This is a genomic window from Alkalihalobacillus sp. R86527, assembly GCF_042466185.1.
Lineage (GTDB): Bacteria > Bacillota > Bacilli > Bacillales > Guptibacillaceae > Guptibacillus.
Genome location: NZ_JAXHBW010000001.1, coordinates 113766 through 171436 on the forward strand (window position 1 = coordinate 113766; position 57671 = coordinate 171436).

At 43.0% G+C, this 57671-nt stretch carries 41 protein-coding genes, 3 tRNA genes, 6 rRNA genes, 1 other RNA gene and 1 other annotated feature (2 of these 52 cut by a window edge); of the genes, 5 read left to right on the top strand and 46 right to left on the bottom strand.

Going from position 1 to position 57671, the window contains the following annotated elements:
- From yabG to metG, 7 genes are all read right to left on the bottom strand, one after another.
- Positions 1–812, bottom strand: partial view of a sporulation peptidase YabG gene (yabG, locus tag SJY16_RS00695; protein WP_377887159.1) — the 5' portion only. 67 nt of this gene lie to the left of the window's left edge; only the first 812 of its 879 coding nucleotides appear in the window; its start codon is at positions 810–812; its stop codon lies off the left edge, out of view.
- A gap of 151 nt (positions 813–963) precedes the next feature.
- Positions 964–1842 carry a 16S rRNA (adenine(1518)-N(6)/adenine(1519)-N(6))-dimethyltransferase RsmA gene (rsmA, locus tag SJY16_RS00700; RefSeq protein WP_377887160.1) on the bottom strand — a complete coding sequence of 293 codons (879 nt, stop codon included), beginning with the start codon at positions 1840–1842 and terminating at the stop codon, positions 964–966.
- Complete coding sequence (gene rnmV / locus SJY16_RS00705; protein WP_377887161.1) at positions 1839–2396, bottom strand: ribonuclease M5; 558 nt, start codon at positions 2394–2396, stop codon at positions 1839–1841. The genes rsmA and rnmV overlap by 4 nt, the downstream gene beginning before the upstream one ends.
- A gap of 153 nt (positions 2397–2549) precedes the next feature.
- Positions 2550–3779, bottom strand: coding sequence for a ubiquitin-like domain-containing protein (locus SJY16_RS00710; RefSeq protein WP_377887162.1), 1230 nt, complete (start codon positions 3777–3779; stop codon positions 2550–2552).
- Entirely contained in the window at positions 3769–3945 is a 177-nt protein-coding gene (locus SJY16_RS00715) for a hypothetical protein (protein ID WP_377887163.1), read from the bottom strand. Before SJY16_RS00715 ends, SJY16_RS00710 begins: the two co-directional genes overlap by 11 nt.
- A 56-nt stretch (positions 3946–4001) precedes the next feature.
- A complete protein-coding gene (locus SJY16_RS00720; protein ID WP_377887164.1) occupies positions 4002–4772 on the bottom strand; it encodes a TatD family hydrolase in 771 nt (256 codons plus the stop codon).
- Positions 4773–5024: 252 nt separating this feature from the next.
- A complete protein-coding gene (metG, locus tag SJY16_RS00725; protein ID WP_377887165.1) occupies positions 5025–6965 on the bottom strand; it encodes a methionine--tRNA ligase in 1941 nt (646 codons plus the stop codon).
- A 548-nt stretch (positions 6966–7513) separates the two neighbouring features.
- On the opposite strand from metG, the gene SJY16_RS00730 reads away from it, so the two are divergent.
- Complete coding sequence (locus SJY16_RS00730; RefSeq protein ID WP_377887166.1) at positions 7514–7792, top strand: transition state genes transcriptional regulator AbrB; 279 nt, start codon at positions 7514–7516, stop codon at positions 7790–7792.
- A gap of 48 nt (positions 7793–7840) precedes the next feature.
- Here the strand turns inward: SJY16_RS00730 and rsmI are convergent, their stop codons facing one another.
- The 21 genes from rsmI to tadA form a co-directional block, all read right to left on the bottom strand.
- On the bottom strand, positions 7841–8707 hold the full coding sequence (gene rsmI / locus SJY16_RS00735) for a 16S rRNA (cytidine(1402)-2'-O)-methyltransferase (protein WP_377887167.1): 867 nt from the start codon (positions 8705–8707) through the stop codon (positions 7841–7843).
- Positions 8667–8966 (bottom strand): GIY-YIG nuclease family protein, encoded by a 300-nt coding sequence (locus SJY16_RS00740; RefSeq protein WP_377887168.1) that lies wholly within the window; start codon positions 8964–8966, stop codon positions 8667–8669. Before SJY16_RS00740 ends, rsmI begins: the two co-directional genes overlap by 41 nt.
- Entirely contained in the window at positions 8956–9693 is a 738-nt protein-coding gene (locus SJY16_RS00745) for a tRNA1(Val) (adenine(37)-N6)-methyltransferase (RefSeq protein ID WP_377891998.1), read from the bottom strand. Before SJY16_RS00745 ends, SJY16_RS00740 begins: the two co-directional genes overlap by 11 nt.
- A gap of 79 nt (positions 9694–9772) precedes the next feature.
- Complete coding sequence (gene yabA, locus SJY16_RS00750) at positions 9773–10117, bottom strand: DNA replication initiation control protein YabA (RefSeq protein WP_377887169.1); 345 nt, start codon at positions 10115–10117, stop codon at positions 9773–9775.
- A gap of 16 nt (positions 10118–10133) precedes the next feature.
- Entirely contained in the window at positions 10134–10961 is an 828-nt protein-coding gene (locus SJY16_RS00755; RefSeq protein ID WP_377887170.1) for a PSP1 domain-containing protein, read from the bottom strand.
- Between the two features lie 4 nt (positions 10962–10965).
- Positions 10966–11952 (bottom strand): DNA polymerase III subunit delta', encoded by a 987-nt coding sequence (holB, locus tag SJY16_RS00760; RefSeq protein WP_377887171.1) that lies wholly within the window; start codon positions 11950–11952, stop codon positions 10966–10968.
- A 28-nt stretch (positions 11953–11980) separates the two neighbouring features.
- Entirely contained in the window at positions 11981–12310 is a 330-nt protein-coding gene (locus SJY16_RS00765; protein ID WP_224885500.1) for a cyclic-di-AMP receptor, read from the bottom strand.
- 35 nt (positions 12311–12345) lie between these two features.
- Complete coding sequence (gene tmk / locus SJY16_RS00770; protein WP_377887172.1) at positions 12346–12987, bottom strand: dTMP kinase; 642 nt, start codon at positions 12985–12987, stop codon at positions 12346–12348.
- A gap of 4 nt (positions 12988–12991) precedes the next feature.
- On the bottom strand, positions 12992–14431 hold the full coding sequence (locus SJY16_RS00775; RefSeq protein ID WP_377887173.1) for an aminotransferase class I/II-fold pyridoxal phosphate-dependent enzyme: 1440 nt from the start codon (positions 14429–14431) through the stop codon (positions 12992–12994).
- Positions 14432–14581: 150 nt separating this feature from the next.
- Complete coding sequence (locus tag SJY16_RS00780) at positions 14582–14779, bottom strand: sigma factor G inhibitor Gin (protein WP_377887174.1); 198 nt, start codon at positions 14777–14779, stop codon at positions 14582–14584.
- 594 nt (positions 14780–15373) lie between these two features.
- Positions 15374–15490 (bottom strand): 5S ribosomal RNA (gene rrf, locus SJY16_RS00785).
- Between the two features lie 56 nt (positions 15491–15546).
- Positions 15547–18475: ribosomal RNA gene (locus SJY16_RS00790) — 23S ribosomal RNA — on the bottom strand.
- A gap of 261 nt (positions 18476–18736) precedes the next feature.
- Positions 18737–20287 (bottom strand): 16S ribosomal RNA (locus SJY16_RS00795).
- The 16S, 23S and 5S rRNA genes sit together here, the layout of an rRNA operon.
- 296 nt (positions 20288–20583) lie before the next feature.
- Entirely contained in the window at positions 20584–20850 is a 267-nt protein-coding gene (locus tag SJY16_RS00800; protein WP_377887175.1) for a pro-sigmaK processing inhibitor BofA family protein, read from the bottom strand.
- A gap of 69 nt (positions 20851–20919) precedes the next feature.
- Entirely contained in the window at positions 20920–21141 is a 222-nt protein-coding gene (locus tag SJY16_RS00805; protein ID WP_377887176.1) for a YaaL family protein, read from the bottom strand.
- 18 nt (positions 21142–21159) lie between these two features.
- Complete coding sequence (gene recR / locus SJY16_RS00810) at positions 21160–21756, bottom strand: recombination mediator RecR (RefSeq protein ID WP_377887177.1); 597 nt, start codon at positions 21754–21756, stop codon at positions 21160–21162.
- A gap of 11 nt (positions 21757–21767) precedes the next feature.
- Positions 21768–22097, bottom strand: a complete 330-nt coding sequence (locus SJY16_RS00815; RefSeq protein ID WP_377887178.1) for a YbaB/EbfC family nucleoid-associated protein — start codon at positions 22095–22097, stop codon at positions 21768–21770.
- Positions 22098–22128: 31 nt separating this feature from the next.
- Positions 22129–23820, bottom strand: a complete 1692-nt coding sequence (gene dnaX / locus SJY16_RS00820; RefSeq protein WP_377887179.1) for a DNA polymerase III subunit gamma/tau — start codon at positions 23818–23820, stop codon at positions 22129–22131.
- A gap of 137 nt (positions 23821–23957) precedes the next feature.
- Positions 23958–24223, bottom strand: an RNA gene (gene ffs, locus SJY16_RS00825) — signal recognition particle sRNA large type.
- A 100-nt stretch (positions 24224–24323) separates the two neighbouring features.
- A tRNA-Ser gene (locus SJY16_RS00830) sits at positions 24324–24416 on the bottom strand.
- Between the two features lie 27 nt (positions 24417–24443).
- Positions 24444–24971, bottom strand: a complete 528-nt coding sequence (gene tadA, locus SJY16_RS00835; protein WP_377887180.1) for a tRNA adenosine(34) deaminase TadA — start codon at positions 24969–24971, stop codon at positions 24444–24446.
- A gap of 99 nt (positions 24972–25070) precedes the next feature.
- On the opposite strand from tadA, the gene SJY16_RS00840 reads away from it, so the two are divergent.
- Entirely contained in the window at positions 25071–25694 is a 624-nt protein-coding gene (locus SJY16_RS00840; protein ID WP_377887182.1) for a cysteine hydrolase family protein, read from the top strand.
- Between the two features lie 35 nt (positions 25695–25729).
- Here the strand turns inward: SJY16_RS00840 and SJY16_RS00845 are convergent, their stop codons facing one another.
- The 8 genes from SJY16_RS00845 to SJY16_RS00880 form a co-directional block, all read right to left on the bottom strand.
- Positions 25730–26716 carry a hypothetical protein gene (locus SJY16_RS00845; protein WP_377887183.1) on the bottom strand — a complete coding sequence of 329 codons (987 nt, stop codon included), beginning with the start codon at positions 26714–26716 and terminating at the stop codon, positions 25730–25732.
- 174 nt (positions 26717–26890) lie between these two features.
- Positions 26891–35122, bottom strand: coding sequence for a carboxypeptidase regulatory-like domain-containing protein (locus SJY16_RS00850; RefSeq protein WP_377887184.1), 8232 nt, complete (start codon positions 35120–35122; stop codon positions 26891–26893).
- Positions 35123–35360: 238 nt separating this feature from the next.
- A tRNA-Arg gene (locus SJY16_RS00855) sits at positions 35361–35436 on the bottom strand.
- Positions 35437–35533: 97 nt separating this feature from the next.
- A complete protein-coding gene (locus SJY16_RS00860; RefSeq protein WP_377892000.1) occupies positions 35534–36673 on the bottom strand; it encodes a homogentisate 1,2-dioxygenase in 1140 nt (379 codons plus the stop codon).
- 20 nt (positions 36674–36693) lie between these two features.
- A complete protein-coding gene (locus SJY16_RS00865; protein ID WP_377887185.1) occupies positions 36694–37575 on the bottom strand; it encodes a fumarylacetoacetate hydrolase family protein in 882 nt (293 codons plus the stop codon).
- A gap of 5 nt (positions 37576–37580) precedes the next feature.
- The gene (locus SJY16_RS00870; protein ID WP_377887187.1) at positions 37581–38210 is read right to left on the bottom strand and encodes a flavin reductase family protein; all 630 of its coding nucleotides are present in this window, start codon (positions 38208–38210) and stop codon (positions 37581–37583) included.
- Between the two features lie 33 nt (positions 38211–38243).
- The gene (gene hppD, locus SJY16_RS00875) at positions 38244–39362 is read right to left on the bottom strand and encodes a 4-hydroxyphenylpyruvate dioxygenase (RefSeq protein ID WP_377887188.1); all 1119 of its coding nucleotides are present in this window, start codon (positions 39360–39362) and stop codon (positions 38244–38246) included.
- Between the two features lie 138 nt (positions 39363–39500).
- Positions 39501–40715 (bottom strand): cation:proton antiporter, encoded by a 1215-nt coding sequence (locus tag SJY16_RS00880; protein ID WP_377887189.1) that lies wholly within the window; start codon positions 40713–40715, stop codon positions 39501–39503.
- Between the two features lie 165 nt (positions 40716–40880).
- On the opposite strand from SJY16_RS00880, the gene SJY16_RS00885 reads away from it, so the two are divergent.
- Both SJY16_RS00885 and SJY16_RS00890 read left to right on the top strand, forming a co-directional pair.
- The gene (locus tag SJY16_RS00885) at positions 40881–41519 is read left to right on the top strand and encodes a deoxynucleoside kinase (RefSeq protein WP_377887190.1); all 639 of its coding nucleotides are present in this window, start codon (positions 40881–40883) and stop codon (positions 41517–41519) included.
- Entirely contained in the window at positions 41516–42184 is a 669-nt protein-coding gene (locus SJY16_RS00890) for a deoxynucleoside kinase (protein WP_377887191.1), read from the top strand. Before SJY16_RS00885 ends, SJY16_RS00890 begins: the two co-directional genes overlap by 4 nt.
- A 134-nt stretch (positions 42185–42318) precedes the next feature.
- On the opposite strand, the gene SJY16_RS00895 is transcribed toward SJY16_RS00890, so the two are convergent.
- The 6 genes from SJY16_RS00895 to guaB form a co-directional block, all read right to left on the bottom strand.
- Positions 42319–42411 (bottom strand) — tRNA-Ser (locus tag SJY16_RS00895).
- A gap of 129 nt (positions 42412–42540) precedes the next feature.
- Positions 42541–43815, bottom strand: coding sequence for a serine--tRNA ligase (gene serS / locus SJY16_RS00900; RefSeq protein ID WP_377887192.1), 1275 nt, complete (start codon positions 43813–43815; stop codon positions 42541–42543).
- Positions 43816–43879: 64 nt separating this feature from the next.
- Positions 43880–44084: a binding site (T-box leader), on the bottom strand.
- Positions 44085–44150: 66 nt separating this feature from the next.
- A complete protein-coding gene (gene pdxT / locus SJY16_RS00905; RefSeq protein WP_377887193.1) occupies positions 44151–44744 on the bottom strand; it encodes a pyridoxal 5'-phosphate synthase glutaminase subunit PdxT in 594 nt (197 codons plus the stop codon).
- A gap of 76 nt (positions 44745–44820) precedes the next feature.
- Complete coding sequence (gene pdxS, locus SJY16_RS00910; protein WP_270182962.1) at positions 44821–45708, bottom strand: pyridoxal 5'-phosphate synthase lyase subunit PdxS; 888 nt, start codon at positions 45706–45708, stop codon at positions 44821–44823.
- 185 nt (positions 45709–45893) lie between these two features.
- A complete protein-coding gene (locus SJY16_RS00915) occupies positions 45894–47213 on the bottom strand; it encodes a serine hydrolase (protein ID WP_377892002.1) in 1320 nt (439 codons plus the stop codon).
- Positions 47214–47386: 173 nt separating this feature from the next.
- A complete protein-coding gene (gene guaB / locus SJY16_RS00920) occupies positions 47387–48844 on the bottom strand; it encodes an IMP dehydrogenase (protein WP_377887194.1) in 1458 nt (485 codons plus the stop codon).
- A 116-nt stretch (positions 48845–48960) separates the two neighbouring features.
- On the opposite strand from guaB, the gene SJY16_RS00925 reads away from it, so the two are divergent.
- A complete protein-coding gene (locus tag SJY16_RS00925; protein ID WP_377887195.1) occupies positions 48961–49920 on the top strand; it encodes a YaaC family protein in 960 nt (319 codons plus the stop codon).
- A 511-nt stretch (positions 49921–50431) separates the two neighbouring features.
- Here the strand turns inward: SJY16_RS00925 and rrf (SJY16_RS00930) are convergent.
- From rrf (SJY16_RS00930) to gyrA, 4 genes are all read right to left on the bottom strand, one after another.
- Positions 50432–50548, bottom strand: a 5S ribosomal RNA gene (gene rrf, locus SJY16_RS00930).
- 238 nt (positions 50549–50786) lie between these two features.
- Positions 50787–53715: ribosomal RNA gene (locus SJY16_RS00935) — 23S ribosomal RNA — on the bottom strand.
- 353 nt (positions 53716–54068) lie between these two features.
- Positions 54069–55619, bottom strand: a 16S ribosomal RNA gene (locus SJY16_RS00940).
- Between the two features lie 305 nt (positions 55620–55924).
- Positions 55925–57671 carry the 3' portion of a DNA gyrase subunit A gene (gene gyrA / locus SJY16_RS00945; protein ID WP_377887196.1) on the bottom strand. Its footprint extends 821 nt past the window's final position, so only the last 1747 of its 2568 coding nucleotides appear in the window; its start codon lies beyond the right edge, outside the window; its stop codon occupies positions 55925–55927.

Consider the following 57671-nt stretch of genomic DNA (forward strand, 5'->3'; position numbering starts at 1 on the left):
CCACCAAGCCCATCTTCACCAGTTAATGTATTCCGTAGAGCATCCCAAACGTTTACATGATCTGTAAACGATGTTAAAGCAATCTTTGAAACAATAAAAACTGGGTCCAACATGTGAATGTTAATTCTCGCAGGAGAGCTTGCGAAGTTTGCACCAGCACGAATTAACGATTCAAAATGGGACTGACATGCCCCTGCAAAAATAACTAAATGATCAAGGTTTGGAAACACACTTCTTACTTCTTTTACAGCGCGAACAAAATACCTTGAGTTACGATAGGACTGTAAATCCTTTTTCTCACCTTTGTGTTTACTATATGCATCGTGCCCGGTAATCACGAGAATATCAGGCCTCACATTGTTTACGAGCTTAATGATTTTTTCTGGAATTTCACTTTCTTTCATATATATTCCGTAGACCGGCACACCAAGCCGCTTATACATTTCAAGACATTTATTTAAATATAATGCATCACCATCTATATGAAGAATCTTGCCAGGTATTTCGAAAAAACTTGTTTCCTTTTTGAAATTGTTTGTAGCTGTGTACTCTCTTTTCATTCTTAGTAACTGGTAATCCTGGCGAAATAAACGAAAGGAATAATCCTCCTTTTCCTTTATTTGTTCTCGTCTCGTTTTGTGCTCTGTTGTATCGATCAAAACAAGGTCATCAACAGGCGAGTCTGCGATCAGCCTCATATCTTCCCCTACAAGCTCTACAGTTTGAGTCGAATCATTCACCTTGGTGATCCTGAAAATCAAATCACAGCCATACGAACGCCTGGCTACGATGTCTCCTTCTTTCATTGTCATTGTCTTCCCCCCAGGCCGCTTTACCTCTTTGCTTAAAACACCACTCTTTTTTACTATATGAAAACTTAGTGAAAAGATGAACTCGGTCATACAGCTTAGGACTGATGGAAGCTTTGAAACCATAAAAAAAAGACACCTCATTTGAAGTGTCTTAGCTATTAAATCGACTATAAAAAGCGTTACTAAGCTTTGCGAATTCCTCCATGGAGAGCGTTTCTCCACGTCTTCTACCATCGATCTCCGTTTCTTCTAATACTTCTTCAATCGCAGGTTTTTTATCTTTACCTAATAAATTATTTTGCAGATTATTCATTAATGTCTTTCGTCTTTGACCAAAACTAGCTCGAATAACCTCAAAGAAGTATTTCTCACTGTGCAAATCAACAGGAGGCTCACTCCTGAGCTCTAAATGCAAGACAGAAGAGTCTACATTAGGTTGTGGTACAAAAACCGTTTTAGGTACTGTAAGAGCCGTTCTAGCTTCAGCATAATATTGTACAGCTAGTGAGAGTGAGCCATAGTTTTTTGAACCTGGGCTAGCAGCAATTCGTTCAGCAACTTCTTTTTGGATCATGACTACAATTCCACGCACAGGAAGTTTCTCTTCTAATAGCTTCATTAAAATTGGTGTCGTAACATAATAAGGAAGGTTCGCGACTACCATCAAATCTTGGCCTTTTTCAAATTCCTCCTCAATCACCTGATGAACATTAGCTTCGAGAACATCCGTGTGACGTACGTTGACATGAGGATAAGGTGAAAGAGTGTCTTCTAGAATTGGTAATAGCCTCTGATCAATTTCAAAAGCCACGACCTTATTTGCTTGTTTAGCCAACTTCTCTGTTAACGCGCCTATACCTGGACCAATTTCTATAGCACCTGATTCAGGCGTGAGCTTTGCCTGATCCACAATCTTTGTAAGGATATTCGAGTCGATCAGGAAATTCTGTCCTAAACTCTTCTTAAATTTAAAGCCATATTTCTCTAAAATTTCTTTCGTTCTCACAGGTGTTGATATTTCTTTACTCATTCTTGTTCCTCCTGTAATACTTCTTCGAATGCGAGTATAAACTCTTCTCTTGTGATTTGAAACATTTGTAGTCTTTTATATAATTGCTTCCCATTCATATAACCCATTTGAAGCTTCTCACCTAGTGCCTGCCTTCTTTCCTTAGCTTTTGGACCTACCACGAGCCCGGCCTCGATTAAGTCTTCCCATTCGATCAAGACATCCGGTGCATCAAATTCTTCTCTTACAGTAAGGATTGCATCCCTAATCGCTTCATTTGATGCGTGTTCAATCCCAACCTTTTTCCCATTAGCAGAAATAGCATATTTCTTATTCAAAAAGGCATGCTTACAAGAAGGGAGACGCTGACTAATAATTTGTCTTATTCGTGTGCCTGGGTAATCAGGATCCGTGAAAATAATAACCCCTCTTTTTTTAGCAGCAAGCTCGATTCGTTTGAGCGTTTCTTCACTTACTTCAGAGCCATTCGTTTCCAGTGTATCGGCATCTAATGCTCGTTTAATCGCTAGTGAATCATTCTTTCCTTCTACTATAATGATCTCTTTAACTTTCACAATACGTCCTCCAGAAAATGAAACCTGATGAATTCTTACATCGTTTATATAGATAGCAATAGTTTGGCCATCGAAGTCGTTTATTTTTCATATAAAAAACACAGAGAGAGAAAGATTCCCCCTCTGTGTTACTAGCATATCATATATCTTGTCCTAATTTAGAATCGTAATTTTCACTGACTTACGTCCCCATGAATAGGCTGCTGATTTTGATGAGAAGAAAACATCGATCTTATTTCCTTTGATCGCTCCACCAGTATCAGCTGCAATAGCTGTTCCGTATCCTTCAACGTGTACTTTAGATCCTAGAGGGATCACACTTGGATCCACCGCAATTACTTTTGCTCCAGGGTTAGACTTCAAATTGAATCCTGTAGCTGTAATCCCTGAGCACCCAGGACAATTTGCTGTGTAAGCTGTACTTGATACATATAAGACCTTTCCACTAGAAGACTTAGATGAGGAAGTGGATTTTTTCTTACTAGAAGCAACCGTTTTTTTCTTAGATGCTGTCTGCTTAATCACCTGTGTGCCTACAGCAACAATGCGATCGCTGCTTTCTTCAACAACGTCTGTTTTCACAAGTTCTCGTGAGACTTCCTTGCCATTCTCAAGAACAACTTCATAATGCTTTTGTTCCTTGCCTTTTTTGCCTGAGTTAACAACATTTTCTTTACCCTTTTGCATAGAGCTGTCTTTTTTCGTAACCGTAGCATAATCAATCGATTCTTCCACTACATCGGTGACTTTTTCCACTCTTACCACGTTAACATCAGAGCCTGATTTAAGTTTCGTATCCTTACCTGGCTCAACGCGATCGAGTTTTCCGAGTTCAATATTCTGCTGTTCTAAAAAGTCAGCGACCGTAGTCGAAGTGGTCCAAACATCCGTTTGTTCCCCGCCGTCATTGACATTTACCTGAAAAGCCTCAGTTATCGAAATGTTCATATCTTCCTTAAGCTCACTATCCATCGAAACTGAGAGTTGATCATGCTCGTTCAAGTTGATATTCTCATCAGCTAGTAATTCCTTAACTGTTTCTTTCGTTGACCAAACACGTTTATCTTTTCCATTAACCTTAAGCGTCACTTCCGTAGCAGGCTTCCAAATGATTGTACTTCCTGCATTTAACTCCGCTGAAAGTTCACGGTTTATATAATCGTGCTCTCCTACATCAACTTCTTGTTCTTTTAATAGATCTCCAACCGTACTAGCATGTGTTTTAACAGGCTTCTCTTCTCCATCTAGAACTAGTGTTACAGAAGCTTTTGTAGTTTCAAACACGATAAAGCCGGAGACTAAACCCAGTACAACTACGCTTAATAGCGCCATAAAAATTTTCTTCCCGCTCTTAGCGGAAAAATTTTGCATGTTAATTTTCATTGTTATAGAGTCCTCCTAGAACCGCCTTTGTTTTATGAAGAAAAGCTTCTAACACTCTCACACAAGTTCCACACCTTGCAAGTTTGATAGAATCGGTATCTATTATTGCAAGAGAAGAGAAAAATAAAGAATAAATGATCACTTGCAAATGGCTATTAGCTGTCACTCATTCTAACCCCTGTAAAAAACCTAGCTTAACTTATCATCTTTTGACAGTATCTTTTAACGTTTTATTCCAAATAATCGCATGGCATTGTCGAATGTCGCACTTGCTAAATCTTCGTATTCCATTTCTTTAAGATCAGCAACTTGTTCAGCAACTAATTTTACGTATGATGGTTCATTCCGTTTACCTCTGAATGGATGAGGGGCAAGAAATGGACAATCTGTTTCGACAAGAAGGCGATCAACAGGAACCTCTTTCGCTACTTCTTTAGGAAGCTTCGCATTTTTGAATGTGACCGGTCCCCCAAGAGAAATATAAAAGTTCATATCCAAACATTCATTTGCTTCTTCAACGGTGCCAGCAAAGCAGTGCATAATACCGCCAACTTCAGAAGCATCTTCTTCTTTAAGAATATCGATGACATCCCTCGTCGCTTCGCGATTATGTATAATGATCGGTAGTTTCACTTTTTTTGCAAGTTGTATTTGCTTTCGAAATACTTCTTTTTGAATATCGTGTGGTGACTTGTCCCAGTGGTAATCAAGTCCCATCTCTCCAATAGCTACAACCTTCGGATGCTTTGCAAGCTCTTCAATCCACGCTAGATCTTCATCTGTCATATCAATTGCATCTACTGGATGCCATCCTACAGCAGCATAAAGAAATTCATACTCTTCAACAAGCTTCATAGCGTTCGTAATTGTTTCGTGGTCAAAACCAACGACAATCATCTTACTTACACCAGCTTCTTGAGCGCGATCAATAACCTCTAATTTGTCCTCGGAAAATTGTTCAACATTCAAGTGGGTGTGCGTGTCGAATAGCATGACAAAACTCCTTTTTCCATTTAGTACGAAGCAAGTGTAACAAATGTACTAGTTTTTTTCTAATGCTAAACAGTTTCAATTCAATTACAATTTCGTTACAAAGAACGATTTACAACAAATTATATTGTTAAGTTAAAACTATTTTCGGTTATAAAAAAGGAATTGTTCGTGGTAAAAGAGAACTATTTCAAGGAATATATTGTGAAATTAAAAGTAAAAAAGACCCGGCCCAAAAGACCGAGTCTTACATTATTACTTGATTTGCGTTCCGTTAGGTAAACTTTCAGCGATCGTTGATAGTTTAAGTTCACCATCATGTTCACCGGCAAGAATCATTCCTTCTGACAATTCTCCTCGTAGCTTTACTGGTTTAAGATTAGAAACGCAAACAACTTTTTTACCAATTAGCTCTTCAGGTTTGTAGTGTTTCGCTATTCCAGAAACAACTTGTCTCGTTTCATATCCAAGGTCCAGTTGTAACTTAAGAAGTTTATTTGCTTTTTTGACCGGTTCAGCTTCCAAAACTTGTGCAACACGAAGGTCCACCTTAGTGAAATCTTCAATCGTTATTTCTTCAAGTTCAGGTTTTTCGATGGCTGGGGCTTCCTCAACCTTATTGCCGCCCATCTCTTCAACAATATGTGCGACTTCTTCATCACGATCGAGACGAGGGAATAATGGAGCATCCTTTTGAACCTTAGTTCCACCATAACCGTGCTTGAACTGAAGTGATTCCCAGCTTGTGCGTTCTCCTTCTTCAATACCAAGTTGAGTCCAAATTTTCTTTGGAGTCTGAGTTAAGAATGGCTGAAGGATAATTCCTACCTGCCTTAATGATTCAGCAAGGTGAACCATAACTGCTCCAAGCTTCTCTTTGTTCGCATCATCCTTAGCAAGGACCCATGGTTGCGTTTCATCAATATACTTATTTGTACGACTGATCAGCTGCCAGATGGAAGCCAATGCTACAGAGAATTCCATGTTATCAAGGGATTCTTCAACCTTTTCTACTGTTTTTTCAACTAGTTCAACTAGATTATCATCAAATTCAGTTACTGAACCTTTATAAGTCGGAACTTCTCCATCGAAATATTTATCAATCATTGCAACTGTACGATTTAATAGGTTCCCCAAATCATTGGCTAGGTCATGATTAATTCGCTCAACAAAGCTTTCAGGAGTAAATACTCCATCTGAGCCGAAAGGAACTTCACGTAATAAGTAATAACGTAGAGCATCAAGACCATAACGATCGATAAGTGTAACTGGGTCAACCACATTACCTTTTGACTTAGACATTTTGCCATCTTTCATTAGAAGCCATCCATGTGCAAATACCTTTTTCGGTAAAGGAAGCTCTAAGGACATAAGCATGATTGGCCAATAGATCGTATGGAAGCGAACGATTTCCTTTCCAACGAGATGGACATCCGCTGGCCAGAACTTATTGAATAACTCATCGTCATCTGTTCCATAACCAAGGGAGGTGATGTAATTCGACAAAGCATCGATCCAAACATAAATAACATGCTTAGGGTCGCCAGGGACTTTCACACCCCAGTCAAACGAAGTTCTAGAAACGGCTAGATCTTCAAGGCCAGGTTTAATGAAATTGTTGACCATTTCGTTTTTCCGAGACTCAGGCTGAATAAATTCAGGATTATCTTCGTAGAATTTCAGAAGACGATCAGAGTATTTACCCATTTTAAAGAAATAAGATTCTTCTTTCACTTTCTCAACTTCTCTACCACAGTCTGGACACTTTCCGTTTTCTAACTGACGTTCTGTAAAGAAGGACTCACAAGGGGTACAATACCAACCTTCATACTCATCAAGGTAGATATCCCCTTTCTCGTACATCTTCTGAAAGATCTTTTCGACAACCTTCTCATGTCTGTCTTCTGTGGTGCGAATAAAGTCATCATAGCTAATATCTAATTTATCCCACAGTTCTTTAATACCAGAAACAATATCATCCACATATTTTTGTGGTGTGACCCCTTGCTCTAGTGCTTTCTTTTGAATCTTTTGCCCATGTTCGTCGGTTCCGGTGAGATATTGGACTTCAAATCCTCTCAAACGTTTGTACCTTGCCATTGCATCTCCCGCTACTGTCGTATACGCATGACCGATATGCAATTTACCGCTCGGGTAATAGATCGGGGTCGTAATATAGAACGTTTTGTCACCCATGTCGTTTTCCTCCTTGAATCATACAGTTATCTAGTGAGATCTGAATAAAAGGAGAATCCCTTTCATTCTATCTAAGTATCAATAGTCGTAGCTGCTTTGCAAATAAAACTTTTATACTCTGCAGAGGGATAAAAAGCCCCCGTCCACACAGGACGAGAGCATTCAAAACTCTCTTCTTCACGTTAAAACAACATCAAAAATTATGTTATATCGTTGCTGGTCACTAGTAGTGCTTCTTCATCAAAATATACCTAATTTAAGGAAGAAATGCAAGAATGTCAATTAAACGTAGGAAGAATCGACAAAACAACAATTTTGTCGAAGGATTCTCGAAAAATATGTCGAAACTTCATATCATGAAAGATTCGTATTTTCATAGTATAAATCGTCCAGAAGCCTTATAAACACCTTCATATTAGGAAATATTTACCCTTTGAAAAGGATTGACGGTTATGGGAAACACTGGTATTATATAAAACATAAACAGAGAATTTTGTCGAATCATGACGTATTTAATAAAAAAATTGGGAATAGGGGAGAAATGTATCATGAAATCTACTGGAATTGTACGTAAAGTTGACGAGCTAGGCCGCGTTGTAATCCCGATCGAATTACGTCGTACACTAGGCATTGCTGAGAAGGATGCTCTTGAAATTTACGTGGATGACGACCGCATCGTACTTAAGAAATACAAGCCTAACATGACTTGTCAGGTAACTGGTGAAGTTTCCGACGACAATCTTGCTATCGGTAATGGTAAGATCGTTCTAAGCCGTGAAGGTGCAGAACAAGTACTTGAAGAAATTCAAAAAGCACTAACTAAGTAATATGAAAAAGCTCCTGCGATGCAGGAGCTTTTATTTTGATATATCTTTTTATTCTACGTGATAGGCTTGATAGACATCACGTTTCGGAATATTACGGTCTTTTGAAACGAGCTTTATCGCTTCTTTGCTTTTTGTTCCTTCATTAATATAGTGCGTAACATGCTCTTCTAATGAATAACCTTCCCACCATGCTTCTGTAGGGAGATGTATCCCACTTCCACCTTCTACAATAACACAGAATTCGCCTCTTATATTCGAATCCTCACACCATGCTAACACTTCTTCAGCTGTTCCTCGTATAAATTCTTCATAACGCTTTGAAAGTTCTCTTGCTATAACAACTTTTCGGTTACCAAGAACCTCCACAACTGCCTTGATCATTTCCTTCAATCTGTGAGGAGCTTCATAAAATAAGATTGGTGAAGGGATAACCTCTAACTGTTCTAACTCTTTTCTTCTTTCCTTTTTCTGTCTAGAAAGAAAACCATAGTAATAAAAATGTTGCGTTGGTAAACCTGATGCGATCAACGCTGTTGTAGCAGCATTCGCTCCAGGTAACGGGATGACAGGTATTTCTCCTTCGACACACTCACAGACAAGTTCGAAACCTGGATCTGAAATAGCGGGCATGCCAGCATCGCTAACTAAAGCAATACTCTTTCCACTTCGCAATTTCTCAATCAACTTTGGTCCGCTTGTCTCCTTATTATGCTCATGATAGCTCGTAAGTGTTGTTTCAATTTCAAAATGATTTGTTAACTTCTTTGATTGCCTTGTATCCTCAGCTGCAATAAGATCGACTTCATTTAGAATCTTTACCGCTCGAAACGTCATGTCATCTAAATTCCCTATGGGAGTGGGGACAAGATATAGTTTACCTGTTTCGCTTTCCTTGTAACTCTGTTGGCTCCACATGCTCGAACACTTCCTTTTCTATCAAAGACATTTTCTGGGCTCGGGTTAATTGTTTGATGCGATACTCTTCCTGAAGAGCCTTTCGCTTCGTTTTGTATGTTGCATAATACACGAGTGAAAAAGGCCCTCTCCCTCGCGTATATTTAGCACCTTTTCCTCTTTCATGCTGAGTGATGCGGTGAGTTAAATCGGTTGTATACCCAGTGTAAAAACTATCGTCCTTGCACCTCAGCATATAAACGATATGCTCACAGCTCATTGTAAAGTGCTTTCATTTCGCTAGTATAAGTGCCGTTATCTTCATAAACAACAAACGGAGGAAGTACTTTCAAGTCAGGTTTTCCATCCTTAATACCTTCTATTAATAAAACATTTGCTTCTTTATTCGCCTTTGGATAGACAAGCTGCATTCGCTTTGGTTCAATTCTATATTTCCTCATCATGGTCATTATATCCAGAAGTCTTTCTGGACGATGAACAAGAGACACCTTGCCACCTTGTTTGACCAGGCTACTGCATGCTTGGATAACATCATCAAGTGTACATAGGACTTCATGCCTTGCTATTGTTAAATGCTCATTTAAGTTCCGTTGCTCATTTCTCTTACTTTTAAAATATGGAGGATTACATGTGACCGCATCATATGATTCTCTCTTCATTTCTGTTGGCAGATCCTTAAGGTCTCCATTGTATAACGTGATCTGGTCATGTAAATCATTTAACGCAACACTACGTTGTCCCATATCATAAAGTCTTTGTTGAATCTCTAATCCATCGATCATAACCTTACTTTTCCTTGATAACAATAACGGAATGATTCCATTACCTGAACAAAGATCAGCCGTTTTACCGCGTGTAATAGGAACCCAGGCAAAATGAGCAAGCAGGATTGCATCTAGAGAAAATGAAAAGACGTTGGGACTTTGAATAATACTTAATTCATTCTCTACGATATAATCCAAACGTTCATCTTCGTATAAGTCCATCATGGTGTTCTCCTAACTCGTTAGTATTTCTAAATAACGTCTAAAAAAAGGTCTTTCCACCTAAGGAAAGACCATACCACTACTTTTTATTTAAGAACGATAGACAGAAGAGGCAATCTCCCTCCGTCCGAATACTCCCGTAGTGAAGGTTGCAAATATGAAAGCCTTCTTGGTATAACCGGGCAAGGTTATCATAGCCCTCACCAACTTCAGGCTTTCCTCTTTTCTTTCTGCCTGATGACTTACCTCCCGGCTCAGAAGTTTGTTCTAACCGCTCTCGCAAGTGGTGATTCTCAATTTCGAGATGGTGATTTTCTTCTAGCATAGCTGCTAAATGTTCCTTTAAATCGCCGAGTTGTTTATATAAGTCACCAATCTGTTCCTCCATTGAGCTTACTCGTGAAAAAACTTCTTTTTTCTCCACTTCCGTTCCACCTCAATCACTCTGTGGCTTGCGTAGATACTGCGCCGTCTTGTATTAATTCATCTAATGTATATTCTGTAACTCGATTCAGTTCAAATAACTCGACCTGAACGAGTCGTTCAAGTATATTCAACCCTACAACTTTACCTTTACCCTGACCTGTATTAATTGTTTTACCCACGTCAGGAAGTTCTTTCTTGCCTGATTCATATTCATCATTCTCATACTTCAAGCAGCACATCAAACGGCCACAAAGACCTGAAATTTTCGCTGGATTTAATGAGAGGTTCTGATCTTTAGCCATTTTGATAGATACCGGTTCAAAGTCCCCAAGCCATGTTGAACAGCATAGCATTCTGCCACATGGACCGATACCACCAAGCATTTTAGCTTCATCTCTTACACCAATTTGGCGAAGTTCAATTCTTGTTCTAAATATTGAAGCAAGACCCTTAACTAAATCTCGAAAATCGACTCTTCCGTCAGCTGTGAAATAGAAAATGATTTTGTTTCGATCAAAGGTATATTCTACATCAACAAGCTTCATGTCGAGCTTGTACTCTTCAATTTTAGAACCACATACTTCGAATGCTTCTTCTGCTGCACTCTTATTATCATCAACCGCTAAACGATCTTTCTCATCCGCGATTCGTATTACTTTCTTGAGGGGAAGAACAACGTCTTCTTCATCAACTTTCTTATTAGCTATTACTACTTTTCCGAACTCGACTCCGCGTGCAGTCTCTACAATAACGAATTCTTTATTAGAGACTTGGAGGTTATTCGGGTCAAAGTAATAGATTTTTCCCGCCTTTTTAAAGCGTACACCGACTACTTCATACACAAACTTATCCCTCCCGTAACCTGAGCACTAACTGTTCCATTACAAACTGCGGGTTTGTATTGGCGCTCAGACGTCTTTTGGCATCAAGTATCGCCATCATATGCTCGCTTATTCGCTTCCTTGGGAATTGAAGGGCATAACGTTCGAGCTTATCTTTATGATCTGCATAGACAATCCGTTCATCTTGCAGTTGTATCTTCATTAAATCTTTGTACCAGAACAGCATAAGGTTTAGCCCCATGTCTTGCTGCGATTTATCCTTGAAATGTGCGAGCCACTTATCATGGATTGTTAGAAAAACTTGATGAGGCCGTTCCTTCAACTCTTCAGTCAATTGTATCACTATCGCTCTGGCCTGTGCAAACCACTCATCCCTCGCAAGTTCTATTGCTTTTCCCTTATCGTTCGTTAATTGTGAAGCAAGTTTGGCTAGCTGTGTTGAGATTCCTTCGCTCTCTAGTTCTTTTTCAACATTGCTAACCGACAACGGGCGAAATGTAAGCACCTGGCATCTTGAGTAGATCGTTGGCAGTATATGCTGCTTTTGTTCAGTTAAAAGAATGGCCATTGTCATTTTACCAGGTTCTTCTAAAAACTTCAGCAAACTATTTGCAGCTTGCGTCGTCATTTTATCTGAGTAATTAAGGATATAAACCTTTTTATTCGATTCCACACCTAAATAAGAAAATTCTTTTTGAAGTTTACGTATTTGATCTATTTTAATCGATTGTCCATCTGGTTCTACTAGATGTAAATCTGGGTGGTTCCCAGAATCAACTCGCTTGCAATCTTTACAAGTTTGGCAAGGATCAATACCGGTCCTTTCTTGGCAAAAGTATGTTTTTGCTATATGCACAGCAATTTCCTTCTTACCCGTACCAGCTCCCCCATCAAATAGGTATGCATGAGAAAGTCTATCTTTCTTAAAACTATTCATAACCATTCGTACTACAGTCGGCTGTCGCTCTTCTAATTGATTCCAATCCGTCATTTTCAATCACTCATTCCAAACGTACATTTTAGAAATGGTGGAACGCTTCTACAGGTAATACAAATACAGTAGCGCCTCCAACAGATACTTCAACTGGGTATGGTACATAAGAATCTGCATTTCCACCCATTGGCGAAACAGGTGCAACCATTTGATCTCTGCTCTGACAATTATCTTTAATGATATCAAGAAGCTTTTGCACTCTGTGGTCTTCAGTACCAATTAGAAAGGTTGTATTTCCTGCTCGTAAAAATCCACCGGTTGTTGCAAGCTTGGTCGCCTGAAAATTGTGGTCGACCAGGGCATTTGATAATCGATTACTATCTTTATCCTGAACGACTGCCATCACTAATTTCATGATTATCCCTCCTCGGGCGGCGAGCATGAACCCCGTTATTTATTGTTCTTACAATAGTTATCCCACAAAGCTACGAAATCCTCTTTTATTACATGAAAAATCTCATCTACTTGATTATCCCCATTCACAAGCGTGATTCTCTCTTGATTATGATCATGCAGTTCAAGAAAAGCCTGACGTACTTTTTCATGATATTCTGTTCCTTTTTGCTCGATACGATCAAGTTGGTTCCTTGCTACCATACGTTCTTTTCCAATTTCAACTGGAAGGTCAATCATATAGCTTCGGTCTGGCGATAGCCCACCTGTAGCAAACTCGTTGATCAACTTGATAGATTCTACACTGACACCAAGGCCTACACCTTGATAAGCGATGGACGCATCAACAAAGCGGTCACATAGAACTACATAACCTTGCTTTAGTGCGGGGATGATTTTTTCTTTAACGTGTTGAGACCGAGATGCTGCATACAATAATACTTCTGTCTCATCAACCATTTCAGCATGCTCAGGATCTAAAATAAGCGATCTGATTTTATCACTTATTGCTGTCCCTCCCGGCTCTCTTGTATGAATAAAGGGAATGTCCTTTTCACTTAAATACTCGGAAAGTTTGTGAACCTGTGTGGACTTACCTGCTCCATCAGGTCCTTCAAACGTAATAAATAATCCTCTCAATGCCTTACTCCTCTTCTACTGCAGTTGTTATTTCATTCCCCTTCATCCCCTGTACGTGGCCACCTTCACTGAGCACGCTCTGTAAGAATGTCACATGTTGACCTGTAAATCGTTCGCCAGGCATAACCACTGGAATCCCTGGTGGATATGGGGTAATTGCTTTTGCAGATATATATCCTTCTATATCACTTACGTCTTTATCTCGTTTGTTCATTTTCTCCATTTCTTCAAAAGAATAAGCAGGTTTTGTTATTTCTTCATCTATTTCTTTATTATTGTAGGAAACGAACGGATTACTATCATACCGTATCGCAATTTCCTTGAATACACGGACCGTCTTCTCGTAATCATGTTTCTTTGATGCAAGCGGAAGAACGAGAAGGACATTTAATGTATCAGCTAACTCAGGAAAAATAGATTCTTGCTCTAACTCATCAGCTAATTGGAAACCTGTTAAACCTTTTACTTGAAGTGTTACCTTCAATGGGTCAATGTCATGGATTCCCGAATTAGTCGTATTTATTACAGTAACTCCCTTTATACGATCTAGCCTTATTTTAAAATCTTCTATCTCAGAGATAATCAATTCGATTTCTTCATTCGATAATGAAGAAAGATAATATCGCGCTAAATCAAGGGAAGCCATAATCGGATAAGAAGGACTACTAGACTGAAGCATTTGTAAGTAGTCATTTACCTTTAACGCATACTTTTCATTCACGGTATGCAAATATGCGCCCATAGTCATAGCAGGCAGTGTCTTATGAGCAGATTGAACAACAAGGTCTGCACCATAGTTGATTGCACTTTGTGGGAAAAATCGAGATTTTCCGAAATGTGCTCCATGAGCTTCATCTACGATAACAGTCATATGATTCTTATGAGCAAGAGTTATCAGCTTCTCCATATCATTCGACATGCCATAATAATTTGGATGTGTTAACACTAGCGTACTCGCCTCAGGATACATCGCTATTGCTTGTGCAAGACGATCAACCGGCACTCCAGTCGCAACCTGACTCTTATTCTCAATATCAGGTGCAAGAAAGACAGGCTTTGCTTTTGTTAATCTTAATCCATTTATTATAGATTTGTGGCAATTTTTTTGAACAAGAACTGTATCGCCTTCCTGACACACCGCCATCATCATCGCTAGATTTCCTGCTGTTGAGCCCCCAACTAAAAACCTGGTTTGTACGGTGCCATAAAGCTCGGAAGCTAATTCCTCAGCTTCTTTTATCACTCCATATGCATCGTGTAAATCATCAAGTCCGGTAAGCTCTGTTGCATCGATTGACATAACATGCTTAAATACCTCTTCTGCATTCCCTATACTAGGAATAACCTTACCACTTTTATGTCCAGGCACATGATAGGAGATCGGATTTTTCTCGCTCCAATCCGTTAGTGCTTCTAGTAATGGTACTCTATTTTGGTCTCTCATCTATTCCACTTCTATCTATTAAAATATAGTTGCCCATATACTTGTATTCTATCATTATCTGGCAAGGACGAGAAGTAATGGCCGAAGGATAAAGTGCGTATATACAGCTTTATGGCAAAAAAAAAGACAGCCAATTTATCAGCTATCCCGTTATGCTAAACGACTTAGTCGTAATTTACGTAGTTTTTCTAAGTAGTACTGGTAGTTTGCGTGACTTGTATCTGTTTCAATTACCTTCCGTTCACAGTCAAAACATATAAAACGCTCACAAATATGAATTCCTTTTAAACTCGTTTCCTCACAAACAAGACAGATTTCTCCTATACTCTGTCTTACCGAATTCTCCATCGTCCCACCTCCATGATAAAAGCTTTGCCCAGTTATATGAAATTTATACATTACTGTTATCACTTCTCAGCAGGAATATTAGGTTTCTTTCTAAGGATATGTGACAGCTGCCTATTCCGTGTCTGTCTTATGGTAAAAGGTATGAAAAAAACGCTTGAGTGGATGGTATCAGCGATAATCTTGATATATCCGCGAAACCGAAGTTCAAACCATTAATTACACAAACCCACATTCAGACAACACAAAAAAGCCAGAGGCTTGATCTCTGACTTCTCACTTGCCTAGCGACGTCCTGCTCAGGGGGAGAGCCCCCAACTACCATCGGCGCGCGAGCTTAACTTCCGTGTTCTCATACGGGGCGCGATAAGCTACGAACTCGCCAGCTGCGCGATCCTGGATCCTCATAGATCTCCGACTACCTACTCCGGTCCAGTCTCACTTGCTTCCTCGAATTTCTTGCTTCTCCCACCCCTACGAAGCTTTCGAGGATGTTCTTGAATGTAAATCATGATGGAATACCACCTCACGGTACTACTCAAACGAAAAAAACATATAAAAAAGCCAGAGATCATAATGACCTCTGACTTCTCACTTGCCTAGCGACGTCCTACTCTTGCAGGGGGAGATCCCCCAACTACCATCGGCGCTGAAGAGCTTAACTTCCGTGTTCGGCATGGGAACGGGTGTGACCTCTTCGCCTTCATCACTAGACTATTCAGGTATTCCCTGAAAACTAGATAGCATGCAACAACGTATTCCAATATTTTTAGGTTAAGCCCTCGATCGATTAGTATTCGTCAGCTCCACGTGTCGCCACGCTTCCACCCCGAACCTATCAACCTCATCATCTCTGAGGGATCTTACCAGCTTGACGCTGTGGGAAATCTCATCTCGAGGGGGGCTTCATGCTTAGATGCTTTCAGCACTTATCCCTTCCACACGTAGCTACCCAGCTATGCTCCTGGCGGAACAACTGGTACACCAGCGGTGTGTCCATCCCGGTCCTCTCGTACTAAGGACAGCTCCTCTCAAATTTCCTGCGCCCGCGACGGATAGGGACCGAACTGTCTCACGACGTTCTGAACCCAGCTCGCGTACCGCTTTAATGGGCGAACAGCCCAACCCTTGGGACCTACTTCAGCCCCAGGATGCGATGAGCCGACATCGAGGTGCCAAACCTCCCCGTCGATGTGGACTCTTGGGGGAGATAAGCCTGTTATCCCCAGGGTAGCTTTTATCCGTTGAGCGATGGCCCTTCCATGCGGAACCACCGGATCACTAAGCCCGACTTTCGTCCCTGCTCGACTTGTAGGTCTCGCAGTCAAGCTCCCTTGTGCCTTTACACTCTGCGAATGATTTCCAACCATTCTGAGGGAACCTTTGGGCGCCTCCGTTACTCTTTAGGAGGCGACCGCCCCAGTCAAACTGCCCACCTGACACTGTCTCCGCACCGGATCACGGTGCTGGGTTAGAATGTCAGTACAGCCAGGGTAGTATCCCACCGACGCCTCCACCGAACCTAGCGGTCCGGCTTCTATGGCTCCTACCTATCCTGTACAAGCTGTACCAAAATCCAATATCAGGCTACAGTAAAGCTCCATGGGGTCTTTCCGTCCTGTCGCGGGTAACCTGCATCTTCACAGGTACTATAATTTCACCGGGTCTCTCGTTGAGACAGTATCCAAGTCGTTGCACCTTTCGTGCGGGTCGGAACTTACCCGACAAGGAATTTCGCTACCTTAGGACCGTTATAGTTACGGCCGCCGTTTACTGGGGCTTCGATTCAGAGCTTCTCCCGTAAGGGATAACCCCTCCTCTTAACCTTCCAGCACCGGGCAGGTGTCAGCCCCTATACATCGCCTTGCGGCTTGGCAGAGACCTGTGTTTTTGCTAAACAGTCGCTTGGATCTTTTCACTGCGGCTCCCCTGGGCTATTCACCCGAGGAAGCACCCCTTCTCCCGAAGTTACGGGGTCATTTTGCCGAGTTCCTTAACGAGAGTTCTCCCGATCGTCTTAGGATTCTCTCCTCGCCTACCTGTGTCGGTTTGCGGTACGGGCACCTCTTTCCTCACTAGAGGCTTTTCTTGGCAGTGTAGAATCAGGGACTTCGGTACTTAATTCCCTCGCCATCACGACTCAGCCTTCACGGTGAACGGATTTGCCTATTCACCAGCCTAATCGCTTGGACGCGCATTTCCAGCAGCGCGCTCTCCCTATCTTTCTGCGTCCCCCCGTCGTTCAAACGGAAAGGAGGTGGTACAGGAATATCAACCTGTTATCCATCGCCTACGCCTTTCGGCCTCGGCTTAGGTCCCGACTAACCCTGAGCGGACGAGCCTTCCTCAGGAAACCTTGGGCTTTCGACGGACAAGATTCTCACTTGTCTTTCGCTACTCATACCGGCATTCTCACTTCTAAGCGCTCCACCAGTCCTTTCGGTCTGACTTCGCAGCCCTTAGAACGCTCTCCTACCATTGTCGTAAGACAATCCACAGCTTCGGTGATACGTTTAGCCCCGGTACATTTTCGGCGCAGCGTCACTCGACCAGTGAGCTATTACGCACTCTTTAAATGATGGCTGCTTCTAAGCCAACATCCTGGTTGTCTAAGCAACGCCACATCCTTTTCCACTTAACGTATACTTTGGGACCTTAGCTGGTGGTCTGGGCTGTTTCCCTCTCGACTACGGATCTTATCACTCGCAGTCTGACTCCCGCGGATAAATCGTTGGCATTCGGAGTTTGACTGGATTCGGTAATCCGGTAGGGACCCCTAGTCCAATCAGTGCTCTACCTCCAAGATTCTTGCCGCGAGGCTAGCCCTAAAGCTATTTCGGAGAGAACCAGCTATCTCCGGGTTCGATTGGCATTTCACCGCTACCCACACCTCATCCCCGCATTTTTCAACATGCGTGGGTTCGGGCCTCCATTCAGTGTTACCTGAACTTCACCCTGGACATGGGTAGATCACCCGGTTTCGGGTCTACGACCACGTACTATTTCGCCCTATTCAGACTCGCTTTCGCTGCGGCTCCGCCTTCTCGGCTTAACCTTGCACGGGATCGTAACTCGCCGGTTCATTCTACAAAAGGCACGCTGTCACCCATTAACGGGCTCCAACTAGTTGTAGGCACACGGTTTCAGGTTCTCTTTCACTCCCCTTCCGGGGTGCTTTTCACCTTTCCCTCACGGTACTGGTTCACTATCGGTCACTAGAGAGTATTTAGCCTTGGGAGATGGTCCTCCCGGATTCCGACGGGGTTTCACGTGTCCCGCCGTACTCAGGATCCGTCTCGGAGGGCAGCGGATTTTGACTACAGGATTGTTACCTTCTCTGATGGACCTTTCCAGGTCGCTTCGTCTATCCGTGCCTTTGTAACTCCAATGAGACGTCCTACAACCCCAGAGGGCAAGCCCTCTGGTTTGGGCTGATTCCGTTTCGCTCGCCGCTACTCAGGAAATCGCGATTGCTTTCTCTTCCTCCGGGTAATGAGATGTTTCAGTTCCCCGGGTCTGCTCTTTACTTCCTATGTATTCAGAAGTAAATACCATCCCATTACGGATGGTGGGTTCCCCCATTCGGAAATCTCCGGATCAAAGCGTACTTACTGCTCCCCGAAGCATATCGGTGTTCGTCCCGTCCTTCATCAGCTTCTAGTGCCAAGGCATCCACCGTGCGCCCTTAGTAGCTTAACCTTAGATTTCATTAGAAACAATGTCTCTAACTCCATCGATGCACATCGTAAGATGTGACTAACTAAGAAATAACGCAAAAAATAATTCTTTATTGGATGTCGTTGTTTATGCTATCTAGTTTTCAAGGAACGTGGCTACTTCTTGAATCCGCTAATGCTTCATCAAATCAGCCTGTTTTGAAAGAATACAATCATTCTTTCAAAACTAAACGAAACGCTCATGCAAGTTTGGCAACCAATGTTGCCTCGTAATTCTCCATAGAAAGGAGGTGATCCAGCCGCACCTTCCGATACGGCTACCTTGTTACGACTTCACCCCAATCATTTGTCCCACCTTCGGCGGCTGGCTCCAAAAGGTTACCTCACCGACTTCGGGTGTTACAAACTCTCGTGGTGTGACGGGCGGTGTGTACAAGGCCCGGGAACGTATTCACCGCGGCATGCTGATCCGCGATTACTAGCAATTCCGGCTTCATGTAGGCGAGTTGCAGCCTACAATCCGAACTGAGAACGGCTTTATGGGATTCGCTTCACCTCGCGGTGTCGCAGCCCTTTGTACCGTCCATTGTAGCACGTGTGTAGCCCAGGTCATAAGGGGCATGATGATTTGACGTCGTCCCCACCTTCCTCCGGTTTGTCACCGGCAGTCACCTTAGAGTGCCCAACTGAATGCTGGCAACTAAGATCAAGGGTTGCGCTCGTTGCGGGACTTAACCCAACATCTCACGACACGAGCTGACGACAACCATGCACCACCTGTCACTCTGTCCCCCGAAGGGGAACGTCCTATCTCTAGGAGTGGCAGAGGATGTCAAGACCTGGTAAGGTTCTTCGCGTTGCTTCGAATTAAACCACATGCTCCACTGCTTGTGCGGGCCCCCGTCAATTCCTTTGAGTTTCAACCTTGCGGTCGTACTCCCCAGGCGGAGTGCTTAATGTGTTAACTTCAGCACTGAGGGTGGAACCCCCCAACACCTAGCACTCATCGTTTACGGCGTGGACTACCAGGGTATCTAATCCTGTTCGCTCCCCACGCTTTCGCGCCTCAGCGTCAGTTACAGACCAGAGAGCCGCCTTCGCCACTGGTGTTCCTCCACATATCTACGCATTTCACCGCTACACGTGGAATTCCACTCTCCTCTTCTGCACTCAAGTCCCCCAGTTTCCAATGGCCCTCCACGGTTGAGCCGTGGGCTTTCACATCAGACTTAAGAGACCGCCTGCGCGCGCTTTACGCCCAATAATTCCGGACAACGCTTGCCACCTACGTATTACCGCGGCTGCTGGCACGTAGTTAGCCGTGGCTTTCTGGTTAGGTACCGTCAAGGTACCGCCCTATTCGAACGGTACTTGTTCTTCCCTAACAACAGAGCTTTACGACCCGAAAGCCTTCGTCACTCACGCGGCGTTGCTCCGTCAGACTTTCGTCCATTGCGGAAGATTCCCTACTGCTGCCTCCCGTAGGAGTCTGGGCCGTGTCTCAGTCCCAGTGTGGCCGATCACCCTCTCAGGTCGGCTACGCATCGTTGCCTTGGTAAGCCATTACCTTACCAACTAGCTAATGCGCCGCGGGCCCATCCTACAGTGTTAGCTCGAAAGCCAACTTTCAACGTTGCATCATGCGATGCTATGTATTACCCGGTATTAGCTCCGGTTTCCCGGAGTTATCCCAGTCTGTAGGGCAGGTTGCCCACGTGTTACTCACCCGTCCGCCGCTGAGAAATAGGAGCAAGCTCCTATTTCTCCGCTCGACTTGCATGTATTAGGCACGCCGCCAGCGTTCGTCCTGAGCCAGGATCAAACTCTCCGATAGAAAGTCTAATCTAGCTTTAAAACTTGTTGTTTCCGTAGAAACAATTTCTTGCATGGCGTTTCGTTCAGTTTTCAAAGATCGATTTGTTTCTTTCAATGTCGTTTTCAGCGACTTTATTAATATAACATATTAATTGTTTCGTCGTCAATAACTTTATTTGAAAGTTTTGTTTGTCTGCCGTGTTGTTTCGGCGACATTTATAACTATAACAACTATAATAATTAAACGCAACCCTTTTTAATAAAATTATTTCAGAAAAACAAAAAAGGACTCGTTTGGTAACGAGTTCCCTCCGTTTAAGCTAGGATAATCAGCTGAATGGCAGCTAGAGCAACTAGACCAGGGATTCCTAAAAACCCTGAAATAGCCGCAGTACCAAAGTTGATAGGTACATGTAGATCAAACGGTGTACCGAATGTATTCAAAAAGAATAATAGCAGAGCGCCTATGGCAAGTTTGATCAAACCATGACCAATCCAGCGCATTGGCTTTAATGGCGCTCCTATAAAAAGTAACAGGACAATACATATCGCGAATAATCCGATGACGAGTTTAGGATCCATAAAAGTCCCCCGCTCTTTTCCAGAATTATTAAAGTGTATGTCTGTCCAAATAAAAAAGAACGGGAAGTTTTAAGGCTTCCCCATTCTTATCTTTCTTCGCTTTGCTTCTTTTAATAGGAAGAAATATTTTGCTTCATCGAGTTTCAATCGTGCAAGAACTGCACCGGAAGGTTCGACGCTTCGTCCTACTATTTCTTTTTGTTTATTCCAAACTTCTTTTAATTCTTGCAGCGTTTGAATCAAATGCTCATCAGCTTGCTTTCTTAAATAGCCTTTTCGTTTGAAGAACATATCATTTCCCCCTGCTGCTTATAATTCACGGCGTCCTTCTAATGCTTTAGACAGAGTAACCTCATCAGCGTATTCCAAATCGCCTCCGACCGGAAGACCATGTGCGATCCGTGTAATACGAATGCCAGTAGGTTTCACTAGTCTTGCGATATACATTGCTGTAGCTTCTCCTTCAATCGTAGGATCCGTAGCAAGGATGATCTCTGTAACTGTATCGTCTTGCAGACGCTTTAATAACTCTGGAACTTTAATATCTTCTGGTCCAATACCATCCACGGGAGAAATTGCGCCGTGAAGTACATGGTATAAACCAGTGTAATCTTTCATTTTCTCAACCGCGATTACATCCTTCGCATCTTGTACGACACAAATAACCGTTTCATCTCGATGGCTATCTGAACAAATTCGGCAAGGGTCCGTGTCAGTGATGTGATTGCAGACTGAGCAATACGTTAATTGACGCTTCGCATTCACTAGCGCCTTACCGAAATCTAGCACATCATCGTCTTTCATTTCTAGCACGAAAAAAGCCAGGCGGACCGCCGTTTTTGGTCCGATTCCCGGCAATTTCATAAAACTATCGATTAGTTTTGATATTGGTTCAGGATAATGCACCTGCATACCCCCTATGTTAATCCAGGTATATTAAGTCCCTGTGTGAATTTACCCATGTCTTTGTTAACAAGCTCATCTACATTACGAAGAGCATCGTTTGTTGCTGCTAGGATTAAATCTTGAAGCATGTCGATGTCATCTGGATCTACAACTTCTTCCTTAACCGTTACTTCAAGAACTTCTTTGTGTCCGTTAGCTTTTACAACGACCATTCCGCCACCAGCAGAACCTTCAACGATCTTATCCTTTAATTCTTCTTGCGCTTTAGCCATGTCCTTTTGCATTTTCTGCATTTGTTTCATCATGTTGTTGTTCATGCCGCCACCCATTCCGCGTTTCATATAAAAACTCCTCCTTATTTATAATTAGATTTTAAGATTGAATATCAAGCAAATCATCGCCAACAAGGCGTCTTGCTTCTGATACAAGTGGATCTTCGCCTTCATCAGAGCTTTCATTGCCACTAGGTTCTGGTTCATCCCTAGTTTTCAGGAATTCGGCGCGAATGTCCTGCCAATCTCCTTCAACGATCCCCACCATCTCCATGTCTCTACCTAAGGTTCTTGTAAGAACACTTTCGACAGTCCCACGTATGTTATCCTTTGCAGCCATCTGACAGTGCATGTCATATTGGAAAGAAAGTAAAAAAGTTTTGTCAGTGGCCGCAACAGGCTCACTGTCTTTTAACCAGGCATGTGCTGACACTTTTTCCTGACGAACGTTCTCCATTACTTCTCCCCAGACACTTTTCACCTTCATAAGGTCCTGCTTCGTTGCCTTTTTGAGGATCTCTTTTATTTTACCATGAGATACGCTAGATTTCTGTTTCGATGGTTTAAATTGTTTTTTCGGTTTGGACTCTTGTTCAGATTCTACCTGCTTGACCTCAATTCCTTTTTGCTTCAACTCATTTAGTTCAAGTTCAAGCTTTTGGATGCGATCAAGAAGTTCACTCTGATCTTGAGTTGCTTGGCTCGCTGTTTCTTCCTGACAGATTTGAACAAGTGCCAGTTCAAGAAAAATACGAGGATGATTTGTCCACTTCATTTCTTGTTGATTGCGGTTAAGGGTTTCGATGACCTTATATACCCAATCTTTTGAACTGTTCTTTGCAAGGTTTTGGAAAGATTCATCCACCTTCACGCGTTCTTCAACTTCTTCAAGCTGAGGTGCTGTCTGGAAAAGGAGTAAATCTCTAAAGTAATAGATGAGATCCTCTAAAAAGCGCGCTGCGTCCTTTCCGTGTTCCATCAATTCTTCTACTGCATTAAGAGCTTCAGCTACATCTTTCTCGAAAAAAGCCGCCGCTATTCTAGAAATCATCTTCTGCGAAACGCTTCCGGTTACTGCAAGAACATCGTCAAGAATAACTTCTGCTTCACTATATGATATCGCCTGATCAAGAATGCTTAGCGCATCCCTCATCCCTCCATCTGCCGCTCTTGCTACCTGATAGAGAGCATCTTCTTGAACCTGGATACCTTGAGCCTCTATGATCGTTTGTAATCTCCCAACAATATCATGAGCCGTGATCCTTCTCATATCAAAGCGCTGGCACCTAGATATAATCGTTAGCGGTATCTTATGGGGCTCAGTGGTTGCTAGAATAAATACAACGTGTTTTGGTGGTTCTTCAAGTGTTTTCAGCAAAGCATTAAATGCTCCTGTCGACAGCATGTGAACCTCATCTATAATGTACACCTTATATGAAACAGAACTCGGCGCGTACTTCACTTTATCGCGAATGTCTCGAATATCATCGACACCTGTATTTGAAGCAGCATCGATTTCAATAACATCCGATATCGAACCATCTGTGATCCCAAGACATGCTGAGCATTCGTTACAAGGTTCAGCTACTGGCGCTTTTTCACAGTTAATTGCTTTTGCAATAATTTTCGCAGCACTAGTTTTTCCCGTTCCTCGAGGTCCTGTAAACAAATAGGCGTGAGAGATTTTTTGCTGTATGAGTGCATTTTGAATTGTTCGTGTAACATGCTTCTGGCCGACTACGTCTTCAAAAGCCTGCGGCCTCCAAACACGATATAGCGCTTGATAACTCATTCGCCTACTCTCCTCCTAACCTCATCATACTTTTCTATTATACCGCTTCATTCTATCTAATTCAAAAAACATTCTTAGAAATTAGACATAAAAAAACTCACTCTGCACAGAGTGAGTTGGACATTTCATTATTAAAACCGTGCACCTTCCTTTGATAAAGCCACCACAGGCGTTACCTGAACAGTTAGCTCAATCCGGGCACTCCCGCGGCACACAGAGGAATCTACTTACTGCTGCTTCCTTCCGGACCTGACAGGGTTCGTAGGACTCTGTTGCGCAGGACCCGAATGTCAACACCACTTATTCAGGGCAGACCCCGCAGTAGCTAAACCTCGGGAAGGGATTCAGTCTCGCTGTAGCGGATTGCGAGTACAGGGCACCGCTAATTCCCCACCTAGCACGGCAAATTTGATAACATTTTTAGTGCACGTCTAACGTGCAAAATCTAGTATATCGCATAAAAATAAAAATATCAATAGATGACGTTATCCATCTTTTTTATATGGCGGAGGCGAGAGGATTCGAACCCCCGCGGCGCGTGAACGCCCTAGCTGATTTCGAGTCAGCCCCCTTCAGCCAGACTTGGGTACGCCCCCATCTATCAATTTATTTTGCAAAACATACTATAACATCTCACCTGAGTTCGTATCAAACGTTTCCTTTTTCCTTCGTTTTTCTTCTTTCCGCTGTTCCCTCAACGCGCGAAAAAATGACGATAACATTGAGCCACATTCTTCCTTCATTACCCCACGCGAGATCTCTGCTTGATGATTAAAGCGCGCGTCGTCTAGGAGGTTCATGAGAGTACCTGCGCACCCGCCCTTTGGATCACTTGCACCATACACCACTCGTTCCACTCTTGAAAGTACAATTGCACCGCTGCACATTGCACAAGGTTCGAGCGTTACATATAACGTACACCCAGTCAGCCTCCAGCTTCCTGTTACCTTGCAAGCCTCATCGATTGCAAGTAGTTCAGCATGAGCTACAGAACGCTGTTCAGTTTCTCTCAAGTTGTATGCCGATGCAATTACTTCGTTGTCTTTCACGATGACAGCACCAATAGGGACTTCGCCTATTTTCTCTGCTTTCTTTGCTTCTTCAATTGCTTTTTCCATAAAATCACGATCGCTGTAAGGTGTATCTTTCATAAGAGCGGCTCCTTCTTAGAATGTTTTATTTCATTACACTCTTGGGTAAACTACATACAATTTCCAATTCTACTATCTATTATAAGGAGTGGAGTTCATATGAGCAAAGAACATACAAAATCTGAACATCAGCAATCATCCGTAGCGCTACTATTAATCGATGTTATCAATACAATGGATTTTGAAGGTGCTGAACTACTAGAAAGATATACAGAAGAAACAGCTGATCACATTGCAGCCTTAAAAAAGAACGCAAAGGCTAGTGGGATGCCTGTCATCTATGTGAATGACAACTATGGCATGTGGCAGTCGAATTTCAATAAAGTGGTCAACTATGCTGCAGAGGCAAATGGGAAACATCTTGTAGACCGACTAGCCCCTGATGATGATGACTATACAGTCGTTAAACCGAAGCATTCAGGTTTCTTCTCTACACCACTTTCTTCCTTATTAAAATACCTAAAGATCAATACGCTTATTCTCACAGGATTTGCGGGGAATATCTGTGTATTGTTCACAGCCAATGATGCTTATATGAGGGAATATGAACTTTACATCCCAGAAGATTGTAGTGCTTCCAACGTTCAAGAAGATAATGATTATGCTTTGAAACTAATGGAAGGAAATCTAAAAGCGAATATTCAAGCTTCTACTGAACTAAACCTCAACGACATCATGCAAAAAGCTGATGAAAAAAATACCGTTACTTCGTATGGAGGATAATCAAAGCCCCCCTCTACCATAGAGGGGGGCTTTGATTACGAACTTGTTTGGAAATAAGCTGGTCTTTGTTCAAATGCAACATTTAAGTAAGTAACCATCAACTTATCATCAAACAACTTACTTCCTTTTCTGAGACTTTGACAATACCCATTTTTAAACTCAAGACGATCAATGGTAAACGTATGACTGTACTCACTGCTTACCGTCACTTCTATAGCACGTTCGTCTGCTTTGAATGCAAGTATCGTGTCATTGATTTGGAAGCGAACTTCCTCTATGTATTTAGAATGATACATACACGTCATACATCGAACAACTTCATAATAGCCTGCATCCGTTGTTACATGCTCTAGCTTGTACCTTTTCAAATCTGAATCTATGTATTTCATCACGTCTTGAACTTTTTTAGAAGGAATCACAAGTCCTACATTCGTAGTCAATGAACGATAAAAGCGCTTTTTGATCCCTACCTTATAAGACACTAGTCCAATACACCATGTGGCGATCAAAACCGGCAAGAGATATGAAAGGATTGCCTGGTGAAAAATCGTCCAATCGTAGTACCATACAAGAAGTAGAACTATAAGAGAGAATAGTATCCCTGCTAGTAAGGTTTGAGGTCGATAATCGCGAAAATCATCTTCAGCGCTCGAAAGCTCTGCTTTCAACCATTCCAGCTCATATAGATCAAAACGATGTAGTTCCTTTTGGAACCAGGAAGTATCACGCATCCATCCGTCTGACCTTCTATGGTGCAAAAACCCTTTAAAGAAGCTATGAATATTTGAATTCGTTTCCATCTTACGTTCAATTGTCTGTCGAAACGCACGATCATAAGCACGTGCTACTAGACTGATGACTTGCACAAACACAAGAAGTGAAAGCAATAATAAGAAAAGCTGCCCCCATGGATTATCTGTAAATAGAGTTTGCACCCCATCAACCAGCGGAGAAAGCTCAGATTTTAAATTGATTCGTACGGCTCGAAACACTTCGGCCGCTGCACCTTTCCACTCGTCCAACGTGAAAGCCTCCTAACCTAGCAATCTTTTGTATCTATCATATCACCTTTGCAATTCTTTAGCTTGCATTTTTTAACAACAATGGTTTATGACAACCACATAAATCCCTAGAAAATAGCTGCCTTCACAAAGAAAAAACGATGAGTAGATCACTCATCGTTCTTCTGCATTCAATCACTTTATCGGAGAGATCGTCACGCTATCCAAGCATACGATCAGCGTTCTTATACCCTGAACAGAAACATAAGAGAAGTAACCGGTTCCTTCTTCTCGATCTAATCGTATCAATGTGAATACGGTTGGAATTTCTTCGCTTCCCGCTAACGAATATTGTCTCCCAGTTTCTTTATCGAATAGATAGTACTGGTTAGGACCTGGTGGTGGCGGAGTTGGAGTTGGACCACCTTCTAAAGCAAAGTCTATCCTCTCGTTTTCATTCTCCTCTAAAAAGACAGGTATTGACTTCGTCTCATACTGAGCTGCAGATGCGGATACTGTATAGTCGCCTTCCCCAAGACCACTGATCGAATAAGTGCCATCCGAATTCGTAAAATCTTCAGCAAAGATATTATCATTGATTCGAACAGTGATGCGCGCTCCACCAATAGGCAAGCCGGTTCTCTCGCTTGTGACTGTTCCATATATGGTAGCTGGATTAATCACTCCCAAGATGAAATCAATATCAGTCAACCTGCTTCCAGGCTGTACGGTGATTTCTCGTTCATCAGATGCATACCCCGGAAGAGATGCGATAAAGGTTAACGTTTCACCAGGAAGGTAACCGATCACATAATCTCCTTCACTACTTGTTTCACCAAAATTCACAAGTAGTCCGTTCGAATCAAACACTCGAACCCCTACATCATTCAGTGGATTGCCATCTCGATCTGTAACCGTTCCACTAACTGTGGCAGGGTTAGCAAGAAGAGCAAAGTTTCTCTCAGCCGTTTCGTTTGATGATATGACCACTCTCTGAGCATGAGATTCTAATCCAATCCCAAGTGCTCGAATAGTATAGGTGCCAGGAGTGAGACCACGCATAAGATAAATCCCATCTTCATCGGTCAACGTATGGGTAATCATCACATTGTTTTCATCCGTTACAAGCACAGACACACTCATTACAAACTCATTCGTTACTGCATTTTTTACACGGCCCGTAATGTTTCCTGGGTTCGTATCTAACTCAAAATTGATTACTTCATCTTCTAGTGGTTCCGCTGTAAAAGGAGTGACCGCTGACCCATACACTTCATTTCTTGCCTTTACTGTGTATTCACCCGGATCGAAATTCTCAAAAAGGTAATTCCCATTCTCATCTGTTTGACCTCGTTGCACGATTGCTCCGCTAGATGAATTAAGGTGCATATACGTCTTAGGGCGCGGGAATCCAGCTCCTCTATCTGTTACCCGACCGCTCACACTTGAAGTGAGTGGGAAGAGTGTAAAATTTTGAACAGTTGTTTCACTTTGGAAAATCTCCACTGTAGCTAGGTCATTACCTAAACCTCCACCAAATACAGATACAGAGTAAATAGCAGCCGATAAACCTTCAACACTATATTCTCCGTTCTGATCAGTTATAGTAGATAGAAGAAATGGACCATCAGGACTTAACCACCTTAGCTGTACAAACGCCCCAGACACCAGTTCTCCAGTCTCCTCGTTTGTTACTACTCCACTTAAAATCCCAGGATTCGATGGTAGAGCGTAATTGAGCGTTGTTGTCTCGCCACTAACAACGATAGCCGAGGCCATAATGGCACCATAATCAGGATGACTAACAGGAATCTCATAAATACCTGGACTTACGTTCGCAACCAAATATCGCCCATCCGCTTGTGATAATACCGTCGCATTTTCAATACAAGCAAGATCCAATACTTGTATGATGGCATCAGCGATTGGTGCTCCCGTCTCTTTCGAAGTAATAATTCCCTGAATGCTTCCTGGGTTTGGTGGAAGGTCGATTTCTGTTGCTGTTGTCTCATTTGAATCGATGGTTACGCTTGTTGCGTTCGTACCGTAATTATCTCTTGATGCCGTTACAAATAATGGACCAGTAGGAAGGCTATCAACAGTAAATGAACCCGTTTCATCTGTAGTTCCGTTTGCTACAACTTTATTCGCCACGTCTTTTACATCTACAGATACACCAGGGACACCGGTTTGTGAATCTCGATCTACTACCTGACCACTCAAAGAACCCGAGTCCTTAAAGAGTGTAATATCAAGCTCACTTATCACTCCATCAACCACGGTTACAGGAACCACTTTCGATTGATAGCCATCCGCAGTGATACTAACGAGGTATTGACCAGGTGCTATATCACTGAATTTGAAGGTGCCTTCAGGAGTGCCCAGGGTTGATTGAAGGAAGAGCCCTCGACTATCTAGTAGTCTTACTCCGACTGTTGAAACGTCAATTCGTTCACCATCCACATCCTCAAGAACCCCAAATATAGATCCAGTGGGTTCGGTTAACCCTTGATCTACTACAGTTGTGTCACCTTCTGAAACAATGGCTCCTTGAACGCCTGTTCCAAGATCAGGTTGTTCAGTGGAAACAACATATGAACCATCCGGTAGTTGATCCACCACATAATTTCCAGTCTCATCAGTTACCGTGGTTACAGTCACATTACCGTTACTATCGACGACATTAACTGTAGCACCTACGGTCGGCTCACCTGTTGTTTGATTAACGACTGTTCCGCTAACTGTTCCCGGATTATCTTGTAAAGCAAAATCGACTGTTTTTATTTCATTAGCAACTAAAGCGATTCCTGTTGATTGCGTTATGGCATCCGGTGAAGAAGCTTGCACGGTATAAGTGCCGGGAGTTAGACCCCCCATGGAATAAACACCGTCTGACGCTGTAGCCCCTATTCCGATGATAACTCCGTTCACATCGATAACTTTAATCGCAGCACTTGTTAACGGTGTACCAGTAGAATCTACCACTGTACCCGTTAAACTTGCTGTCTCGAACAACAATGAGACATTTGTTGTTGTCGTTTCATTCGGTGAAACAATACTACCTGTCGAGGTTTCAGGATATCCGATCGAATTAACCACAACAGTGTACTCGCCTGGTACTAAACCTGAAACCGTGTATTCTCCTAATCCATCAGTAATGGTACTCGCAAGCGGAATGATACTTTGGGCACTGAATAACGTTACCTCTGCACCAACAAGCCGTGAATCCGATTCTGCATCAAACACGGTACCCGTTATGGCTCCAGGACTTTGTGCTAATTCAAAGTTTAAAGTGGTCGTGTCATCTGAAATAACAAAGGCAGCAACTTCTTGCTTTTGGTAGTCTGAATGACTTGTAACTACCCTAAACTGGAGCGGAGATAGCCCTGTGAATTGATAAAAACCATTTTCGTCAGTCGATGTCGAGTAAACAAGTATTCCATCTAAATTGAAGACTTCTACCATGACCCCAGAGAGCGGGGTACCTGTAGTCGCGTCTAAAATAGCACCGGCAATTATCCCAGGATTCGGCGTGACTGCAAGATCGACTGTTTGTGTTTCATTAGAATTCACGATTGTCGTTGCTTCAGCTGCTCCAAAACTAGCACTAGACACAACGAGTGTGTACGTACTAGGAGATAAGGTGGCCACTTCATACCCACCATTTTCATTAGTAATGGTAGTAGCGATCGTTGGACCATTTGTCGTTTGAGAACGAACAATAATTGTAGCACCTACAACTGGATCACCAGTAACAGCATTCGTAATCGTTCCTGCAATCGTCCCAGGTTCTGGAGATAGCGCAAAGCTTAACAGAGATATTTCATCCGGTAAGATAGAGAAACTTGCAGTACTGTTCGTGTAATCGTTAGCTACAACGAGAGCTGTATAATTTCCAGGTGTTAATCCCTGTGTTAGAAATTCACCGAACCCATCAGATGTAACCGTCGCAACTTGAGAACCATTTTCGTCGAATAACGTAATCGTTCCTACAATCGAATTCCCCGTCACGATATCTGTTAAATAACCAGTAAGGAAACCTGGATTCTCGGTCAACTCAACATTCACACTCTTCGTTTCACCCGGATTAACGACAGCCGTTACGCTTTCTGCGCCAAACGTTGCTGCTACAGCACTAACGACGACAGTACCTGCTGAAATATTTTCAACAGTATATTCCCCATCGAATCCCGTAATCGTAGTCGTGATTGGTATCCCGTCTATCGTTGTAATCGAAAGAGTTGCCCCAGGAACTCCCTCAGAAGTCGACGTATTGATAACCCTTCCAGTTAATGTACCTGGTAATAATGATAAAGGCACCGTTACACTTCCTGTTGAAGCCGCCACCACATTCGCACTGGTTGTATTCGCTGCATAATTCGTTGCAGTAGCATTAATGAAGTATTGACCTGGTTGAAGGGAAAAGATCGTAAATGTGCCATCGGAATTGGCGACAAGTGTTTGAAGAAGCGATCCATTTTCATTTGAAACGGTGATTCCGGTATTATCTCCCGTAATCGGGTCACCATTTTCATCAACGACTGTTCCGGTAATATTACCAACTGTGCTCGTTAACGTAACATTGGCAACAGTGCTTTCATTGCTGCTCACGATCACTCCAATAAAATCTGTGGAATAATTCGGTGCAGTAGCAACGACTGTATATGCTCCAGGCGCAAGTCCTTCCAAGAAATACTCTCCGAATTCGTTCGTTGTCGTGGTTCGTATTTGAAGGTTATCAACAGTACGCACAATTACGGTTGCACCAGGTAATAGGTTTCCGTCTGTGTCATTAATTTGACCAACAATGGCACCGGGATCAGGAATAAGTGTGACATTTGCATCAGTTACAATTTGGCCAGGGCTCAACGTAACTCCGGTTGTATTTGAAGAATAGTTTTGAGCATTCGTCACGATTGTGAATGCACCAGGAGCAAGGTTCCCTATTGCATAGTTACCATCTTGATCTGTTCCTGCTGTCCACAATAACGTGCCATTTGCATCAATAATTTGTATCGTTGCGTTTGACACAGGATTACCTGAATCGTCGGTAATTACGCCGCTAATCTCTGCCGGGTTCGGTTCAAGGGTGAGCGAGGTATCCGCTATTTCATCTGATAAAACTGTAGCTCCGGTTGTCGAAGTTTGATAATTTGGAGCTGTTGCTGTCACGATATATTGCCCTGGTTGTAGGTTCTCAAAAAGGAAGTCACCACTTGGATTTGTTAGAGTTGACCCGATCAAAATGCCGTCAGACGTCGTTAAAGTTATGAGGGTACCATCAACTAATGGAATAATTGACCCTGAGATCGAGCCAGGATTACTCACAAGACTTTGATTCACAACAGTCGTTTCATTTGATTGCACGATTGCTCCAATGGAAGCTGATTGATAACTGTCCGCGACTGCAGTAATCGTATAATTTCCTGGCGCAAGACCATTAAATTCATAAGTCCCATCTGTACCAGTCAGTATCGTCCCCACCAAAAATCCTGTGTCATCTACAACTCTAATGGAGACATTTGATAGGGGAGCTCCTGCCGTATCGGTTAAGGTTCCCGTGATGCTTCCAGGCGCTGGTGTTAAGACGACGTTAGTCGTTTCGACTTCTCCTGGTGATAATGTGACGGAGGCTCCGTTTGTCTGAAAATCAACAGCACTCGCAACAATTCCATACGTACCAGGAAGTAAATGATTCACTTCATACTGTCCAGTCAAGTCTGTAAAAGTGGTTGTTAAAACGTTACCGTTAAGATCAACTACTTTGACTTCGATCATCAAATCAGTAATTGGTAGCCCTGTTGCAGCATTAATGATGGCCCCCGTTACGCTAGCTGGGTTCGGTTCAAGGATAAAATCTGTCGTTGTCGTTTGATCTGAGACGATTGTTGAACCTGTTTGTTTACTTTGAAAATCTTCGAGGAGAGCAGTGATGGAATAGTTGCCCGGCGCTAGACCTGTCGCTGTATAGACCCCCTGGTTGTTCGTCACCACTTGAGTGATATTAGCGCCCGTACGATCATCTCTGATCGTTAACACCACACCTTCAAGCGCTATCCCGTCTAATGACCTTACTGTTCCAGTTAATGTGCCTGGATTTGGAGTTAACGTTACATCAGCGGTAGATGTTTCATTAACAATGACCGAAGCCCCTACCGTTTCCGAGGAGAATCCATTATTCGAAGCAGTAATGGAATATGCGCCTGGAATAAGATTGTTAATGATATAGTTTCCATTACTATCAGTTGTTGTGGAAGCTACAAGTACGTTGTTCGAGAAAATTTCGATGACAGAACCGGCAACCGGATTGCCAAGCGTATCCGTGATTGTTCCTGAAATTGCACCTACGAGCTGCTCTAACGGAACATCTAACGTAGTTGTTTGCTCAGATTGAATTTTCGCCCCTACGGTTTGCGAGCCATACCCTGGTGCTACAAACGTTACCGTATAAAATCCCGGCGCTAGCATTTCGATCGTATATTCTCCGTTAAGGTCTGTCGTAGAAGTTGCTACAGTAACTCCAAGGCCATTCGTTACCTGGATGGTCGTACCTGGCAGTGGAGCTGAAGTCGTTGCATCTGTGATCGTTCCAGTCAATGTCCCAGGATTTTCTTGTAACGTACCATTCAGAACTTCCGTTTCGCCGGCTTCTAAATTAAAGCCAAGAACCTGGGTAGTGAATAATGACTTACTAAATCTAATTTTATAATCTCCTGGCGCTAGTTCATCGATCGTGTAGACTCCCGACACATTCGTCGTTGCTGTACTAATAACAGAACCAGCTAAGTTCAAGACTTCAACTAACGCACCATTGATCGGATCGCCATCTTCATTCCTTACTTCACCCTGTACCGTTCCAGGATTAGGTTCAAGAACAAAATTAACAGTTGAAGCATCATTTGCTGCAACCGTCACCCCAACTGCGTCAGATTGAAAATTAGTTGCAGTGACATTTAGTGAATATTGCCCAGCTATAACGGAGGGGAACGAATAGGCTCCAGTAGCGTCTGTTGTCTGTGTACCAACGATATTACCCGCCGTGTCTACTAACAGTATCGTTGCATTATTGATTGGACCACCAACTGAGTTTAAAACAGTACCAGATATACTACCTGGAAGCTCTGTCAAAAATACATCTTTTCTTGTAATATCACCTGCATTAATCGTAACGGCGGCAATAGTGGTAATGTAATTAACCTTTGAATATTCGATTGTATACGTATCTGGTGTTATACCGGTAAAACTGTATTCCCCGTTAGCATTCGTAGTGGTCGTTGCGATTGTGGTTGCGCCATCTTTCAACTCAACATTGGCATCCGATACAGGAAACCCTGTGAACTGATCGCTTACAATACCAACAACGCCCCCGTTTACTGTAACGGTTATCGTGCTCGTTATTGGGTCCGTTTGCAATCGATCTCCTGTATTATTGTCGTTTCCAGTAACGCTTGCAGTCTCCCACGTTTGAACACCAGCTTCATTAAAGAACCCACTAACTTCGAACTCCAACACGGCAGACGCACCTGGCGCTATATTCCCAATTCCCCAACAGAGCGTTTTCCGTCTAGAACTAAAGTTTGCGTTTCCTTTTGTTTTGCTTGTTATACTAAAAGTATTGAGTATATCGAATTGAATCAGGTCATATAGACTGACATTTGTTGCTTCGCTTCCTCCTGTGTTCTCAACAATTAATTGTGCAGTAAATGAAACTTCTTCACCCGCTGATACACTAGCGGGACCGCTAACAATCTCTTTCCTCAATTCTAAACTCGCCTTCACATTTGTATCATCCACTGTTATAGGATCTGAAAAGGCATCGGTAAACTGAAATCCTTCACTTACTCTCAAAGAGTCTTTATTGTAATTATTAGAATTAGTCGCGGTATACGAAATCAATTTTAATGGCGTTTGGTCTGTAATATTAAGATAGTCGAACAAAATATTAGCTGGAATAAAGAAATCCAAGAATACGTTATCATCGTTACCAAATCTCGTATTCGCAGGCTTTACTCTTGCAACGTCGTAATTAATAATTGGCCTAGAATAATTAGGATTTCCTTTTCCATTTGTACCTTCAGCAGGATCGTTCCAGGAGTTTACTTCTTCTACCGTGTTTTGAATTAATACAAGCTCTTCATCTAAGCCATCAACTGCCAATAGCCATTGGTAAGTCCCGGGAGCACCTCCTGTATTGAACAGAACACCCCATGAAAAATTCTGAAAGCCCGTCTTTTTTCTGTTTCGTGGATCTTCCCTTAAACGTAATCGGAAATAAACATTCGTCCCATCGTAAGCCATTGCAAATGATGGATTCGACTGATTTCCAACAAGATCTACAGCCGTGGGTGATTGATCACCCGTCACATCGAAATAAACACCCGTGCCTAATGGAATCGGGCTATATTGTATATCATTAGGAAAAGACACTTTTCCCCCTCCTTATAGTTACTCTTATAGACTTATGTTCCTTACTATCAAGTTGTAATAGTTGTTCTACCTATAACAAGGGGTTATTTCCATTTATTTTCATTTCGAATAAGCCTATTTTTTTACGTATGTAGCCCAAAAAACAATAAATACATAAAAAAGCACGCGATCCATTTACATGATAATCGCGTGCTTTTTTATACATTTATATGTTTCACGAAAATAACCTTATCGAATTTGGTGGCCCCGAGAGGAATCGAACCTCCGACCTGCGGTTTAGGAAACCGTTGCTCTATCCCCTGAGCTACGGGGCCGAATGGTATTTATTATACAATAAAAGTCCATGTAAGAAAAGTAATAGCGCGGCTATTCTTTAGCCGCGCCTTCCGTTCGTTTCCCCCAATTGATCATTTACTCTGTAACCCAACTTTTCATGTATGCTTCATCCTCGTACTCTTTCGCCTGCTCGATGGTTTTGAGCGGTCTGAATGTATCGATCATAACAGCAAGCTCGAGCGTTTCTTTTTTGCCGATGCTTCCTTCGATCTTACCTGGATGAGGACCATGAGGAATACCAGATGGGTGCAAGGTGATAGAAGCCTCTTCAATCCCTTTACGACTCATAAAGTTTCCCTCAACATAATAAAGCACTTCATCACTGTCGACATTACTATGAAAATATGGTGCTGGAATCGACTCTGGATGGTAGTCATATAACCTTGGCACAAATGAACAAACAACAAAGTTATTTCCCTCGAACGTTTGATGGACAGGCGGTGGCTGGTGGATGCGACCCGTTATCGGTTCAAAGTCACTTATGTTGAACTTCCATGGATAAAGGTATCCATCCCACCCGACCACATCCAAAGGGTGATGATCAAAAACATGCCGATGTAAGCTGCCACGTGCTTTTGTCACAACTTCAAATTCACCTTTCTCATCATACGTAGTAAGACGTTCCGGTCCCCTAATATCCCTCTCACAGAAAGGACTATGTTCCATCAACTGACCATACTCGTTACGATACCGCCTAGGCGTTGTGATCGCGCTAGTTGCTTCGATCACTAGCCATCGATTCTGATCATCTTCAGGAATCACACGGTAAATGGTGCCAATAGGAATCAAAATGTAGTCACCAGGTTCATAGGTAATCTCACCAAACATTGTTTCGATTTTACCAGTCCCATGATGAACGAAGAATAACTCATCTCCGTCTCCGTTACGATAAAAGTAATTCATTGTTTCAATGGGATTTACAACTCCGATCAACACATCCTCATTCCCCAGGAAATAACATCTATCGACAACAGCATCCCCCTTTTTGTCGTATGCTGCCGTACGGAAATGACGATGTTGTAAGGCACCTTGCTTCTCATACTCGGGTATAGCATCCTTTAGGTAACTTGCTTCCTTCACCGCTGTAGGAAAATGATGATGATAGAGAATGGATTGAATACCCGAGAATCCTTTTGTACCCATTACCTGTTCTCTATAAAGCGATCCATCCTCTTTCTTAAACATCGTATGCCGTTTATGAGGAAGCTCCCCCATCTTCTGGTAATAAGCCACTCTTACTCCTCCTCTCCAACAACATTAATAAGGCTGCCAAGATGAGTAATGGAGAGTTCCACTCGATCACCAGGCTTTAACCATTCACGTCCATATTGTTCAAGAATACACCCACTGCCTACTGTACCTGATCCAATCACTTCTCCTGGATACAGCGTGACATCTTTCGAAGCTCGTTCAATCAATTCCCCAAATGAATAGTACATGTCTTTCACATTTCCCACGGAATATTGCTCACCGTTCACAATTGCTTCCATACTTAAATCTAGTTGGTTGTCATGCAGTGGTATTTCATCAGGCGTAACGAGATAAGGCCCAAACGATGTTGCAAAGTCTTTCCCCTTCGCAGGTCCAAGCCCCACCTTCATCTCCTTCGCTTGAATATCACGCGCACTCCAATCGTTCATGATCATGTATCCGAATATATAATCCTTTGCTTCATTAGCTTTTATATTTCTACCTTTTTCACCTATGACACAAGCAATTTCGAGTTCATAGTCTAGTTTTTCACAGCCTCGAGGAGGAGAAATAGAATCCTCTGGACCCTTTACAGCGTGATGGTTCGTAAAATAGAAGACCGGAAACTCATACCATTCGGGCACGACATCCAGACCTCTTTTCCCTCTAGCTGTAACAACATGTTCTTCAAAAGCATAAAAGTCTCTAATGCTTGCTGGACGAGGAAGTGGTGCTTTTAGCTTCACCTGAGAAAGATCATGCCCTTCATCTAACTGCAATTCCTCAATCGCATAGTTTCCTTTAATTAACTCTAGAAGATCACCTGGCATTGTTCCCTTAGAAGCTCGGTTTAGGTTGTACACTTTCCCATCTGTTAAAATACCTGCATGTTCTTGACCTTGTCTTTCATACGTGACGAACTTCAAAGTCCTCAGCTCTTTCCTTCAGCCGTTGTTTTTCTTTCTAACGCAAATGTATCCGTGGTAGCTCTCGTATATTCCTGCCCTGCAAGTCGTCCGACAGGTTTCAGCAGTTTAGTATTAATCTTTCCGTCCTCATACAACTCATCACGTACATGAACCATAACTACTTTTCCGATTACAAGACTGCCTGCTCCTTCATGATCACCAAATTCAACAATTTGATCGAGCACACACTCAAGCTGCACATCACTCTCTTTCACCCTTGGTGGTGTGATACAAGCACTTTCGACCTTTGTTAATCCCGCTTCTAGAAATTCGTCTGTTCCGTGAGCAAAGGGTGTCGCACATTCGTTCATCGGCTCAACGATACGTTCACCTACTATGTTGATGACGAACTCTTTTGTTTCTTCTATATTGATAAGCGTATCTTTCTTATCACCCTCTCCTGCTTTACGCATAGGGGCGAAACATACCATCATAGGGTCCGCACATATTCCGGTAAAAAAACTAAATGGCGCTAGATTCACTCGTCCGCTATGATCCATGCTAGATACAAATGCGATCGGACGAGGAAGAACCGAACCAATCAGTAATTTGTATGCATCTTTCCATGCAAGAGAATCTGGTTGAACTTTCATATCGGCAACTCCTTTACCATCATTTTGTCGTGATTATAAGTTGCCTCTTCGTTCCTGTTCTCGCTCAATTGCCTGAAACAAAGCCTTGAAGTTACCCTCACCGAATCCTTTTGCACCTTTACGTTGGATGATTTCAATGAAAAGAGTTGGACGATCGACAACAGGCTTCGTGAAAATTTGAAGGAGATAGCCTTCATCATCTCGATCCACTAATATTTTCAGTTCGCGTAGTTTGTCGATTTCTTCATCAATTTCACCCACACGATCAGTTAGTACATCGTAGTAATTATCGGGCGCTTCAAGAAATTCAACTCCCGCATCTCTTAATTTCCCTACTGTTGTTACGATGTCATTCGTTAACACAGCAATATGCTGCACACCAGGGCCATTATAGTAATCTAAGTATTCCTGAATCTGAGACTTCTTCTTACCATTTGCTGGCTCATTGATTGGGAATTTAATTCGACCACCATTATGCATCACTTTCGACATTAAAGCGGAATATTCTGTGCTAATATCATCATCATCAAAGTGAATCATCTGTTTGAAGCCCATTACATTCTCATAGTAGGAAACCCATTCTTCCATCGATTCCACATTCCCTACGCAATGATCGACGCCGAGGAGTCCTGTTGTTTCAGAAGGAATATCCCCTTCAAATTGTTTAAATCCTGGCATAAAGACACCTTCATAGTCTTTACGTTCCACCAAAGTATGGATCGTGTCGCCATATGTACCAATAACAGCGACTTTTACTTTCCCAAATTCATCATTGTATTCTTTAGGAGGACTAAGCTCGATCGCTCCACGCTCCGAAGCTTCTTTGTAAGCCTTTTCAACATTCTCCACAGTAAGAGCAATATCCTTCACTCCATCTCCGTGAAGCTTGACAAAATCTGCAATTGGGTGATTATTTGAAAGAGCGCCTGTTAGAACGAGTCGAATATTATTCTGTTGAAGCACATAGGATACTTTCTCGCGATCCCCAGTTTCAAGCCCTGAATAAGCTACTGGTTTAAATCCGAATGCCTTACAAAAATAATGACTTGATTGCTTAGCATTACCGACATAAAGTTCAAGATAATCGACATCATGCACCGGGAAAAAATCTGCGGTATCCTGCTGGCTATTATTCAACGTTTGTTCCTGCACGTAAATCCCTCCAATATTTGTTAGTCAACCAGCTTAAACGTAAATCTTTTTCCCTAACCTTTCAAGAGTATCTATTAAAGCCATAACGCTTTCCTGTATTGGTGTGAGTGATGACTTGATGTCGATTCTTCTCTAACTTCATCCCTTTTTCTTTTCAAATAGATGTGAGAGTGGATAGATCGTCATGCTTTGAATAATAAGAGATAACATTACCGCTCCAAACGTGATCGAGAGAATATTGCTATCTAAAGACGCTTTATCAGACTCTAAACTAAGTAATAATGCGACAGACATCGTTCCTCTTATGCCAGACCATGTTACAAGTGAGATGTCTTTCCAATTAAATTCGTTGCGCCATGCCTTGAACATGTTCACAATCCCTGCTAAAACAAAGAATCGAATGACGACTGAAGCTAAAAACACAACTGTGACAAATAGCCATTGGTCGATCACCAAATAATTCGTCGCTTCAATACCGATTAGTAGAAAAATTAACGCTAGAATACTCGGTTCAACAACTTCCCAAAAGCTGTTTAAGTAGTCTCGATAATGTGATTCTTTGATTAATCGATCAAGCTCATAGGATAGAACGATCCCAGCTGCTACGACAGCAAGGACACCGGAGACTTCAAGAGCTTCCGCTACATAGAAACTTCCATAAGCAAGAACGATACTTAACATGACCTGATATTGTCTCTGATGGGTCAAGTGGATCGCTCGACATACGAGATAACTAAATATCGCCCCTATTGCTACTCCACCAATCGATACGAGAATGAAATCATAGATAAAAGAACTGATGGAGAACGAATGGCCCTCTATCACCATACCAGCGAATATGGTGAAAAGAACGATGCTTGTTCCATCATTAACCATCGATTCACCTTCCACCACATCAGCAATTTTAGGATCTTTCGAAGAATTTTTTAATATGGAAACAACAGATACTGGATCTGTCGGTGTCAAGATAGAAGCGATCAACAAAGCTCCGACAAATGATAAGGATAAAAACGGAGCGCTCAACAAATAAACGACTCCTCCTAGAAGGACAGCACTCGCTATAATTCCGAGTGTGCTTAACATAGAAATAATACCTGCATGCTTTCTGAGGTGGTCGAATGGAAACTGATAAGCTGAAATAAAGAGAAGTGCAGGAAGAAACCATTCGAATAAAATCTCTTTCGTGATATGTACAGACTGAAAGTATGGTACAAAAGACAAACTAATCCCAATAACCAAGAGCACTAACGGTGCTGGGAAATTCTTTTGTTTTGTATCGATTGTGTAAACCAGATAACCGATAAATAACAGGATTAAAATATGATGAGAGCCCATTCTTCCACCCCTTTCCATGACGATTTTCCCCCATCTATCAGATATAAAACAAGCAGGTTTTTTTTACCTTTAACACGATGGTTTTAACCCTGTCCACAGTTCTTGGTCTATGCTACAATTATCTTTGTCTATAAAAAGAGAGCAAGATCTGGTTAGCATAGGAAACGACGGAGGAGGATACGTATGAACCAGACCCCATTTATTGCCGTCGAAGGCCCGATCGGTATTGGAAAGACCTCTCTATCCCACGCTATCGCTGATTATTATCAGTTTAAACTGTTTCAAGAAATCGTAGAAGAGAATCCGTTTCTCGGTAAGTTCTACGGCAACATTGAAGAGTGGAGCTTCCAAACCGAGATGTTTTTTCTTAGCCATCGATACAAACAATTAGAAGAGATGGATAAACACTATCTATCCAAACAACGTCCAGTCATTTCTGATTACCACATTTTCAAAAACAAAATTTTTGCCCAACAGACACTTAGTGACAAGCACTTTTCTAAATATATGAAAATCTACGATATTTTAACCGAGGGCATGCCAGAACCGAACGTTATTATTTATTTGAATGCAAGCCTCGAAACGTTGCTAAATCGCATATCACAAAGAGGTCGTCAAATTGAAAAAGATATTGACCCTTCATACCTTAAGCGATTATCAGCTGACTATGAACGGTTTATGCAGGAATTCGAAGCGCATCACCCTGATATTCCTGTTCTCCGGTTCAATGGCGATGAGATGGACTTTGTTGCAAACGAAGAAGATTTGCAAACCATTTTTGAATCCCTCGAATTAACATTGAAAGAAGGAGACCCTGTATGAATCTTAGAGAAAAATACAACATACCTCAGGACGCCGTCATTACGATAGCTGGTACTGTTGGAGTTGGTAAATCCACTATTACAAGTTCACTAGCAAATGCCCTGCAATTTAGGACCTCACTTGAAAAAGTTGATAATAACCCATATCTAGAGAAATTTTATCATGACTTTTCTCGTTGGAGCTTTCACTTACAGGTTTACTTTTTAGCTGAACGTTTCAAAGAACAAAAGAGAATGTTTGAATATGGTGGAGGCTTCGTACAGGATCGCTCGATTTATGAAGATACTGGCATCTTTGCGAAAATGCATTATGAAAAAGGAACGATGTCGAGCGTCGATTACGAAACATACACGAACCTTTTTGAATCGATGGTGATGACGCCATTCTTTCCACATCCTGATCTGATGATTTATCTTGAAGGATCTTTTGATGATGTCGTTGATCGCATCAAGGAACGTGGACGCCCAATGGAACAACAAACACCTACCGAGTATTGGGAAGAAATGTACCAGCGCTATAATAACTGGATCGATAGCTTCAATGCATGTCCAATCCTTAGATTGAACATCAATGAATATGACCTTGTTAACGATCCATCATCGGTTGAGTTGATTCTAAAGCGTATCGAACAAAAATTTAATCAAATTCCTACTTTGAGCAGATAACAAAAAGAAAGGAGCTGTCCAGTATCGGATAGCTCCTTTCTTTATGGAGAAAATTACACATAAAAAAACCGCTGTCTAGGACAGCGGTCATATAATCTCCAAATTATATGCGCGTTGGTAGTTCAATTAGTTAATGGCGGAGGAAGAGGGATTCGAACCCCCGCGGGCCGTTAAGCCCCTGTCGGTTTTCAAGACCGATCCCTTCAGCCAGACTTGGGTATTCCTCCATGTCGTGTAACTTAATTGTTAACTCGGTGACACGAATAATATCTTATCATCCGGTAGTTAGAAAGTCAACAAAATGAATGATATTTTTATATTTTTATTTAAAAGGGGGATTTACTCCCCCTTTTCATTTATTTCAGAACTTCACGTCCGCCCATATAGGGACGTAGAACTTCAGGTACAACGACCGTTCCATCTTCTTGCTGGTAATTTTCTAGAATTGCAGCAACGGTTCTTCCGATCGCAAGGCCAGATCCATTTAACGTATGAACAAATTCAGGTTTACCGTTCTTTTCTCTACGGAATCGAATGCCTGCTCGACGTGCCTGGAAATCTTCAAAATTACTACAAGAAGAGATTTCTCTGTATGTTCCATAGCTTGGGATCCATACTTCAATATCGTATTTCTTAGCAGCAGTAAAGCCAAGATCAGCTGTACACATGCTCATGACACGGTATGGAAGCTCCAATAATTGAAGAACCTTTTCAGCATGTCCTGTAAGCTTCTCAAGCTCGTCATAAGAATCTTCTGGCTTCACAAAACGAACGAGTTCCACTTTGTTAAATTGATGCTGACGAATCAATCCTCTTGTGTCTCGTCCTGCAGATCCTGCTTCAGAACGGAAACATGCGCTGAATGCCGTATAAGCAAGGGGAAGATCAGCAAGATCAAGAATTTCATCACGGTGGAAATTCGTAACAGGCACTTCAGCCGTTGGGATCAAGAAGTAATCTTCTTCACGAATCTTGAAGGCATCTTCTTCAAACTTAGGTAACTGTCCTGTACCTGTCATGCTCTCGCGATTAACAAGGTAAGGAGGTAGAATTTCTTCATACCCGTGTTCAGACTCATGAAGGTCCATCATGAAGTTAATGAGAGAGCGCTCAAGTCGTGCACCTGCTCCTTTATAAAAAGCAAATCGGCTTCCAGTTACTTTAGATGCGCGTTCAAAATTAATGATATTTAAATCTGTTGCAATATCCCAGTGAGGCTTCGCTTCAAAAGAGAACTCTTTTCTCTCACCCCATGTACGTGCTTCCACGTTATCGTCTTCAGTTTCACCAACTGGTACGCTATCATGTGGAATGTTAGGAATATGGAGTAGGATTTCTTCAAGTTCACCTTCTACACCACGTAGCTCCTCATCAAGTCTTTTAACTTCGTCTCCCACTTCACGCATCTCTTTGATCAAGTGATCAGCATCTTGTTTTTCACGCTTATATTCAGCAATTTTCTTTGAAACTTCATTACGCTGTCCTTTAAGTTCTTCAGTCTTTGCAATAAGATCTCTTCTTCGCTGATCAAGCTCTTCAAAACGATCTAGACCTACAAGATCTTCACCACGTTTTGATAGTTTTTCTTTCACATCGTCAAAATTCTTTCGTAAGTATTTTAAATCAATCATGTCTTTTCCTCCTTTTTGTTACGATAAGCATCTCTCGGGAATACAAAAAAACCCTCATCCCCTGGAAAGGGACGAGAGCTACCCGCGTTGCCACCCTGATTGCAGACAAATGCCTGCCTCTTAACAGAATAACGGTCTGCTCCGAGAAAGCTTACTAATTTCAGCTTTCTACTCAGGGATGGATTCACAGGGTTCAATGATCGATTCTCACCAGCCATCGATTCTCTAAGCATTGAACATCTATTACTAATTCCCGTCAACGTTTTCGTATATCATGTATCACAAGCAGAGTTTTTATGCCCCGCTTCCTAGTACGTAATAATTTACACGAAAATTCACTCGGTTGCAAGTCCTTCTTTCTTAAACTCAAGGACCATGTCAATAAATAGTTGATGCATGCGATCATCATCCGTTAGTTCTGGATGATACGCACATGCTAGGAAGCGTCCATCACGTGCGGCAACAATTTTATCATTAAAGGTCGCAAGGACTTCTACACCTTCTCCGACTTCTTCAATATAAGGAGCTCTGATAAATACTCCGATGAAATCTTCATCTAATCCTTCAACTGTTAATGGTGCTTCAAAGCTTTCTCGTTGGCGTCCAAAAGCATTACGTTTTGCTGTAACATCCATAACGCCGATATGAGAGTCAGCCATTCCCTCAATACGCTCTGCAAGAAGAATAAGCCCTGCACATGTACCGAAGATCGGCTTTTCAGCAGCAAAAGCTTTCAAAGGCTCAAGAAATCCATATTGATTGATAAGGCGACGCATCGTTGTACTTTCTCCACCTGGCAGCACGAGGCCATCGAGATCATCGAGCTGCTCAATGCGTTTTACAACAACAATTTCCGCTTCTTTTGTTTGTAGTGCTTTCACATGTTCTCGAATTGCACCCTGCAGTCCGAGGACTCCAACTTTCACCATACTGCTTTCGACTCCTTTTATCTATATCTAAGTAAGACCCCCACCTCAATTGCTCAGGTGGGGGTGATTTAATGAATTACCAGCCGCGTTCCTGCATGCGTTCAGTTGGCTGAAGTGATGAAATTTCGATTCCTGGCATTGCAATACCAAGGTTTTTAGAAATCTTTGCGATCAATTCATAGTCTTGATAATGAGTTGTTGCTTCTACGATTGCCTTCGCAAATTTCTCTGGGTTATCTGATTTAAAGATACCAGAACCAACGAATACACCGTCAGAACCAAGTTCCATCATGAGGGCTGCATCCGCAGGAGTTGCGATTCCGCCAGCAGCGAAATTAACAACCGGAAGTCGTCCAAGTTCTTTAATTTGAAGAAGAAGCTCAAATGGCGCTTGAAGGTTTTTCGCTTCAGTCATTAGCTCATCTTCAGACATGCTTGAAATTTTACGGATTTGGGATTGAATAAGACGCTGATGACGCACAGCTTCAACAACGTTTCCAGTTCCAGGTTCACCCTTCGTACGAAGCATTGCAGCTCCTTCACCTACACGGCGCAGTGCTTCACCAAGGTTACGAGCACCACAAACGAAAGGAACAGTGTACTTACGCTTATCAAGGTGATATTCTTCATCAACTGGAGTCAATACTTCACTCTCATCAATATAGTCAACACCCATTGATTCAAGAACACGCGCTTCAACAATATGACCGATTCGGCATTTTGCCATTACTGGGATAGATACTGCATTCACTACTTCTTCTACGATAGTAGGATCAGCCATACGAGCTACCCCGCCTGCTGCACGAATATCGGATGGAACGCGCTCAAGTGCCATTACAGCAACTGCACCAGCTTCTTCTGCAATCTTTGCTTGCTCTGCGTTCACAACGTCCATAATGACGCCGCCTTTTTGCATCTCAGCCATACCACGTTTTACGCGATCTGTACCTGTTTGTTGATTCATCTATATTCCTCCCATATTTATATTAGATAATCGTTACTTTTAAAAACACCTACATCAAACGTTTCTATTGTAACATTTTTTCTAGGCTTGTCCTATCTTCTACGCTTTGATTTCCTAAAAGATTTTAAAAAATACTCTTCAAATATACATTTGAAGAGTATTTTCACCTTATTTCCTGAAAAATATTAGCTGAATAGTCCTTTAACAGCTCCTGCTGCACTACTCCAGATGCTTGAGAAGAAACCGCCGATCGCTCTCATCGTAAGCGTAAACCATCCGGCTTTCTCAACTGAATCAGTCGTTACAAGTGGTACTGAGGAACTTTTCTCTCCAGTTATATACCCAAGCTCTTCACCAGTTGCTTTGAGCATAACTTTCCCCACTTCCTCACCATTTTTTAACGGTGCCGTTAATTCACCATCTTTAGTGAGTAGTTTATCGTTCAGCTTATAATTAGTCTCGTACGCTTTTTCAGTTCCATTTTGTACGATCGCATTGAACGATTCTCCAGCTGCTACCTCTACTTCTTTTTCTTTCCCTTTTACAACGCTTAACGTGGAATCTTTCTCAACTTGATCACCTTTATTGATGATTGTTTTAGATTCAAAGTTATCGAATCCATAGTTAAGTAGTTTTGATGCCTCTTCAAAGCGTGCTTCGTAAGAATCTGTCTTCATCACCACTGAAATCAGGCGCATATCCCCTTGCTTGGCTGTACCAGTGAATGCGTACCCTGCAAGATCAGTCGAACCTGTTTTCAATCCGTCGATTCCTTCCACAGGATACTTGTTTGAATACACAAGTGAAGGAAGAAGCCAGTTCCAGTTCTTCATTTCGATTTCATCATCTGTACCTTCACGGAAGTTCTTTACTGGAATACTTGCAGTATCAAGAACTTCAGGGTAGTCCTTGATCAAGTGGTAAGCAAGAAGTGCAGTAGACCGTGCTGACATCATGTTCTCTTCGTTCGGGTCACCAGCAGGGTGATTCCCACGAAGGTCTTTGTTATTTAAACCAGAGCTGTTAACGAAACGGTATTCTTTCATTCCCATTTCTTCTGCTTTAGCGTTCATCATTTCAACAAACTTTGCTTCAGTTCCTGCAACATGTTCTGCAAGTGCCATAGTTGCAGCATTGGCTGAATAGATCGCCATCGCTTCGTAAAGTTCTTTTACTGAATACTGTGCGTCTGAACGAAGTGGTACATTGGAAAGACTTCTGTTTTGAGAAAGAATATGTATATTCTCGCTAATGCTAACTTTATCGTCCCAACTAATCTTCTTATTATGAATTTGTTCAAGTATTAAGTATTCTGTCATCATCTTCGTCATACTTGCCGGCGCGAGCGTTAATTCTGGGTCTTTCTGATAAAGAATCTTTCCAGACTCTGCATCGACCAGAATCGCAGCTTTTGCTTTAACATCTGGTGCTTCTGCAGCTTCTGCATAGCTTCCTGCACCGAACGTGCCTGCTAAAAGTAATACAAATGCCATAGTCAAAATCATGGCTTTAAAACCAAGGTTTTTCAACCCTTACACCTCCAACTGAGTCTCACATAACCGCTATTTTATCATAACTAAAATTAAAAAAATAGATAGAGGAAAGCCCCCTATCTACTTTTCTAACGTATTTAGTTCAATTTGTCACAGACATGATAAAACTTCCATCAAAAGTACTATTAAACGGAATAATTTGGCGCTTCCTTCGTTACTTGAACATCATGCGGATGACTTTCACGAAGACCTGCCCCAGTAATTTTCACAAACTGGCTATCTTCTCTTAAAGAATCTAGCGTCCTTGTTCCACAGTACCCCATACCAGAACGGATTCCTCCGAGTAGCTGATGAATCGTATCACCAAGTGGGCCTTTGTAAGGAACTCGGCCTTCTATACCTTCTGGAACGAGCTTAGACATATTTTCCTGGAAATAACGGTCCTTACTGCCTTTTTCCATTGCTCCGATCGAGCCCATACCTCGGTACACTTTAAACTGACGGCCTTGATAAATCTCACGTTCACCAGGACTTTCATCTACACCTGCTAGAATACTTCCGAGCATAACTGCATGTCCACCCGCAGCGATTGCTTTTACGATGTCCCCAGAGAACTTGATTCCTCCGTCAGCAATAATACTTACTCCATGTTTCCGTGCTTCAGTCGCGCACTCATAAACGGCAGTAACTTGAGGAACACCTACACCAGCGATAACACGAGTCGTGCAGATCGACCCTGGACCAATTCCTACTTTCACTACATCTGCTCCAGCTTCAATAAGTGCTTTCGTTCCTTCAGCTGTTGCTACGTTACCTGCAATGATTGTAAGGTCAGGATACTCTTCACGAATTTCACGAACCTTATTGATAATTCCAGCTGTATGACCATGTGCTGAATCAAGCACGATGACGTCAACACCAGCTTCAACGAGCTTCTTAACGCGCATAACAGCATCAGTTGTGTTTCCAACTGCTGCGCCTACAAGTAAACGCCCGCTGTTATCTTTTGCAGATTGAGGAAACTGGATGACTTTTTCAATATCTTTAATGGTAATCAGCCCTCTGAGCGTCCCATCATCATCTACTAGAGGTAGCTTCTCAATACGATGTTGTTGTAGCACACGCTCTGCTTCTTTAAGCGTCGTTCCAACAGGAGCTGTTACAAGGTTTTCTTTCGTCATTACTTCTTTGATTTGAATGGAATAATCTTCGATAAAACGGAGATCTCTGTTCGTAAGAATTCCAACTAGTTTTCTTTCGTCATTTACAATCGGGACGCCGGAAATTCTGTATTTACCCATAAGGTGCTCAGCATCGAATACTTGATGCTCTGGTGTTAAGAAGAAGGGATCAGTGATAACGCCACTTTCAGAGCGCTTCACACGGTCAACATGCTCAGCTTGATTTTCAATAGACATACTCTTGTGAATAATACCAAGACCACCTTGACGAGCCATTGCTATAGCCATAGGAGCTTCTGTCACAGTATCCATACCTGCACTGATTATCGGGACATTCAGTTTCAAGTTCTCTGTTAGCTTTGTTTCTACAGATACCTCTCTTGGAAGCACATCAGAAAAAGCTGGTGTTAATAACACATCATCGAAGGTTAGCCCTTCTTTTGCAAATTTTGTTTCCCACATCCCTTTCATCCTCCTCTAGTCGTTCTTATCGAAAATTTATTAGTAGCTTATCAATTGGTTAAACTAGTGTCAAGAAAGATTAAATAAGTTTGAATTATCAAACAGGGAGGCTCTTTATGGGATACACAGAACCAGTCAATACATCTTGGCATGCTTTTCACTCGTCTACTTATGTTCAACAGTATCTCAATAAATGCTATTCTAAGTTAGGTTTTGATGATGCCGAAAGAAAAAGTTACGATAATTGCTACCGATTTATTTACTTTATGGAATATGGCGATCGTTATTTTAAACACGCTCGTGCAGCAGACACTGAGTTGAAGCCTATCCTTCTGTTTTATGGAATGATTCAACTGTTGAAGGGATGTTTGCTAACCCTTGATCCAAACTATCCTGGCGATACTCTCGTATTAGCTCATGGTGTAACCTCAAGAAAAAGGAAGAAACGTCAGTACTCATTTCTCCAAGATGAAGTGAAAGGACAAAAAAATGGTCTTTTCGAATACTTTTCAAGAAAAATGTTTCATGTGAAACAGGTCGAAGGAGAAAAGTATCAAATGAACAATCTGCTGAGCCTAATTCCTGAAATAGCTCCTCTCTTTGGACAGCTATCTGAAAAAGTGACGAGTTATAAAATTGAACCTATCTCCTTAAACTCTTTTACCATCTCTTCTCACATTTTAGATTCATTAAATATGACGATTGAACGCTTTGAAAACTATCTTAAGCAGCAGATACTAGTAGACGTTATATCTGTGTCAGCTCCTGAACGTGGAAAACTTGAAGTATGCTTAGATGCCAACGTTACATCTCTTCACTCTAGACCATTCTTATCAGCCGGCAAAGATCTTTACCTCCCTGCAAAACGATCCCAGTATAATACTATAAATGAGGTTATGGTTCATTATCTCCTCCTTTATAACCTAAGCATGATCTGTCGCTATGAAACAGAATGGTGGGGTGACCTTTTCCATGCCAGAGAATCAAACGATTTACCATTCATTTTAGAGTTCTTGGATATTACTGCAAAGAAAGTTCCTACCCTTCTTTATGACTATTTAATGGAAAGAATTTAGAATAAAGAGAAGAGGGCATATAAGATCTAGCTCTCATTTGGCATAATCCTAAGAGTATAGTATGGAGATGGTAACTATCAGCCATACCATAATTTTAACCATTTTATTACTTAAGAACACATTCAGACAATACTTGGGATTGAGAGCGATTCTGCAGGGTATCTGCGAAACATAGGTCAGCACTTTGGTTTCGTAAATTCACAATCTGACAACAAAAAAGTCAGGGTCTTAACCTCTGACTTTTCAAGTGCTTAACTTCCGTGTTCTCATACGGGGCGCGATAAGCGGCGAACTCGCCAGCTGCGCGATTCTGGATCCTCATAGATCTCCGACTATCTACTCCGGTCCAGTCTCACTTGCTTCCTCGAATTTCTTGCTTCTCCCACCCCTACGAAGCTTTCGAGGATGTTCTTGAATGTAAATCATGATGGAATACCACCTCACGGTACTACTCAAACGAAAAAAACATATAAAAAAGCCAGAGATCATAATGACCTCTGACTTCTCACTTGCCTAGCGACGTCCTACTCTTGCAGGGGGAGATCCCCCAACTACCATCGGCGCTGAAGAGCTTAACTTCCGTGTTCGGCATGGGAACGGGTGTGACCTCTTCGCCTTCATCACTAGACTGACAGGATGTTAGTCGTTCGATGTTCACCACAGGACGTGGTGGAACTTAATCGAACTTCATTCATTCCCTGAAAACTAGATAGCATGCAACAACGTATTCCAATATTTTTTCGCGATGTCTAGTGCCGCAGGCTATATTCTTGCCCATTTCACTCTTTCACTTCAGGCGAAAAACGCCTTCTGTTCAAGAGCTCCAATGGTCTGCGAATATGACCAAGCCTGCTTTACTTTTCGTTTTGGTTAAGCCCTCGATCGATTAGTATTCGTCAGCTCCACGTGTCGCCACGCTTCCACCCCGAACCTATCAACCTCATCATCTCTGAGGGATCTTACCAGCTTGACGCTGTGGGAAATCTCATCTCGAGGGGGGCTTCATGCTTAGATGCTTTCAGCACTTATCCCTTCCACACGTAGCTACCCAGCTATGCTCCTGGCGGAACAACTGGTACACCAGCGGTGTGTCCATCCCGGTCCTCTCGTACTAAGGACAGCTCCTCTCAAATTTCCTGCGCCCGCGACGGATAGGGACCGAACTGTCTCACGACGTTCTGAACCCAGCTCGCGTACCGCTTTAATGGGCGAACAGCCCAACCCTTGGGACCTACTTCAGCCCCAGGATGCGATGAGCCGACATCGAGGTGCCAAACCTCCCCGTCGATGTGGACTCTTGGGGGAGATAAGCCTGTTATCCCCAGGGTAGCTTTTATCCGTTGAGCGATGGCCCTTCCATGCGGAACCACCGGATCACTAAGCCCGACTTTCGTCCCTGCTCGACTTGTAGGTCTCGCAGTCAAGCTCCCTTGTGCCTTTACACTCTGCGAATGATTTCCAACCATTCTGAGGGAACCTTTGGGCGCCTCCGTTACTCTTTAGGAGGCGACCGCCCCAGTCAAACTGCCCACCTGACACTGTCTCCGCACCGGATCACGGTGCTGGGTTAGAATGTCAGTACAGCCAGGGTAGTATCCCACCGACGCCTCCACCGAACCTAGCGGTCCGGCTTCTATGGCTCCTACCTATCCTGTACAAGCTGTACCAAAATCCAATATCAGGCTACAGTAAAGCTCCATGGGGTCTTTCCGTCCTGTCGCGGGTAACCTGCATCTTCACAGGTACTATAATTTCACCGGGTCTCTCGTTGAGACAGTATCCAAGTCGTTGCACCTTTCGTGCGGGTCGGAACTTACCCGACAAGGAATTTCGCTACCTTAGGACCGTTATAGTTACGGCCGCCGTTTACTGGGGCTTCGATTCAGAGCTTCTCCCGTAAGGGATAACCCCTCCTCTTAACCTTCCAGCACCGGGCAGGTGTCAGCCCCTATACATCGCCTTGCGGCTTGGCAGAGACCTGTGTTTTTGCTAAACAGTCGCTTGGATCTTTTCACTGCGGCTCCCCTGGGCTATTCACCCGAGGAAGCACCCCTTCTCCCGAAGTTACGGGGTCATTTTGCCGAGTTCCTTAACGAGAGTTCTCCCGATCGTCTTAGGATTCTCTCCTCGCCTACCTGTGTCGGTTTGCGGTACGGGCACCTCTTTCCTCACTAGAGGCTTTTCTTGGCAGTGTAGAATCAGGGACTTCGGTACTTAATTCCCTCGCCATCACGACTCAGCCTTCACGGTGAACGGATTTGCCTATTCACCAGCCTAATCGCTTGGACGCGCATTTCCAGCAGCGCGCTCTCCCTATCTTTCTGCGTCCCCCCGTCGTTCAAACGGAAAGGAGGTGGTACAGGAATATCAACCTGTTATCCATCGCCTACGCCTTTCGGCCTCGGCTTAGGTCCCGACTAACCCTGAGCGGACGAGCCTTCCTCAGGAAACCTTGGGCTTTCGACGGACAAGATTCTCACTTGTCTTTCGCTACTCATACCGGCATTCTCACTTCTAAGCGCTCCACCAGTCCTTTCGGTCTGACTTCGCAGCCCTTAGAACGCTCTCCTACCATTGTCGTAAGACAATCCACAGCTTCGGTGATACGTTTAGCCCCGGTACATTTTCGGCGCAGCGTCACTCGACCAGTGAGCTATTACGCACTCTTTAAATGATGGCTGCTTCTAAGCCAACATCCTGGTTGTCTAAGCAACGCCACATCCTTTTCCACTTAACGTATACTTTGGGACCTTAGCTGGTGGTCTGGGCTGTTTCCCTCTCGACTACGGATCTTATCACTCGCAGTCTGACTCCCGCGGATAAATCGTTGGCATTCGGAGTTTGACTGGATTCGGTAATCCGGTAGGGACCCCTAGTCCAATCAGTGCTCTACCTCCAAGATTCTTGCCGCGAGGCTAGCCCTAAAGCTATTTCGGAGAGAACCAGCTATCTCCGGGTTCGATTGGCATTTCACCGCTACCCACACCTCATCCCCGCATTTTTCAACATGCGTGGGTTCGGGCCTCCATTCAGTGTTACCTGAACTTCACCCTGGACATGGGTAGATCACCCGGTTTCGGGTCTACGACCACGTACTATTTCGCCCTATTCAGACTCGCTTTCGCTGCGGCTCCGCCTTCTCGGCTTAACCTTGCACGGGATCGTAACTCGCCGGTTCATTCTACAAAAGGCACGCTGTCACCCATTAACGGGCTCCAACTAGTTGTAGGCACACGGTTTCAGGTTCTCTTTCACTCCCCTTCCGGGGTGCTTTTCACCTTTCCCTCACGGTACTGGTTCACTATCGGTCACTAGAGAGTATTTAGCCTTGGGAGATGGTCCTCCCGGATTCCGACGGGGTTTCACGTGTCCCGCCGTACTCAGGATCCGTCTCGGAGGGCAGCGGATTTTGACTACAGGATTGTTACCTTCTCTGATGGACCTTTCCAGGTCGCTTCGTCTATCCGTGCCTTTGTAACTCCAATGAGACGTCCTACAACCCCAGAGGGCAAGCCCTCTGGTTTGGGCTGATTCCGTTTCGCTCGCCGCTACTCAGGAAATCGCGATTGCTTTCTCTTCCTCCGGGTACTGAGATGTTTCAGTTCCCCGGGTATGCCTTCTATCTCCTATGTATTCAGAAATAGATACCATCCCATTACGGATGGTGGGTTCCCCCATTCGGAAATCTCCGGATCAAAGCGTACTTACTGCTCCCCGAAGCATATCGGTGTTCGTCCCGTCCTTCATCGGCTTCTAGTGCCAAGGCATCCACCGTGCGCCCTTAGTAGCTTAACCTTATGACTTCGTTATTAGCTTCGAACTTCTTCGTTGGCTTCATTCCTCCGGTGCTCACGTATACAAATACGCTCCGCTCCTCCGGAATTTCGCCGCCTCGAATTTCTCGCTTCTAACTCGTCATTGATGTTGCACATCGTAAGATGTGACTAACTAAGAAATAACGCAAAAAATAATTCTTTATTGGATGTCGTTGTTTATGCTATCTAGTTTTCAAGGAACATGGCTACTTCTTGAATCCGCTAATGCTTCATCAAATTAGCCTGTTTTGAAAGAATACAATCATTCTTTCAAAACTAAACGAAACGCTCATGCAAGTTTGGCAACCAATGTTGCCTCGTAATTCTCCATAGAAAGGAGGTGATCCAGCCGCACCTTCCGATACGGCTACCTTGTTACGACTTCACCCCAATCATTTGTCCCACCTTCGGCGGCTGGCTCCAAAAGGTTACCTCACCGACTTCGGGTGTTACAAACTCTCGTGGTGTGACGGGCGGTGTGTACAAGGCCCGGGAACGTATTCACCGCGGCATGCTGATCCGCGATTACTAGCAATTCCGGCTTCATGTAGGCGAGTTGCAGCCTACAATCCGAACTGAGAACGGCTTTATGGGATTCGCTTCACCTCGCGGTGTCGCAGCCCTTTGTACCGTCCATTGTAGCACGTGTGTAGCCCAGGTCATAAGGGGCATGATGATTTGACGTCGTCCCCACCTTCCTCCGGTTTGTCACCGGCAGTCACCTTAGAGTGCCCAACTGAATGCTGGCAACTAAGATCAAGGGTTGCGCTCGTTGCGGGACTTAACCCAACATCTCACGACACGAGCTGACGACAACCATGCACCACCTGTCACTCTGTCCCCCGAAGGGGAACGTCCTATCTCTAGGAGTGGCAGAGGATGTCAAGACCTGGTAAGGTTCTTCGCGTTGCTTCGAATTAAACCACATGCTCCACTGCTTGTGCGGGCCCCCGTCAATTCCTTTGAGTTTCAACCTTGCGGTCGTACTCCCCAGGCGGAGTGCTTAATGTGTTAACTTCAGCACTGAGGGTGGAACCCCCCAACACCTAGCACTCATCGTTTACGGCGTGGACTACCAGGGTATCTAATCCTGTTCGCTCCCCACGCTTTCGCGCCTCAGCGTCAGTTACAGACCAGAGAGCCGCCTTCGCCACTGGTGTTCCTCCACATATCTACGCATTTCACCGCTACACGTGGAATTCCACTCTCCTCTTCTGCACTCAAGTCCCCCAGTTTCCAATGGCCCTCCACGGTTGAGCCGTGGGCTTTCACATCAGACTTAAGAGACCGCCTGCGCGCGCTTTACGCCCAATAATTCCGGACAACGCTTGCCACCTACGTATTACCGCGGCTGCTGGCACGTAGTTAGCCGTGGCTTTCTGGTTAGGTACCGTCAAGGTACCGCCCTATTCGAACGGTACTTGTTCTTCCCTAACAACAGAGCTTTACGACCCGAAAGCCTTCGTCACTCACGCGGCGTTGCTCCGTCAGACTTTCGTCCATTGCGGAAGATTCCCTACTGCTGCCTCCCGTAGGAGTCTGGGCCGTGTCTCAGTCCCAGTGTGGCCGATCACCCTCTCAGGTCGGCTACGCATCGTTGCCTTGGTAAGCCATTACCTTACCAACTAGCTAATGCGCCGCGGGCCCATCCTACAGTGTTAGCTCGAAAGCCAACTTTCAACGTTGCATCATGCGATGCTATGTATTACCCGGTATTAGCTCCGGTTTCCCGGAGTTATCCCAGTCTGTAGGGCAGGTTGCCCACGTGTTACTCACCCGTCCGCCGCTGAGAAATAGGAGCAAGCTCCTATTTCTCCGCTCGACTTGCATGTATTAGGCACGCCGCCAGCGTTCGTCCTGAGCCAGGATCAAACTCTCCGATAGAAAGTCTAATCTAGCTTTAAAACTTGTTGTTTCCGTAGAAACAATTTCTTGCATGGCGTTTCGTTCAGTTTTCAAAGATCGATTTGTTTCTTTCGTTTTCGCCGTGTTTATCGGCGACTTAATTAATATATCATGGTAATCATGATCCCGTCAACAACTTTCAACAAGTTTTTTATGATTGATTTGAAAGGAGTGAATAACGCCTCTCAAAGCGACGGAATTACATCTTACCATGGACATTTAGTAGACGCAAGGGGTAAATACAAAAAAATAAGAAGAAGGAAAACCTTCTTCTTATCTCACCGTTATTCTTCGCTATCGTCGGAAGATTCATCGCTTCCTTCAACAGTTGTATTTTCATCTTCTTCATTAACTTCTTCAATCGTTTCTACTATAGAATCAGACTCTAAAGCTTCCTCTTCTATATCCTCACCTTCTATACCCTCTTCATTAATCTCCACTTTAGCAACAGTTGCAACAGAGTCACCTTCTGTAACGCGGATTAATTTAACACCTTGAGTATTACGACCAGTTTGAGAAATGTCTTTAACGTCTATTCTTATCACGACGCCACTCTCAGTTATGATCATACATTCCTCATCAAGAGTTACGGTTTTCAATGAAGTGAGTAAACCGTTTCGATCTGTTAAGTTACAAGTCTTAATTCCTTTACCGCCACGAGTCTGCACACGATATTCATCTGTCGGAGTACGTTTTCCATACCCTTTGTCAGTAACGATCAGAACATCCTGATCTTCATCTAGCGTTCCTACTCCCACAACACGATCGTCTTTTTGAAGCGTAATACCTTTTACGCCAGTGGCTGTTCGGCCCATGGATCGTACATCAGTCTCAAGGAAGCGAATTGCCATTCCTTGTTTCGTACCTATAATAAGCTCTTTAGAGCCGTTTGTAAGACGAACGCCCATCAACTCATCATCTTCTTTGAAGTTGATTGCGATTAGACCGCCTTTGCGGATGTTTCCGAACGCTGATAGAGGAGAACGTTTGACAACACCTTGCTTTGTGACAAAGAATACGTACCAGTCATCAACGAATTCTTCAACAGGAATAATTGCTGTGATGTATTCATCTTTCTCAATTTGAAGCAAGTTGATGATCGGTATACCCTTAGCTGTTCTACTAAGGTCAGGAACCTCATAACCTTTCAACCTATACACTTTTCCTTTATTAGTAAAGAAGAGAATCGTATTATGAGTCAAGGTTGTGAAGAGGTGCTCTACAAAGTCACCATCATTCGTTCCCATCCCTTGTATGCCTCGGCCACCACGTTTTTGACTCCGATACGTGTCAATTGGAAGGCGCTTGATATAACCGTTGTGTGTCAACGTAATTACGATATTTTGCTTCGGAATTAAGTCTTCATCTTCGATCATATCAAACCCGACTGTAATCTCAGTACGGCGTGGATCTGCAAACTTCTCTCTTACTTCTAAAAGTTCTTCACGAATAATTTCTAGTACTTTTTCTTCGTCAGCAAGAATGGCTTTTAGTTCAGCGATTTTCGCCATCAGTTCTTTATATTCATTCTCAATCTTATCTCTTTCAAGTCCAGTAAGTCGTTGAAGTCGCATATCAAGGATAGCTTGTGCTTGATCATGACTGAGTGAGAACTTTGTCATTAAGCCTTCTCTTGCGATATCCGTTGTCTCAGAAGCTCTAATAAGTGCGATGACTTCATCAAGGTGATCAAGTGCTATACGAAGTCCTTCAAGGATATGTGCCCTTGCTTCTGCTTTATTAAGTTCAAACTGAGTTCTTCTTCTAATAACAACCTTTTGGTGCTCAAGATAATGTTCAAGACATTCCTTTAGGGTCAACACCTTCGGCTGGCCGTCTACTAGAGCCAGTGTATTGATTCCGAAGCTAGTTTGCAGCGCCGTTTGTTTGTATAAGTTGTTTAATAGAACGTTCGCATTCGTATCTTTACGTACTTCGATCACTACTCGCATACCGTTACGATCGGATTCATCGCGAAGATCCGTAATGCCCTCTATTTTCTTATCTCGTACCAACTCAGCAATTTTCTCT

Excerpts from the sequence above, each read along its gene's own strand:
- rsmA (WP_377887160.1), bottom strand. The coding sequence starts at position 1,842 with ATGAGTAAAGAAATATCAACACCTGTGAGAACGAAAGAAATTTTAGAG.
- SJY16_RS00710 (WP_377887162.1), bottom strand. The coding sequence starts at position 3,779 with ATGAAAATTAACATGCAAAATTTTTCCGCTAAGAGCGGGAAGAAAATT.
- SJY16_RS00720 (WP_377887164.1), bottom strand. The coding sequence starts at position 4,772 with ATGCTATTCGACACGCACACCCACTTGAATGTTGAACAATTTTCCGAG.
- metG (WP_377887165.1), bottom strand. The coding sequence starts at position 6,965 with ATGGGTGACAAAACGTTCTATATTACGACCCCGATCTATTACCCGAGC.
- SJY16_RS00730 (WP_377887166.1), top strand. The coding sequence starts at position 7,514 with ATGAAATCTACTGGAATTGTACGTAAAGTTGACGAGCTAGGCCGCGTT.
- rsmI (WP_377887167.1), bottom strand. The coding sequence starts at position 8,707 with ATGTGGAGCCAACAGAGTTACAAGGAAAGCGAAACAGGTAAACTATAT.
- SJY16_RS00740 (WP_377887168.1), bottom strand. The coding sequence starts at position 8,966 with ATGAGCTGTGAGCATATCGTTTATATGCTGAGGTGCAAGGACGATAGT.
- SJY16_RS00745 (WP_377891998.1), bottom strand. The coding sequence starts at position 9,693 with ATGGACTTATACGAAGATGAACGTTTGGATTATATCGTAGAGAATGAA.
- holB (WP_377887171.1), bottom strand. The coding sequence starts at position 11,952 with ATGACGGATTGGAATCAATTAGAAGAGCGACAGCCGACTGTAGTACGA.
- SJY16_RS00765 (WP_224885500.1), bottom strand. The coding sequence starts at position 12,310 with ATGAAATTAGTGATGGCAGTCGTTCAGGATAAAGATAGTAATCGATTA.
- SJY16_RS00775 (WP_377887173.1), bottom strand. The coding sequence starts at position 14,431 with ATGAGAGACCAAAATAGAGTACCATTACTAGAAGCACTAACGGATTGG.
- SJY16_RS00780 (WP_377887174.1), bottom strand. The coding sequence starts at position 14,779 with ATGGAGAATTCGGTAAGACAGAGTATAGGAGAAATCTGTCTTGTTTGT.
- SJY16_RS00800 (WP_377887175.1), bottom strand. The coding sequence starts at position 20,850 with ATGGATCCTAAACTCGTCATCGGATTATTCGCGATATGTATTGTCCTG.
- SJY16_RS00805 (WP_377887176.1), bottom strand. The coding sequence starts at position 21,141 with ATGTTCTTCAAACGAAAAGGCTATTTAAGAAAGCAAGCTGATGAGCAT.
- SJY16_RS00815 (WP_377887178.1), bottom strand. The coding sequence starts at position 22,097 with ATGAAACGCGGAATGGGTGGCGGCATGAACAACAACATGATGAAACAA.
- dnaX (WP_377887179.1), bottom strand. The coding sequence starts at position 23,820 with ATGAGTTATCAAGCGCTATATCGTGTTTGGAGGCCGCAGGCTTTTGAA.
- tadA (WP_377887180.1), bottom strand. The coding sequence starts at position 24,971 with ATGAAAGATACACCTTACAGCGATCGTGATTTTATGGAAAAAGCAATT.
- SJY16_RS00840 (WP_377887182.1), top strand. The coding sequence starts at position 25,071 with ATGAGCAAAGAACATACAAAATCTGAACATCAGCAATCATCCGTAGCG.
- SJY16_RS00860 (WP_377892000.1), bottom strand. The coding sequence starts at position 36,673 with ATGGGGGAGCTTCCTCATAAACGGCATACGATGTTTAAGAAAGAGGAT.
- SJY16_RS00870 (WP_377887187.1), bottom strand. The coding sequence starts at position 38,210 with ATGAAAGTTCAACCAGATTCTCTTGCATGGAAAGATGCATACAAATTA.
- SJY16_RS00880 (WP_377887189.1), bottom strand. The coding sequence starts at position 40,715 with ATGGAAAGGGGTGGAAGAATGGGCTCTCATCATATTTTAATCCTGTTA.
- SJY16_RS00885 (WP_377887190.1), top strand. The coding sequence starts at position 40,881 with ATGAACCAGACCCCATTTATTGCCGTCGAAGGCCCGATCGGTATTGGA.
- SJY16_RS00890 (WP_377887191.1), top strand. The coding sequence starts at position 41,516 with ATGAATCTTAGAGAAAAATACAACATACCTCAGGACGCCGTCATTACG.
- serS (WP_377887192.1), bottom strand. The coding sequence starts at position 43,815 with ATGATTGATTTAAAATACTTACGAAAGAATTTTGACGATGTGAAAGAA.
- pdxT (WP_377887193.1), bottom strand. The coding sequence starts at position 44,744 with ATGGTGAAAGTTGGAGTCCTCGGACTGCAGGGTGCAATTCGAGAACAT.
- pdxS (WP_270182962.1), bottom strand. The coding sequence starts at position 45,708 with ATGAATCAACAAACAGGTACAGATCGCGTAAAACGTGGTATGGCTGAG.
- SJY16_RS00915 (WP_377892002.1), bottom strand. The coding sequence starts at position 47,213 with ATGATTTTGACTATGGCATTTGTATTACTTTTAGCAGGCACGTTCGGT.
- guaB (WP_377887194.1), bottom strand. The coding sequence starts at position 48,844 with ATGTGGGAAACAAAATTTGCAAAAGAAGGGCTAACCTTCGATGATGTG.
- SJY16_RS00925 (WP_377887195.1), top strand. The coding sequence starts at position 48,961 with ATGGGATACACAGAACCAGTCAATACATCTTGGCATGCTTTTCACTCG.